Here is a 56,523-nt window from a genome sequence, read left to right as displayed (position 1 = left end):
GCGTCTTCCTGACCCTGACCGATGTCGACGACGACGCCCGCGAGCAGTTCGTGGAGGGCTTCCGGACCCAGTCCGCGAAGGAGTACGCCGAGATCGTCGAGGAGTGCGACACGAAGTTCGTCAAGGAGATCGAGTTCGAGCGGTTCCGGGAGAACTACACGTTCGAGGAGGCCGAGGAGATCCGCCAGGACCTGGAGAAGCTGCGGCGCTGGCTGGCCAAGGTCGAGGGCCGCGACTGGATGGATGCCGAAGGCAAGGACCTGGCCAGGACCAAGGTGGCCGACTGCGAGCGGCTGCTGGAGGAGTTCGAGGCGGACGTCTACGACCGCACCGAGGGTAAGGTCTGAGCCGGCCGCTCTACTTGCGCCGTTTGGTCTTCGCCTTTGGCTGCACGAGCACAGCCTCGTCCGCCAGGGAGTAGCCGTACAGCTCACAGCATCGCCCCGAGCTCCGCGTGTACGGCGCATCGCCGGTCCGGGATGCCGCCATGGCCGCCTCGGTGGAGGCCGGCAAGTTGATCGAAGGCTCGGCCGCGATGGCGTTCGCGGCTGCGCGCGCCCGGCGTACGGAGCTGGAAGGGCAGCGGTGGCGGTCGTGTCGTGTGGCGGCAGCATCTCCACGAGCACCCTTTAGCCGCGCTGGCCTGACCCGCGGCGGCGCGGCGGCGCCCGGAGATACCCGCGGACTCGGGATCTCCGGGGGCTTCGGCCTGCCGCAAACCTGCGCCGAACCACATGGTGAGACTCGTTGACAGGTCCATAACTGCGTAACTATCGTTCGATGTAGCAAGTGTTGCAGATCAATGGATAGGAAGTGAGAGATGGACGCGGCAACGTGGGGGCTCGTGATCGCGACGTTCGTCGCGTGTTTCGTGGAGATGGTCGAAGCCACGACGATCGTGATGGCGATGGGCTTCACCCGCAGCTGGAAGTCGGCGCTGCTCGGCACCCTCGCGGCGCTCGGTGTGCTGGCGGTGGTGACGGCCTTCGCCGGCTACGCGCTCGCGAACTGGCTGCCGGAGTCGGCCCTGCAGTTGGCGATCGGCGGACTGCTGCTGATCTTCGGACTGCAGTGGTTGCGGAAGGCGATCCTGCGCTCGTCGGGCCGAAAAGCCGTGCACGACGAGGCGGCGATCTACAAGGAAGAGGTCGCCGCGGCGAAGGCCGCAGGTGAGAGCACGGGCAGCGTGGACCTGTTCTCCTTCATGGTCTCGTTCAAGGGCGTGTTCCTGGAGGGCATGGAGGTCGTCTTCATCGTGATCACCTTCGGCCTGAACGCGAAGAACGTGCCGGCTGCCAGCGTGGGCGCGATCGCCGCCGTGGTGGTCGTGCTGATCATCGCGGTCGCCGCCCGCCGGCCGCTGTCGATGATCAACGAGAACCTCCTGAAGTACGGCGTCGGCTTGTTGCTGGCATCCTTCGGGACCTTCTGGGCGGTCGAGGGCCTCGGCATCTTCCGGGCCGGCCACACCAGCCTCGAGTGGCCCGGCAATGACCTGATCATCCTGGCCCTGTTGGCCGCCTGGTTCGTGCTCAGCCGCATCTTCATCGCCGTACTGCGGACGCCCGCGTCCAGGCCAGTCGCGTCCGGTGAGGCTTACGTGGAGGTGAAGAAGTGAAGTTCCTCAAGGCATTCGGCCAGTTCTGGTACGACTTCATCATCGGTGACGACTGGAAGATCGCCGTCGCCGTGGTGCTGGCACTCGGTGTGGTGTTGGTGGCGATGAAGGCGAACCTGTTCGGCGACGTCGGTCTGACCCTGCTGGGTGGCGCCGCGATCGTGGTGGCGTTCGCGATCAGCCTCGCCATCGACGTCCGTCCGAAACGGCGGTAGGGGCTGGAATTCGCTGCCCTGCTTGACGACCGGCTCCGCACGCGCTCCCTGGCGTGCGGGGCCGTCGTCCTGTCCGCACGGATGCTGTTGTAGTAGACACCACGCCGTCTCAAGTTCTCGTAGCATCTGCTGCAGTCAAATCCGAGGCTTCCTCGAGGCCTTCGGCGCCGTGCTCTGAGGCCGGGGGGTAGCTAGTGTTGGGGCTGTGCGCGAACTGGTTGTGCTGGGCACCGGTAGCCAGGTGGCATCGCGGGAGCGCAGCCAGAACGGCTACTTCCTGCGCTGGGATACCGAAGGCTTCCTCTTCGATCCCGGCGAGGGCACCCAACGGCAGATGCTGTACGCCGGGGTGCCGGCCGGGGCGATCACCCGGCTTTGCGTCACCCACTTCCACGGCGACCACTGTCTCGGCGTACCGGGTGTCATCCAGCGCTTGTCCCTCGACAACGTGCAGCATCCCGTTCACGCGCACTATCCGGCGTCCGGCCAGGACTACTTCACCCGGCTCCGGTATGCCGCGTCCTTCTTCGAGCGCGCGGAGTTGCTGGAGGAACCGATCGAGGAGGACGGCCTGCTCTCGGTCGGGCCGTTCGGCCAGTTGTGGGTGCGGCGGCTGGAACACCCGATCGAGTCGTTCGGCTACCAGTTGATCGAACCCGACGGCCGCCGGATGCTGCCCGACGAACTCGCCCGGTACGGCGTGGTCGGCCCGGCGGTGAGTCGTCTGCAGCAGGCCGGGGCGATCGTCGTGGACGGGCGGACGGTAACTGTCGACCAGGTGAGCGAACCGCGCCCTGGGCAACGATTCGCCTTCGTGATGGACACCCGGCTCTGCGACGGGGTGTTCCGCCTCGCCGACCAGGCGGCCCTGCTCGTGATCGAGTCGACCTACCTGTCCTCCGAGCGCGAGCTGGCCACGAACTTCGGACACCTCACCGCACGCCAGGCCGCAAGGGTCGCCCAGGAGTGCGGCGTCCGCAAGCTCGTTCTCACCCACTTCTCCCAGCGCTACACCGAACCTGAACGCTTCCACGAGGAAGCCGCCGCCGAGTTCAGCGGCGAGATCGTCGTAGCGGCCGACCTCACCCGCGTCTCCGTCCCCGCACGCCGCTGACCCGGCTCGAGGTCAGCCGTTGAGAAGTTTGCGGACCGCGTTGACGACCGTCTCTCGGCGGTGTGCAGGATCGGCCTGTACTGCGGCGCCGTACTCCGGGGTCATCGACGACCAGCTCGTCGCGATCGACTGGATCAGCGAGAGCAGGGCCACCGGGCTGAAATCGGAGCGGACCACTCCGTCCCGCTGGGCTCGTTCCAGCTCGGCCAGCCGGCTCTCGTTCACGGCGACAACCGCCTCGAGCCGGGCGCTCTGCGGCCTCTCCAGCCGGTACCAGACCGACAGCCGCAAGCGGTCCGGGTGCTCCTCGAAATAGTCGAAGACGCGGCCGGCATACCCGGGCAGATCGTCCGCGTCGAACCCGACCTCGGCCAGGTAGGCATCCACCGACTCGGTGAACACGGCGTCGAACAGCTGGTCCTTGCTGCCGAAGTACGCATACAGCATCGCTTTGTTGCAGCCGGCGACCTCGGCGATCCGGTTGACCCTCGCCCCTGCGATGCCTAGCGCGGCGAACTCCTCCGTGGCGGCCGCAAGAATGCGCTTCCTCGTCCGATCCGCATCTCGCTGCATACCGGCAGCTTACAACCAACCAGTCAGTTGACAACTCCGTCGAGCCACGTGTTGGCCCCTTGGGCCTAGCGACGCAGGGAGGCGATGGTGTCGGCGAGGAGGTCGATGCCTTCGACGACAGCAGGCTCGGTGAGGCCGCCGTAGCCGAAGACGAGGCCTTCCGCGCCCGGCTTCCCGACCCAATAGGGCTTGAGGCCGTAGATGCCCAGGCCGCGGTCGAGTGCGGCCGTTGTCACCGCCTCCTCGGAAAGGTCGGCCGGCAGCCAGGCCATCACGTGCAGGCCGGCAGAGACGCCGATCGGCTGGAGGTCGGGCAGACGCTCGGCCAACCGTCCGACCAGCGCGTCGCGCAGCCGGCGGTAGCGCGGGCGCATCCGCCGCAGGTGCCGGTCGAACTCGCCGCGCGCGACGAAATCCGCGAACGTCAACTGGTCGAGCACCGGTGAGCCGCGATCGTCCACCACCTTCGCGATCGACATCGGTTCGACCAGCCGGGTGGGCAGGATCAGCCAGCCGAGCCGGAGCCCGGGCGCCAGCGTCTTGCTCGCCGTACCGGCGTAGACGACCCGCTCCGGCGCCAGCCCCTGCATCGCGCCGATCGGCTCGCGGTCATAGCGGTACTCCGCGTCGTAGTCGTCCTCGATGATCAACGCGTCCCGCTTCGCCGCCCACGCGACCAGCGCCGCCCGCGTCTCGGCCGACGTCACCGCCCCGGTCGGGAACTGATGAGCAGCAGTCACCAGTACTACGTCCGCACCGGATCGCTCGAGTGCTTCCACATCCAGGCCCGAATCGAGCACTGGTACGCCGACCGACTCCAGCCCGGCCGCAGCCGCGACCTCGCGGAGTTCGTTGTCCGACGGGTCCTCCACGGCCAGCCTGCGGAACCCGGCTGCCGCCAGCACCTGGAGCAACAACCTCGACCCCTGCGCGAACCCGTTGCAGATCAGCATGTCCTGGGGCTGCGCCGCAGTTCCACGCACCCGGTTGAGGTAATCCGCCAGCGCCGAGCGAAGCTCCTCCGACCCACGCCCGTCCAGGTAGGCGAAACTCCGATGTGGAGTCTCGTTCAGCACCTTGCGGATCGAGCGCAACCAGGCCGCCCGGGGGAACTGCGATACGTCCGGATGGCTGTACTTGAAGTCGATCCTGGGTGGGCCGCTCGGCGTCGGTTTCACCTTGTCCGGCAGGGAAATCCCGGCTGCGGCCGGCGCGACCTGGGTGTAGCCGCCGGTGCGGCTGACGAGGTATCCCTCGGCGACCAGCTGCTGGTAGGCCTCGACCACCACGCCACGCGACAGGCCGAGATCCGTCGCGAGTGCCCTGGTCGACGGCATCACCGTGTCGGAGCGGAGCAGGCCCTGCCGGATCCGCTCCCGGATCCCGCTCTCCAGTTGCTGGTGCAAGGGCGCGGAATCGCCGCGCCGGAGCTCGACCAGCAGCTCGTCGGCCGCAGAGGTGGTCCTGACCGCAGCAGAATTGGTCCTGACTGCACCAGAATTGGTCCTGGATGGGCTCATAAAACTGGACCTTAACCGAGTACCGCTTCGCTGTCAGGGTGGTGAGCACAACCACTTTCGACAAGGAGCCCGACGATGACCACCACCCTCACGCTGGACCTGCTGCACGACGGCGACGCCGGCTACGACGAGTCGCGGACGATCTGGAACGCGATGATCGACCGCCGCCCGGCAGCGGTCGCGAGGTGCCAGAGCACCGCCGACGTCGTTGCGGCCGTGGAGTTCGCACGAGCCCACGACCTGGAGATCGGCGTGCGCTGTGGCGGTCACAACATCGCCGGGCTGGCCGTGCCGGACGGCGGCCTGATGATCGACCTGACCCCGATGAACGAGGTCCGGGTCGATCCCGAGCAGCAGGTGGCCTGGGTCCAGGGAGGCGCTCTGCTCGGCGAACTGGACCGCGCCGCGCAGCAATACGGCTTGGCCACGACCGCGGGGAACGTCTCGCACACCGGTGTCGGGGGCCTGACCCTGGGCGGTGGGATGGGCTGGCTGGCGCGGCAGTTCGGCCTCGCCTGCGACAACGTCGTCTCGTACGAGCTGGTCACCGCGGTCGGCGAGGTGGTCCGCGCGAGTGCCACCGAGAACTCCGAGCTGTTCTGGGGCCTGCGCGGTGGTGGCGGCAACTTCGGCATCGTCACCTCCTTCGAGTTCCGGCTGCACCAGATCGGCACCCGCGCCCTCGTTGCCGAGTTCACCTATCCCGCCGCCGAAGGCTTCGCGGTATTGCGGGGTTGGCGCGAGTTGAACTCCACCGCACCGCGACAGGCGACCTTCACCGCCGGCGTCCGCGGCGACGACGTGACCGTCGGCTTCGTCTGGGTCGGTGATCCCGCGCAGGCTGAGAAGTTGCTCCAGACATTCAGGCGGCTCGGCACGGTTGTTGCCGAGAGCATCGAAGAGCTGCCCTACCTGACGCTGCAGAGCCGCGACGACACGGTCCAGGGTCACCGCTTCCGCCGCTACTGGAAGGGCCACTACTTCAAGGCCTTGCCGGACGCCGCGATCCGCGCCCTGCTGCGTAACCCCGGAGTCGGCGCGAGCCTGCAGGCCTACGGCGGCGCGATCGCCGAAGTACCGGATTCCGATGCGGCGTTCAGCCACCGCGACACCCAGTTCGAGTTCGTCACCGCCAGCCGCTGGGAGGACCCCACCGAGGACGAGGAGCGCATCGCCACCATCCGCGCGTATGCCGCCTCACTCGACCAGTACGCCGGTGGCGCCTACGTGAATACCCTCAACGGCGAGAGCGTGAGCCGGGCGTTCCCGCCCGCGAAGCTGGCCCGCCTGACCGCGCTGAAGAACACCTACGACCCGGCGAATGTCTTCCACCTCAACCAGAACATCCGGCCCTCCAGCTGACTGGGTCAGAAGCTGTCCACGAGTTCTTCCCGAACGAGCGCCAGGGTCAGTCCTTGCTATAGGCAAACATTCCGCGGGCGGCTCACCTTGGGCGGGCAGTTGGCCGGAGCGGATTGCTGTGGTGTGGAGCACATCGGATTCTCAGGTGATTCCTCTGTTGGGTCGATGGAGTTCTCAGATTGCCGAGGTCTACTCGAAGACATAGAGGGATGGGCTGAGGAGGCACTGGGAATGAACGGCAACGACGAACAGCAGGAGCCCGCCGAGGGGCAGCAGCGACCTATCGAGGGGCAGCAGGGGCCCCTCGAAGGGCAGCAGCGTCCCGCCGAGGGGCAGCAGGGGCAGGCGCCGGCGACACCGGCGCCGAATCAGCAGCCGTGGCCCCCGCAGTACGGGCAGGCACCGCAGGGACAACCGAACCCGCAGCAGGGGCCGGCGAACCCGCAGCAGGGGCCGGCGAACCCGCAGCAGGGGCCGGCGAACCCGCAGCAGGGTTACGGCGAGTCCCAGCAGGGTTACGGCCAGCAGCAGGGATTTGAGCACGCGCAACAGGGATATGGGCAGCCGCAGGGGTATGGGTACGCCCAGCACGGATATGGATATGCGCCGCAGGGCAACGGGCAGCAGTGGGCAGCGTTTCAGGGGATGCCCGCGGGGCCGCCTTTCCACCAGGCACCGCGGAAGCGGAGCAAGCGGCTGCCGGCGATGGTCGGCGTACTGAGCCTCGCAGTCCTCACGGTGATCGGCTCGGTCGCCTGGGGCGTCAGCCAGCAGTCCAACAACAACTCGTCCAAGCTGGCGCAGGTGCTCGACCCCGCTGCAGTCGCAGCGCAGGTGTCGCCCGGGCTCGTGGATGTGAACACCGTGCTCGGCTACCAAGGGGGGCAAGCGGCCGGCACCGGGATCGTGCTGACCTCGACCGGCGAGGTGCTGACGAACCACCACGTGGTGCAAGGCGCCACTCAGATCTCCGTCGTGGACGTCGGCAACGGCAAGACCTACTCGGCGAGCGTGGTCGGCTACGACGCCACCCACGACATCGCCGTACTCCAGTTGCAGAACGCATCCGGACTGCAGACCGCCAAGACCGGCGACTCATCGACCGTGGCGCTCAACCAGCAGGTGGTCGGGATCGGCAATGCCGGAGGAGCAGGCGGTACGCCTAGCTACGCTGCCGGCACCGTAACGGGCCTGAACCAGGCGATCACGGCGACGGACTCGAGCGGCGCGAACCCGGAGAATCTCACCGGGCTGATCCAGACCAATGCGAACATCCAGCCCGGAGACTCTGGCGGTCCGCTGGCGAACGCCGCGGGTGAGGTGGTCGGCATCGACACGGCCGGTGGCACCAGCGGCGGTGGTCAGGCGCCGGGTCAGACGTCCTCGTCGACCGCTACAGCCGCGACCGCCACGCTGGCCGCATTTGGTGGCGGCTCAGGTGGCCCCGGCTTCGGGAACGGCGGCGGCTTCGGCGGCGGCGGCGCGGGGCAAGGATCCGGCAACGGCAGCGGTCAGGGCCAGACAGCGCCGACCACTGAGGGATACGCGATCCCGATCAACCAGGCGCTGCAGATCGCAGACCAGATCGAGGCGGGCAGCGCCTCCTCGACCGTCCACATCGGCGCCTCCCCGATGATCGGCATCTCTGTTGCCACGAACCCCGGCACCTCTGGCGCGGTCGTCGCGGACGTCCTCGCCGGCGGCAAGGCTGAGGCAGCCGGGATCGCCGCCGGCGACGTGATCACCTCGCTCGGCGGCAAGACGGTCGATTCGCCGACCACCCTGTCCAACCTGCTCAACCAGTACCACCCCGGCGACAAGGTCGCGGTGAGCTGGACCGACCAGGCCGGACAGCAACACACCGCCACCATCACGCTGGCCACCGGGCCAGTCCGCTGAACCAAGTCCTACGCCGGAGTCGCCCCAGCACCCAGCGACTCCGGCGCAGGCACCCCCAGCACCACACCCCGCACGAACACCACCGCAAAGACCAGCACCACCGCACAGACCAGCACCACCGCAAGACCGTAGACCGGTCCGCCGACGCCTCCCCCACGCGGCGGACCCCGATCGGGCCCGGCGCTCCCACCCCCTCGAGCGCCCGGGCCCGACCTTCTTTCTCCTTGCTTGCGTCCGATCACCTGCGGGGTCTGCCCTGCCATCATTCGGACGCAAGGCGGACCGCGCCCGCGCGGGCGGCGACCTTCCTTCCTGCTTGCGTCCGAACACCTGCGGGGTCTGCCCCGCCATCATTCGGACGCATGGCGGGCGGCGACCTTCTTTCCTGCTTGCGTCCGAACACCTGCGGGGTCTGCCCCGCCATCATTCGGACGCAAGGCGGGCCGTGCCCGGGCGCCGGCCTTCTTTCCTGCTTGCGTCCGAACACCTGCGGGGTCTGCCCCGCCATCATTCGGACGCAAGGCGGGCCGTGCCCGGGCGGCGACCTTCTTTCCTGCTTGCGTCCGAACATCCGAGGGGCCGGCCCTGCCATCATTCGGACGTAAGGCGGGCCGCGCCCGAGGCGCCGACCTTCTTTCCTGCTTGCGTCCGAACATCCGAGGGGCCGGCCCTGCCATCATTCGGACGCAAGGCGGGCCGCGCCCGAGGCGCCGACCTTCTTTCCTGCTTGCGTCCGAACACCTGCGGGGTCTGCCCCGCCATCATTCGGACGCAAAGGCTTGTCGCTTGAGGATGGGGTGAACGATTGTTTACCATGATGGGGTAAACGCCCGTTCACCCCAGTGCGGCCGCCCGTCCGCGCGTCCCTGTGAGGACCTCTGTTGACCGTCCGGCCCGCTGCTCATCCACGTCTGGTTCTCGCCGCACTCGCCTCGTGTGGCGTGCTCGTGTCAGTGATGCAGACGCTGGTAGTACCGCTGCTGCCCGAGCTCCCCGGTCTCACCCACAGCAAGCCGGCCGACGTGAGCTGGCTAGTCACGGTCACCCTGCTGGCCGGGGCCGTCTTCACCCCGTTGCTCGGCCGCGCCGGTGACATGTACGGCAAGCGGCGCGTGCTGTTGATCGCGCTCTCCTCGATGGTCGTCGGATCGTTGCTGTGCGCGATCAGTTCGCTGTTACCGGTGTTGATCCTCGGGCGCGCCTTCCAGGGTGCCGCGGTTGCGGTGGTCCCGCTCGGGATCAGCATCCTGAGGGACGAGTTGCCGCCGGAGCGGGTGATCCCGTCCATCGCGATGATGAGCTCGACCCTCGGTGTCGGCGCTGCGTTCGGCATTCCTGCGGCGACCTTGGTGGTGAAGTACGCGAACTGGCACACGATGTTCTGGATCTGCCTGGGACTCGGCCTGCTCGACATCGCGGTGGTTCTCCTGATCGTGCCCGAGTCCAAGGTGCGCACCCGTGGTCGGTTCGACGTACCAGGTGCTCTCGGGCTGAGCGCGTTCCTGGTCTGCCTGTTGCTCGCGGTGTCGAAGGGCAGCGCCTGGGGATGGGGTTCGATGAGGACGCTCGGGTTGTTCGGCGGGGCCGTGGTGATCGTCGCGCTGTGGATCTTGTTCGAGTTGCGGACTTCCGCGCCGCTGGTCGATCTGCGGGTGTCGGCGCGACCTGCTGTGCTGTTCACCAACCTCGCCGCCTTGCTGATCGGGTTCGCCTTCTACGCGAACTCGTTGACGACGGCCCAGCTCGTGCAGGAGCCGACGTGGACGGGCTACGGCCTCGGCGCCTCGATCGTGGTCAGCGGGTTGTGCCTGTTGCCGGGTGGTGTCGCGATGGTGCTGCTGTCGCCGGTCTCGGCGCGGATCTCCGCCGCGCGCGGGCCACGGTTCACCCTTGCCGTGGCGGCGGCCCTGATGGCGGTCGGGTATGTCGTCCGGCTGTTCACCAGCGAGAACCTGATCGCGATCGTGGCCGGTGCGACTGTGGTCGCGGCCGGAACCGCCGTGGCGTATTCGGCGCTGCCTGCCTTGATCATGCATGCTGTTCCCGTGACCGAAACGGCTGCGGCGAACGGCCTCAACACCTTGATGCGCACGATCGGGCAGGCGGTCTGCAGCGCGATCGTGGCGACCGTCCTGACCAGCGTCGTGGCGACCAAGGACGGCCAGACAGCGCCGACGCTCAGTGCCTACCTGATCGTGTTCGTCATCGCGGGCCTCGCGGCACTGGTCGCGGTCGGCCTCACCCTGCTGATCCCGGCCCGCCGTGCCCTGCCGGTGCGCGACCTCGAGCTGGCGGAAGCGGGCCGTACGACGTGACGGATGCCGGCCGGACCGCCATCATCAGGGCAGCTCGCAGGGCCTTCGCCCGACAGCCGTACGACGCCGTGACGCTGCGCGGGATCGCCGCCGACGCCGGAGTCAGCGCGTCCCTGATCGTGAAGCACTTCGGCGGCAAGGAATCCCTGTTCGACCGGGTTGCGGACTTCAGCGACGCGGCGGAGCTGTTGCTGGCGGCACCGAACGAGGAGCTCGGCCGGCATGCGGTCAAGGCGCTGGTCGAGTGGCGTCGCGAGAACCAGGCGGACCTGATGCTGCGGGTGGTCTTCGCGATCGGGATCGGCGACGAGCGGAAACTGCTGCGCGAGCGCTTCCGTCAGCAGGTCGTCAGCGCCTTCGCGGACCGTCTGTCAGGGGACCACCTCGACGTCCGGGCCGAGTTGATCGTGGCCCAGCTCCTCGGCCTAGGCGCGGCCCTCGCGGTCGACAAGACCGGCCCCACCGCCTCGGCAGACCTGGACCTCGTCGCCGACCTCTACAGTCCCGCCCTGCAGGCCCTGATCAGCTAGGTCTCAATAGTCGGTCAGGGGGTGCTGTGGCGTACGTCTCGACCCGGTACCATGGACGATCCAGGTCGAGAGGCGCTGCGACGGGCCCGGATGGCTCGCCACGCTCGGTCTGGAGCGAGTGACTGCAAGGGCGCCTCCGGAGTCATCTGGAGGTGGCCAAAGGTGAGTGGGACCGGACGTCAGAGCGAGCTGCGAGACCTGCTGGACCAGCGGGTGGCGGTGCTCGACGGAGCCTGGGGCACGATGCTGCAGGGCGCGAAACTGGCGCCCGAGGACTACAAAGGCGACCGCTTCCTCGATCACAGCCACGATGTGACGGGTGACCCCGACCTGCTGAACCTGATGCGGCCCGACGTCATCCTCGACGTCCATCGGCAGTACCTCGCCGCCGGCGCGGACATCACCACCACCAACACCTTCACCGCGACCAGCATCGGTCAGGCCGACTACGGACTGCAGTCGCTGGTCCGCGAGATGAACCTCCAGGGCGCCCGGCTGGCCCGTCAGGCCGCGGACGAGGCAGGCGGCCGCTTCGTCGCCGGGTCGATCGGCCCGCTGAACGTCACCCTGTCGTTGTCCCCGCGCGTCGAGGACCCGTCGTACCGGGCGGTGTCTTTCGAGCAGGTGCGGGCTGCGTACGCCGAGCAGATCTCCGCGCTGGCCGAGGGCGGGGTCGACCTGCTGCTGGTCGAGACGATCTTCGACACGCTGAACGCGAAGGCCGCGATCGCCGCCGCCCGTGAGGTCGCGCCGGAGTTGCCGCTGTGGATCTCGGTCACGATCGTCGACCTGAGCGGGCGGACGCTGTCGGGGCAGACCGTCGAGGCGTTCTGGAGTTCGATCGAGCATGCCAAGCCGATGGTGGTCGGGGTGAACTGCTCGCTGGGCGCCGCGGAGATGCGGCCGCACGTCGCCGACCTGTCGCGCTTCGCCGACACCTATGTCGCGTCCCACCCGAACGCGGGACTCCCGAATGCCTTCGGCGGGTACGACGAGACGCCCGCGGAGACGGCCGAGATGCTCGGGGAGTTCGCGGGCTCGGGGCTGGTCAACATCGTCGGCGGTTGCTGCGGTACGACGCCCGCCCACATCGCGCAGATCGCCAAGGCCGTGCAGGGTGTGCCGCCGCGTGAGGTCGTCCCGGCGGACACCACGACGCGGTTCAGCGGGCTGGAGCCGTTCAGGATCAGCCCGGACACGGGGTTCGTGATGATCGGCGAGCGGACCAACGTCACCGGTTCGGCGCGGTTCCGCCGGCTGATCGAGTCCGACAACCACCAGGCCGCGGTTGATGTGGCGCTGGAGCAGGTGCGCGGTGGCGCCAACCTGCTGGACGTGAACATGGACGCAGACCTGCTCGACAGCGAGCAGGCGATGACGACGTTCCTGAACCTGATCGCGACCGAGCCCGAGGTGGCCCGGATCCCGATCATGATCGACAGTTCGAAGTGGTCGGTGCTCGAAGCCGGGCTGAAGTGCGTGCAGGGCAAGGGCGTGGTCAACTCGATCAGCCTGAAGGAGGGCGAGGAGCAGTTCCTCGAGCACGCCCGCCGGATCCGCGACTACGGCGCCGGCGCGGTGGTGATGGCCTTCGACGAGCAGGGGCAGGCCGACACCACCGAGCGGAAGGTCTCGATCTGCGGCCGGGCCTATGACCTGCTCACCCAGGAGATCGGCTTCCCGGCCGAGGACATCATCTTCGACCCGAACGTGCTCGCGGTCGCCACCGGTATCGCCGAGCACAACGGCTACGCCAAGGCCTTCATCGACGCCCTGCCGCTGATCAAGGAGCGCTGTCCCGGCGTCCACATCAGCGGGGGTATCTCGAACCTGTCGTTCTCGTTCCGCGGCAACGACGTGGTCCGCGAGGCGATGCACTCCGCGTTCCTGTACCACGCGGGCCAGGTCGGCCTGGACATGGGAATCGTGAACGCGGGCCAGCTCGCGGTCTACCAGGACATCCCGGCGGATCTGCTGGAACTGGTCGAGGACGTGTTGTTCGACCGGCGGGAGGACGCCACCGATCGGCTGGTCTCCTTCGCCGAGACCGTCAGCGGGTCCGCGACCAAGCGCGAGGTCGACCTGTCCTGGCGCGAGGGCCCGGTCGAGGAGCGGCTGTCGTACGCGCTGGTGCACGGCATCGTGGACTTCATCGAGGCGGACACCGAGGAGGCCCGGCTGCTGAAGGCGCGGCCGCTCGAGGTGATCGAGGGTCCGTTGATGGACGGCATGAAGGTGGTCGGCGACCTGTTCGGTGCGGGCAAGATGTTCCTGCCGCAGGTGGTCAAGAGCGCCCGGGTGATGAAGCGTTCGGTCGCCTACCTGGAGCCGTTCATGGAGGCCGAGAAGGAGCTGGCCAGGCAGGAAGGCCGGGCGGAAGCGGTTCGCGGCCAGGGCAAGGTCGTGCTCGCGACGGTCAAGGGCGATGTGCACGACATCGGCAAGAACATCGTCGGCGTGGTGCTCGGCTGCAACAACTACGAGGTGATCGACCTCGGCGTGATGGTGCCCGCGGCAAGGATTCTCGACACCGCGATCGCCGAGGGTGCGGACGTGGTCGGCCTGTCCGGGCTGATCACGCCGTCACTCGACGAGATGGTCGCGGTGGCTGCTGAGATGCAGCGACGCGGGCTCAAACTCCCTTTGCTGGTTGGCGGTGCGACCACGTCCAAGCAGCACACGGCGGTCCGGATCGCGCCCGCCTACGAGAACACGACGGTGCACGTGCTCGACGCGTCCCGCGTGGTCGGCGTGGTGTCCGACCTGCTGGACTCCGACCGCGCCGGAGAACTTGCCGTCAGCAACCGTGCCGCTCAGGAAGTGCTCCGCGAGCAGCACGCCAACAAGCAGCGCAAGCCGATCCTGCCGATCGAACAGGCACGGGCGAACCGCGAGCAGGTCTCGTACGACGGGCTGCCGGTGCCGGCCTTCACCGGGCTGCGGGTCGAGGAGCCCGACCTGGAGACGCTGCGGGCAATGATCGACTGGCAGTTCCTCTTCCTGGCCTGGGAGCTGAAGGGCAAGTACCCGGCGATCCTGGACCAGCCGGTGGCGCGCGAGCTCTTCGACGACGCGAACAAGCTGCTCGACCAGATCATCGCGGACCGCTCGTTCACCGCGAAGGGTGCCTATGCGTTCTGGAAGGCGCACAGCGAGGGCGACGACATCCTGCTCGACGACCTGGGCGTCTCCTTCCCGATGTTGCGGCAGCAGACCGAGAAGCCGGCCGGCCGGGAGAACCGCTGCCTGGCCGACTACATCGCGCCGTCGGGGGACTACCTGGGTGGCTTCGGGGTGGCGATCCACGGCGCCGAGGAGCTGGCCGCGTCGTACGAGGCACAGAACGACGACTACCGGGCGATCATGGTGAAGGCGCTGGCCGATCGGCTGGCCGAGGCGTTCGCCGAGTGGATCCACCTGGAGGCACGCAAGGCCTGGTTCGAGCCGGACGCCGAGCCGGTGCTGGCGGACCTGCACGCGGAGCGGTTCCGGGGGATCCGGCCCGCGCTGGGGTATCCGGCGAGCCCTGACCACAGCGAGAAGAAGCAGCTCTTCGACCTGCTCGAGGCGGACAAGCTCGGGCTGGGGCTGACCGAGTCGTACGCGATGACCCCGGCGGCCGCGGTCAGCGGGTTGATCTTCGCCAGCCCGGCCGCGAAGTACTTCACCGTCGGCCGGGTCGGCAAGGACCAGATCGAGGACTACGCGAAGCGCCGCGGCATGGACCTGGCAGAGATCGAGCGCTGGCTCCGCCCCAACCTCGCCTACGACCCCGACTGACACCCGATGTCACACCTGCGGGGCGTTGTCGCTCTGAGGGTCTGGAACTGTTGAACCATGGCAGGAAGGACCGCCGCAATGAGCGACACCCCGCAGACGAGGGCCTTCCTCGAGCATCGGGAGCTGCTGTTCTCGATCGTCTACAACATGCTCAGCAGCGTCGCCGACACCGAGGACGTGCTGCAGGAGACCTGGCTGAGCTGGTCGACGCGCGAGGGCATCGAGAATCCCCGGGCGTACCTGGTCCGGATCGCGGTCAACGCGGCGCTGGCCCGGCGTACGAGTATCAATCGACGCCGCGAGGAGTACTACGGGCCGTGGTTGCCCGAGCCCGTCGTGTCGGGCGCCGATCCGGTCGAACGGGCCGAGACGGTCTCGATGGCGATGCTGGTCGTGCTGGAGACGCTCAGCCCGTTGGAGCGCGCGGTCTTCGTGCTGCACGAGGTGTTCGGCTACGCGCACGCCGAGATCGCCGAGATCCTTGACCGGTCGCCGGCCGCGGTCCGGCAGTTGGCTCACCGTGCTCGCGAGCACGTGCAGGCCAGACGGCCGCGTTTCCAGGCCGATCCGCAGGTCCGGCTGGAGGTCACCGAGAAGTTCATCGCGGCGATCGTCGGCGGTGACCTGAATGCGCTGCTGGAGGTGCTGGCGCCCGACGTGACCTTGTGGGCGGACGGTGGCGGCAAGGCTCGCGCGGCCGGGCTGCATCCGGTCCAGGGTCGGGACAAGATCGCCCGCCTGATCGTGGGCGACGCGGACCGCCGGCCGATCCCGTCGCTCGGCGTGCAGTACCGGACGGTCAACGGCGACCCGTCGGCGCTCCTGCTGTCCGGCGACACCCCGTTCGCGGTGATCGTGCTCGACGTGGACGGCGACCAGATCACCGGGATCTACGCGGTCACCAACCCCGACAAGCTCTCCCACCTGGCCCCGCTCGATCTACAGTGACGGGGTGACGGTCAACCTGCGCCCTGCCGAAGCAGCTGACGCCGATGCCGTGGCCTCGATCTGGTACTCCGGGTGGGGCGACGGGCATCTGGGCAACGTGCCGGACGAACTTGTCGCGATCCGGACCAAGGAGTCCTTCTGGCAAAGGGTTCCCGCCCTGATCGGGAACACCACGGTCGCGGTGGTGGGCGACGAGGTCGCCGGGTTCGTGATGGTCGCGGACGACGAGGTCGAGCAGGTCTACGTGTCCGGCGATCACCGTGGCTCGGGAGTGGCCGACGTACTGATCGACGAGGCGGCGCGCCAGGTCAAGGCCAATGGGTACGACGAAGCGTGGCTCGCGGTGGCGACCGGCAACGCTCGCGCCCGCCGGTTCTACGAGCGCAGCGGCTGGACCGACGGCGGCGCGTTCGACTATCCGGCCAGCACCGACTCGGGCCCGATCCCCGTTCCCTGCCACCGCTACCTGAAGAAGGTCTGACGGCTGACCTGGAGACCCGCGCGGAGGTTTCCCCCCGAGTTGAGGATGACACGGCGTCGACAGGCCGCGGTCGAGTTAGTTTGCTCTGGCAAGCATCGCCACGTTCTTGGAGAGGTCATCATGTTCAACCGTTCCTGGCGCCGTCCGTCGCGCCGGCTGATCCTCACCGGGGTCGCCACCCTGGCCGCCGCCTCCGTCGCCGGCGGGGTCGCCTACTCGGCCGGGGTCGCCTCCCAGCAGCCGGCGATCAAGACGTCGACGCCGCGGTCCGAGAACCAGGTCACCAACATCGACGTACTGCGCCAGCAACTCCGCAACTACTACGGGGATCCGCTCGGCTCCGGCAACTTCGCCGCGGACAGCAACTACGCAAAGGAGGCGACGTCGGTAGCGTCGGCCGGCAAGCGCTACCTGGCAGGCCAGCACCACACCAAGGGCACCAAGGCGATCGTGCTGGATGTCGACGACACCTCGCTGGCGAGCTGGAACTACGAAATCTTCAGCAACTGGGCGTTCAACCCGACCACCAACGGCACGTTCGTCACCGAGCAGCGTTTCCCGGCGGTGCCTGGCATGGTCGACCTTGCCAGGTCGGCCGAGCGCGAGGGCTACGCGATCTTCTTCCTGACCGGCCGCGGCGCTGCCCAGGAGCAGGCGACGCTCGGCAACCTGACCGAGGACGGCATCGGCGTCGACGCCGGCTTCCCGAAGCCGACCGGCCTGCGCAACGGCGAGGACGGCCTGTTCACGAAGCCGGCGGTCGCGAACTATCCGGACTACCTGAAGACGGCCTGTGCCGGCGACCCGAACGGCGCCTGCACGACGATCCACTACAAGTCCGCCACCCGCGCCCACATCGAGTCCCTCGGCTACGACCTCGTGGCGAACTTCGGCGACCAGTTCAGCGACCTGAAGGGCGGTTTCGCCGACCGCACCTTCAAGCTCCCGAACCCCAACTACTACCTGCCCTGAGTCGAACGCGCGGCCGTGGGTCGAGGCCGAACGTCTGACCGGCGTGTCCGGGCGGGCTGAGGACTGCCCGTCGCGCGCCTATGCTGCCGGGGTGGACGAGTGGTCGAGCGGGGAGATCTACGAGTCGTACGTCGGGCGCTGGAGCCGCGAGGTCGCCAAGGAGTTCCTGAGTTGGCTCGACCAACCGCCCGGGCTGCGCTGGCTCGATGTCGGCTGCGGCACGGGCGCCTTGACCGGCACCGTCCTCAGTACTGCGGGACCGGTCGAGGTGGTCGGCGTGGATCGGTCGGAGGGGTTCGTCGAGTATGCGCGCAAGACCGTGGAGGACGAGCGGGTCCGCTTCGAGGTGCGTGCTGCCGAGGAGTTGACGGACGAGTCCTTCGACGTGGTCGTCTCGGGGCTCGTCCTGAACTTCCTGCCGGAGCGGCTCGAAGTCCTTCGCCACCTGCGCGCGATCGGGGCGACCGTCGCGGTCTACGTGTGGGACTACGCGGGCGGGATGCAGTTGATGAAGTACTTCTGGGATGCCGCGGTGGACCTCAGGCCGGCGGACCGCGAGTTCGACGAGGGCGCCCGGTTCCCGTTCTGCAACCCGGACGGGCTCGAGGGTCTGTTCACCGCGGCAGGGTTCTCCGACGTCACCACCCGCGCCATCGTCGTACCGACTGTCTTCAAGTCTTTCGACGACTACTGGACGCCGTTCCTCGGCGGCCAGGGCGTGGCGCCGGCATACCTGCGCGGGCTCGACGAACCCGCGCAGGAGGCTCTCCGGGATGAACTGAAAGCGCGTTTGCCGATCGCCGAGGACGGTCCGATCAGCCTGACTGCCCGAGCATGGGCAGCCCGCGGCAAGAGTTAGTGCCAGTCTGAGCGGAGCAATCCGAACACGAGGTCGTCGGTCCATTCGCCTTTGAACCAGGTGGCCGCTCGCCGCAGACCCTCCTGACGGAAGCCGGCGCGCTCCAGCAGCCGCGCCGACGACGAGTTGCGCGCATCGCACTCGGCGGCAACCCGGTGCAGGTTGCGCTCGACGAACAGATGGTCGAGCAGCCCGCGCACCGCCTCGGTGGCATACCCCTTGCCCTGGTAGGCCGGGGCGAGGGTGAAGCCGAGATCCGCCTGCATGAGGTTGTCGTGCAGGTTGAGCCCGAGGTCCCCGATCAACACCCCGTCGAAGTCGATCGCGTACTGGAACCAGCCCGGCTCCAACGGATCCCCACTCGCGTACGCCTTCACTGAGGCGGCTGCATCCTCGAGGCTGACCGGCGCGTCCCAGGACTGGTAGCGCGCAATCTCCGGCACCGAACGGTACGCCGCGAAGGCCGCAGCGTCCTCGGCACGGAACCGCCGCAACACCAGGCGTTCGGTCTGGATCACCATCCGCTCATCGTAGGCATGTCAAGAATGCGAGCCCGGCTTCGTACCTCCAGTGAGTGGTCGCGACGGGCGGCCGGAGTGGAGGAGTGGGCCGGTGAAGTACTTGCTGATTCTGCAGCTCAGTACGGCGGTGCTCGACAAGCTGACGGATGAGGAGCGAACAGCGGTTCAGGCGGGCCACGACGAGTTCCGGCGGATCACCCAGGATGCGGGCGAGCTGATCAGCACCCAGGCGCTGGCCGATCCGTCGACAAGCACCGTCGTCTGCAGCCGAGGCGTCACGACCGGCCCGTTCCGCGCGACCGGCGAGTTCATCGGTGGCTATTACCTGGTCGACGTCGAGTCGAAGGACCGCGCGATCGAACTCGCCGACCTCCTCCCCGACGCCGGCATCGACGGACTCGCGATCGAAGTCCGCCCCGTCATGTTCCCCGCCGTCGCCGACTACTGAGCCGAGGAGATGAGCTTCACGCCGGCCTGCGTTGAGCTCAGCTGACCTTGTACCAGAGGCTTGTTGCCAGGGGCACCTGATTGATGCTGAGGCGCTCGAGCTTGACGTTGCGGCCGCCCGGGTGGTCGAACAGGCGGACGCCGTCGCCGAGCAGGAGCGGCGCGATCAGCACCAGCACCTCGTCGAGCTGACCTGCTTCCAGGCATTGCCTGCCGATGCTGGCGCCGAGCACATTGACGTACTTGTCACCGGCCGCCTCCTTCGCCTGGGCGAGCGCGCTGTCGAAGTCGTCGACGAAGGTGATGCCCGGGATCGTCTCCTGCGGCAGGTGGTGCGTCACGATGAACTGCGGCCCTTCCCACCCACCGCCGAACGGCTTGCCCTCGCCTTCGTCGCCCTTGTGCGGGTCGTCCCCGCCGAATGTCCGCCGGCCGACCAGCAGGGCGCCGATCCGGGTGATCAGCTCCTTGACCTCCGGATTCGGTCCGAGATATTCGGTCATCCAGGACATGTCGCCACCGGGTCCCGCGATGAACCCGTCCAGCGACATGGTCGCCGAATAGAGCACCTTGGCCATCTGTTCTGCCTCCTAGGTTGCGATTCTGTCCTCGTTCAGACGAGCGAGCCCGGAAAAACTCATCGCTCGACTCAGGCGGTGTTGGTTCCGGGCCTACGTCGGCGGGGGAGAGGGCTGGTTGGTGGCGGTTGTCGAGGGGAGCCGGAGGTGGTGTCGGACACCTTCCGTCAGTGCTGTAGCCTCCCCGGGAAACGCGACCTTTTCGGATAGCGACCGACCGGTTACGGAGCGAGGTGGGCGGGATGGGCGACAGCGACGCCGATCGTGGCTCCTTCGTGCCGGACGTCGACCTCAGCCGGCCGAGTGATGCGCGGATCTACGACCTGTTTCTCGGTGGGAAGAACAACTTCGAGGTCGACCGGCAGCTCTTCCAGCAGATCCTGAAAATCGCCCCCGAGACCCCGGCGCTGGCTCGCGAGAATCGTCGCTGGCTGGCCGACATCGTGCGCCGGATGGTTCGCCCGGGCGGTATCGACCAGTTCCTCGACCTCGGGGCCGGCCTGCCGACCGAGGAGAACACCCACGAGCTGGTGCTGAAGGCGGACCCGCGGGCGACGGTTGTCTACGTCGACAAGGATCCGACCGTGATCGCCCACGGCCAGGCGCTGCTGGCCGACGACAATCGGAGCCATTTCGCCGGGGCCGACCTCGCCGACCCGGCCGCAGTCCTCGCGAATCCTGTCGTCAGCAGGGTCCTCGAGCTCGACCGCCCGGTCGGACTCATCCTGGCCCTGGTGCTGCATCAGCTGCCCGATACCGCGCGGGTCCGCGAGATCGTCGCCGCGTATGTCTCGGCGCTCCCGTCCGGCTCCTGTCTCGCCATCACCCACGCGAGCAATCCGCGCGATGGCAGCCGGCTCGCCGAGTTCGCCACCGCCGTCGAGGACAAGTTCCGGGATGCGTTCCCGTCGATCAGCTTCCGCACGCCCGACGAGATCGCCTCCCTCTTCGAAGGTGTCGAACTGCTCGAGCCGGGCCTGGTCGGCCTGTCCGACTGGTGGCCGGACGATGAACGCCAGGTCAGCCGCTCCGGCGCCGGCAGTCTCGTCCTGGCGGGGCTGGCCCGCAAGCCCTGACCCAAACTCGGTGGCGCCTATCGGCGGGGCCGCCGATCATGAGGTTCATGGAGGTTGCCTGTGACGAGTCCGGATTCTCCGGCAGCAACCTGCTCGATCCGACCAGCGAGCTCATCACCCACGCCGGCGTCGACCTCGCCATGGACGCCGCCGCGGAGTACGTCGAGCTGATCCGGGCGCGATTCCAGTACTCGCCCACGGAGTACAAGTCGAACCAGTTGCTCCGCAGTCAGCAGCGAGAGGTGCTGGAGTGGTTGCTCGGCACCCTGCGCGGTCGCGGTCACGTGCATCTGACCCACAAGCGACTCTTCGTGGTCACTCGCGTCCTGGACCTGCTGCTCGGCGAACCCACGTACGCCGCGGGCACGAGCCTGGCGCCGGAGTTCCGAGAGGTTGCGCGGGCTCTCTATCGCGACGGCCCGGCCACCTTCGGCGCCGAGCGGTGGGACGAGTTCCTGGCTGCGTTCGTGACGATGATGCGCACCAAGCGGCGCCGGGTCATCAACCAGCCCGCCATCGAGAAGTTCTACCACCACCTCGGTGAGCTGCGATCGGGCCAGTTCGACGAGATCCTCACCCGGCTGAGGGCGTCGCGGCCGCGAGCCGAGGAGGTGCTGACCCTGCTGCTGGACGACCGTTCGACGGTGCCGCCGCCGCTTGAGCCCATGCTCAGCGCACTCGTCGACACGACTCTGTATTGGAGCTCCGGCGGCCGCTCGGTCTTCATCGTGCACGACGAGCAGAGCGCCCTGCGAGCCTATCGCGTCACCCACATTCAGGAGGTGCTGGCCGCCGCGGTTCCCGGCCGGCTGCCGCTGCTCGGGGTGGAAATGGTCGACTCCCGCTCGGATCCGCGGATCCAGTTGGCGGACCTGCTGGCCGGATCCGCCCGGCGCATCGCCACCGCGGAACTGCACGGACAGGGCGACCCGGGGTTGTCCGCCCTGCTCCAGCCGTACGTCGACCGGTCCTCCCTTTGGGCGGACGAATCCTCCTGGACCCGGCTGTCCGGCGTACCGGGTCTTTCGCCTTCCAAGTGTGACGAACCGTTGACGAACAGGTAGCAGGCCTGCAACCTTTGGCTACCGCCTCGCAAGAAATTAGCAGAATCTACGCAAGTTCCACAGAGTGCTGTGCAGCTTTCGAGGCGGCGTCCAGGTCCACCACCGCCCCTTAGGACACCCATGAAACGGAAGCAGCTCAGTTGGCGGGTGATCAGCGGCGCCGTCGTGGCCGCGCTGGTCCTCGCCGGGATCGTGCCCACCTCCGCATCCGCGGCCGTCACCGCCGCTTTGACCAAGACCGTGTCGGCCAGCAGTTCGCTCGGGGCCTACCCCGCGAGCAACAGCGGGGACGGCAACCAGAACTCGTACTGGGAGAGCAACAACAACGCCTTCCCGCAGTGGCTGCAGGCTGATCTCGGCTCGTCGGTCAGCGTGAACCAGGTCGTGCTGAAACTGCCCGCTTCCTGGGGTGCGCGCGCCCAGACCCTCGCAGTACAAGGCAGTACGAACGGGTCCGCGTTCACCGACATCGTCGCGAGCGCCGGCTACAACTTCGCGCCGACGAGCGGCAACACCGTCACCATCTCGTTCCCGGCGACGACCGTTCGCTACGTCCGGTTGAACATCACCGCCAACTCCGGCTGGCCGGCTGGGCAGCTCTCGGAGTTCGAGCTCTACGGGCCGACCTCCGGCGACACCCAGGCGCCGACCGTGCCCGGCAACCTCACCCTGACCGAGCCGAGCAGCGGCCAGATCCGCCTCGCCTGGAGCGCGTCGACGGACAACGTCGGGGTCACCGGCTACACCATCTACCGCAACAACGCGGCCGTCACGACCGTGGCCGGCAACGTGCTCAGCTTCACCGAGTCGCAGCCCACGTCGACGACTGTCGAGTACTACGTGCGCGCCCGTGACGCCGCCGGCAACGAGTCTGCCGACAGCAACCGGGTACGCCGGGCCGGCCAGGCGGGTGGTTCCAACCTCGCCGCGGGCAAGCCGATCGAGGCGTCGTCCTCGGTGTTCAACTTCGTCGCCGCGAACGCCAACGACAACAGCATCAGCACCTATTGGGAGTCCAACGGCTACCCGTCGACGCTGACCGTCAAGCTCGGCTCCAACGCCGACCTCGACTCACTCGTGGTGAAGCTGAACCCCGACCCGGCCTGGGGACTCCGGACTCAGAGCATCCAGGTCCTCGGCCGCGAGCAGTCGGCCACCGCATTCACCTCACTGGTCGCCCGGGCGGACTACCAGTTCAACCCGTCGACGAACCAGAACACGGTGACGATCCCGCTCAGCGGTCGCGTCGCCGACGTACGGCTGCAGTTCTTCAGCAACACCGGCGCCCCGGGCGGCCAGGTCGCCGACTTCCAGGTCATCGGTACGCCGGCGCCCAACCCCGACCTGGTGGTGAGCTCGACGACCTGGACTCCCGCGTCGCCGAACGAGACCAGCCCGATCACCCTGTCGGCCACGGTCCAGAACGTCGGTTCGGCAGCAGCCGGAGCGACCAGCGTCAACTTCAGCCTCGGTGGCACCGTCGTCGGCAGTGCTCCGGTGGGTGCGCTGAACGCCGGTGCATCGGCCACCGTTTCAGTCAACGCCGGGGCCCGGCCGATGGGCAGCTACACCGTCTCGTCGGTGGTCGACCCGACCAACACGATCGTCGAGCAGAACGACGCCAACAACAGCTTCCAGGCACCTTCGCAACTGGTGATCGCGCAGGCTCCCGGACCCGACCTGCAGGTCCTCGGTATCACGTCGAACCCGCCGAACCCGGCCGTCGGCTCCCAGGTCTCGTTCACCGTTGCCGTGAACAACCGCGGGACCGCCGCCACCGGCGCGACGACGGTCACCAGGCTGACGGTGGGTAGCACTGTGCTGAACACCAACACCGCTTCGATCGCGGCCGGTACCACCGTCAACGTCGCGGTCGGCGGGACCTGGACCGCCACCAGCGGTGGTGCGACTCTCACCGCCGCGGCAGACGCCACGAACGTGGTCACGGAGACTAACGAGAGCAACAACGGCTTCTCGCGGGCCATCGTGGTCGGCCGTGGGGCCGCGGTCCCGTACGTCTCCTACGAGGCCGAGGCCGCCAACTACCAGGGCACGTTGCTGTCGACCGACCCGCTGCGGACCTTCGGGCACACCAACTTCGCCACTGAGTCCTCCGGGCGGCAGTCGGTGCGGCTGAACAGCACGGGTCAGTTCGTCGAGTTCACCTCGACCAACCAGACCAACTCGATCGTGGTGCGCAACTCGATCCCCGACTCGGCGAACGGCCAGGGCATCGACGCCACGATCAGCCTCTACGTCAACGGCACGTTCGCGCAGAAGCTGAACCTGTCGTCCCACCACAGCTGGCTGTACGGGAACGTCGATGGACCCGAGGCGTTGACGAACACCCCGGGCGGAGACGCCCGCCGGTTGTTCGACGAGTCCCATGCGCTGCTGAGTTCGTCGTACCCGCCCGGCACGAAGTTCAAGTTGCAGCGCGACTCCGGCGACACGGCGTCGTTCTACATCATCGACACGATCGACCTCGAGCAGGTGGCGCCGGCGCTCAGCCAACCCGCCGGCTGCACGTCGATCACGCAGTACGGCGCTGTCGCGGGTGATGGGATCGACGACGCGGACGCCATCCAGCGGGCCGTGACGGACGACCAGAACGGGGTCATCGGCTGCGTGTGGATCCCGGCGGGGCAGTGGCGCCAGGAGAAGAAGATCCTGACCGACGACCCGCTGAACCGTGGACAGTACAACCAGGTCGGCATCAGCAACGTCACGGTCCGCGGCGCGGGCATGTGGTATTCGCAGCTGTACTCGACGATCGAGCCGCAGAACGCCGGCGGCATCAACCACCCGCACGAGGGCAACTTCGGCTTCGACATCGACAAGAACACGCAGATCTCCGACATCGCGATCTTCGGTTCCGGCCGGATCCGCGGCGGTGACGGCAACGCCGAAGGTGGCGTCGGCCTGAACGGGCGGTTCGGCACCGGGACCAAGATCACCAACGTGTGGATCGAGCACGCGAACGTCGGTGTCTGGGTCGGCCGCGACTACGACAACATCCAGGAACTGTGGGGTCCGGCGGACGGCCTGGAGTTCAGCGGGATGCGGATCCGCGACACCTACGCCGACGGCATCAACTTCACCAACGGCACCCGGAACTCGAAGGTGTTCAACTCCTCCTTCCGGACCACCGGCGACGACTCGCTGGCGGTGTGGGCGAACAAGTACGTCAAGGACCAGGCCGTCGACGTTGCCCATGACAACCAGTTCCTCAACAACACGATCCAGCTGCCCTGGCGGGCGAACGGGCTGGCGATCTACGGCGGCTACGGCAACAAGATCGAGAACAACCTGGTCTACGACACGATGAACTACCCCGGCATCATGCTGGCGACCGACCACGACCCGCTGCCGTTCTCGGGTCAGACCCTGATCGCCAACAACGGGCTCTACCGCTGTGGCGGCGTCTTCTGGAACGAGGACCAGGAGTTCGGCGCGATCACCCTGTTCCCGCAGAACCTGGCCATCCCCGGTGTCACCATCCGCGACACCGACATCGTCGACTCCACCTACGACGGCATCCAGTTCAAGACCGGCGGCGGCCTGATGCCGGACGTCGCGATCACCAACGTCAAGATCGACAAGTCCAACAACGGCGCGGGCATCCTGGCCATGGCCGGCGCCCGCGGCAACGCCAACCTCACCAACGTCACCATCACCAACTCCGCCGACGGCAACATCGTCACCCAACCAGGCTCCACCTTCGCCTTCTCCGGCCAGTAGTGAACCTGTCCGACTGAAGCTGTGAGGCCCTGGGCTGAACCCAGCCCAGGGCCTCACGGTGTTGGCGGTGACCGGCTAGCCTGGGGGCCTGCGGGTGCGACCGAGGTCAGGAGGACCGATGACGATCCTTGTGCTGATGGGGCCGCCCGGTTCCGGGAAAGGGACCCAGGCGCAGGTGCTGGCCGGGCGGCTCGGGATGCCGGCCATCTCCACCGGCGACATCTTCCGCGCCAACGTCGCGGACCGCACCGACCTCGGGAATCGTGCCCAGGACTTCGTCGACGCGGGGGAGTATGTCCCCGACCAGCTCACCAACCAGATGGTCCGCGAACGACTGGCCGCCAAGGACACCCGGCACGGCTTCGTCCTCGACGGCTACCCCCGGACCCTCGACCAGGTCGAGGTGCTCGACGAACTCCTCGCCAACCAGGACCGCAAGCTCGACGCGGTCGTCGTCCTCGACGTGGACCCCGACCACCTCGTCCAGCGACTCCTCCACCGCGCCGAACTCGAGCACCGCTCCGACGACACCGAGGACGTCATCCGCCGCCGGCTCCAGGTCTACAACGAGCAGACCCACCCTCTGATCAAGGTGTACGACGAACGCGGTCTGATCATCCCGGTCGACGGCACCGGCGAGATCGACGAGGTGACCGCGCGAATCCTCCACCTCGCCGACTCCCTCGAGAACCGCGGCTCCTGACCGAACGGCCGGCTCCGGACCAGGCCGCGCCTCAGCCGACGGGCTGGCGGAGGTAGGTGCGGGCGACGTCGATGCCGAGGACCTCGGGGGTGCCGGCCGGCTCGGGGCCGAGGACCTTGGCGAGGGCCGGGCCGAGGCGTTCGGCGAAGAAGCGGTCGGCGTGGGCCTTCGACTCCCACAGGGTGACGACCCGGATTCCCTCGCCGGTCGTCCCGACATAGCGCGCCTCCAGGCCTTCCGGCTCGGCGCCCAACTGGCCCATCACCCGGTCGAACTGCTCGATCGACCCGAACGGCGGGGTGGCGACTGCGATCCATTGCATGGCTGCTCTCCTTTGTCCTGCGGCGTCTCATCGGCCGCAGCACCAACGCTAGGAATCCGCCGCGCTGCCGGAATCCGCCGAATCACTCATCCGGGTACTCATCTGCGCGTGGACCAGGTGGCGATCTGGCTGCGGGTGGCGAATCCCAGCTTGGTGAGGATGTGCTGGACATGGTTCTGCGCGGTCCGCTCCGAGATGAACAGCCGCTCGCCGATCTGCCGATTGGTCAGCCCCTCGGCGACCAGTTCGGCCACTTCCACCTCGCGCCGACTCAAGCCGTCCGGAGGCGACCCGTCGAGCCGCCCGAGCAGCGCGGCCACCTGGTCGGCGTACGCGATCATGCCGAGTGATCCCATCAGCCGCCCGGCCTCCTTCGCCAGCGGCTTGGCGCGTTCGCAGTCGCCTGGTCCGCTGCGCGCGAGCAGTGCCGCCGCGAGGTGATACTGCGCCTCGGCAACAAATCCAGGTGCGCCGGCGCAGTCAGCCCGCCTCACGGCGGCCTCCAGATCGTCGACCGCGGCATCAAGGCGACCAAGCACCACCTCTGCCCGGCCAAGGGCAAGCTCCGCCGGACCCATATAGGCAACACCGTTGCCCACGGCATGCTCACCGCGGAACGACTCGAGCCGATCCACCAGTACTGCGAGGTCGCCGCGCCGGCCGAGACCCCCGCACGCCAGCGCGGCGTACACGTAGGCAGGCAGCACGAAGAAGGCGGGCAACGACCAGTTCTCCAACGGCCCAGCCTGCCGGTAGGACGCCTCCGCCTCCTCGGGTAGTCCGGCGCACATCATCAGATGCGCCCGAGAGAGCCGGGCCATCGTCGCGAAACGCGGCGGTGGGTCGAACGTCTGCCGGGCGAAGGTTGCCGCGTCTTCGGTGACTCCGATGTGCCCGGCGAGCGCGATCTGCAGGGCGAAGTAGGCGCCCGTCGCCGGCGCTCGCTCCACCAGACGCATCCGCTCGAACCCCCTCCGGCCGAGGCGGGCGGCGTCGGCGTACCGGCCGGTGGCCTGGGCGACACAAGCGGCGACGCGATCGTGGTGCCAGGCGCTGACCGGACCGCCGAGCCGGTCAACCGCGACCTTCAATGCGGGCAGCTCCTCGGCCGCCGCGGCGAGCTGACCGCTCTCTATCAACGCGTCCAACCGCCACAGCTCGCCCCACATCGCCGCTCGCGCGTTGTCCGTCCGCTGCGCCAGCGCAAGCATTTCCGTTGCCAACTGCAACCGCTCGTCCCTACCTGCCGGCCCGGGACATGCCTCCTGCCGAGCACGCAACGCATCAGCCAGCGCGTGATCGTCCTTGGACCGGCGCGCCAGTCGCAAGGCGTCCTCGCTCAGCGCGTCAAGCCGTTCCTGCTCGCCGTCATAGAACGCGAGATGGCTCCGCTGCGCCAACAACCGCGCTCGCAACGCATCGTCCGACACCTCGGCCAGCGCCGCCTCGCACAACCTCTTCGCGCTGGCGTTGATCCCTTGGTCGGGAACGGCCTCCAGCACCAGGGCGGCCTCGCCCTTCTGCTCCGGATTCCGCGCCGCCGCCGCGGCCGCAACCGCCGCAGCCAGACACCCGTGCAGATCACCCGCCAGATACGCCGCCCGCCCGAGCGCCAACTGGATCCGGCAACGCTCGTCGTCACCTATCGGTGCCAACTCGAGCGCCGCCCTGTAGAGGCGAACGCCTTCTTCATAAGCAAGACGCCGCACCGCGTCATCGGCCGCGAGCACGGTCCACCGCCGCGCCGCCTCGCTCTCCCCGTACTGCGCAAGCTCCCGCCGGTGACGGGCGATATCGGCAAGATGCTCAGCAAGGTCATCGCCAAACCGCGTCTCGAGTGCTTCCGCCACCGTGCGGTGCAAGGCGGCTCTGTCAGCAGTAGGCAACGAGGCCTCGACTGCATCCCGGGTCAGCGCATGCACGAACCGGTAGTCGCCGCCGTCGCCAACCCGATCGACGAATCCGAACGCGATCGCTTCATCGACGAGGGGCAAGCATTCCGCCAACTGCTCGGGAACTGTTGAGGCGAGCAGCCCCAGCTGGAAGTCCCGCCCGATGATCGCCGCGGCCTGCACCAGCCGCCGGCACTGAGGGGAGACTTTCCGCAACCGTGCTGCCACCATGTCCAGGACCGTCCGCGGCGGCCGATCCTCCCGCCACGACCCGTCCGCGATCGCGCGGGCGATCTCGCGGACGAACAGCGGATTCCCGCCGGTGATCTGATGGATCCTCACCGCCACGGCATTGGTTGCCCCGGACAACTGCTGGCCGACCTCGGCAAGTGTGAGACCCTTCAGTTCAAGGCGTTCGGCCGCCGGTGAACGTAGCAACTCGGGCAGAACCCGAGGCAGCACACTGTCCGGCTCGAAGTCCCGGAAGGTCGCAAGGACCAGCAGCGGAAGCTCAGCAACCTGATCCGCCAGGTGCCGCAGCAGCAGCAACGACGGCTCGTCACCCCGGTGAACGTCGTCGAGAATGATCACCAGCCCTTGTTTGCGTGCGGCACGCCCAACCACCCGAGTCACTTCCTCGAACAACCGGAACCGGTCCTCGGGGGCCTCCGCCTGCGCGGCCGCGAGCACCTCGTCAGCGTCAGCGCCGAGCGCCCTCAACACCTGCCGCCATGGCCAGTACGCCGGCGCTCCCTCGGTCTCGACGCACCGCCCCCACGCGACGGCTGCCCCCGTCGCCAGGGCGGCCCCCGCGACCTCCTGCGCCAACCGAGTCTTCCCGATCCCCGCCTCGCCGCCGCACAGCACCAACCGGCCTGCCCCGCCACGCGCCGCATCCACCCAACCGCGCAGCATCGCAAGTTCCGGCCCCCGCCCCGCAATCCCCGCCATACCCCAAAGCATCGCCCCCCAGACCTCGACTCGGGAAGTCCGGCTCGCTCAGTGCGGGATGGAATCCGCCTTGACAGCGCCTCTTTCACCGAGCGGACGCGGATCGCCCTTCGTGGTGTCCTGCGCCGTCTGCTCCTCCGCCTCGGCGTTGATCTCAGCGCCGAGCAGAATCGCGTACACGGTGAGCCAGAGCCACAACATCAGCACCACGACGGCGGCCAGACTGCCGTAGGTCTTCGCGTAACTGCCGAAGGTCGCGACATAGATGGAGAAGCCGAACGACGCGGCGAGCCAGATCACCGTCGCCACCACGGCGCCTGTCGAAACCCATCGCAACCGCGGTGCATCCCGGTCCGGAGCCAGCCGATAGATGACAGCGAGCGCCACGGTGATCAGAACCACGGCCAGGGCGAATCGGACCACCTCCAGTAGGATCCGGACCGGCGTCGCGACGTTGTCACCGATCGCAGCCTCGGCGGCGAACAAGCCGATCGCCAGCAGCACGAAGACGATCGCGCCCACGGTCAGGCCGAGCGCCAACAGTTTCCGGCGGACGAACCCACGCGTCTCGTCCTCGTCGTACGCCATGTTCACCGCGGTGATGAGATAGCCGACCCCGCTGGACGCACTCCACAACGCTGTCGCTACCGCGATGGCGAAGCCGATCCCCAAGCTCTGCTGTGGTGTCGACGTCAGCGCGTCGACCTGCTGCAGCAGCAAGTCGCGCGCTGACGACGGCATGGCCGTGGCCAGATCCTGAGTCTGGCTCCGGATCTGCGCCGGATCGGCGATCAAGCCCCAGGCCAGCACTGCAGCGACGATCGCCGGGAACAGCGACAGGAAGCCGAAGAACGCGACGCCCGCGGCGAGGAGCGGGACCTGGTCGGCCTTGGCCTCCGCCCAGGCCCGCTTGGTGACCTGCCACCAGCCGGCAGCCGGGATCTGTGTCGGCTTGTCCGCCTCCGCGCCTGGTACGGCGGACGGGTGATCGCCTTTCATCAGGTGGGTGAGCCCGCCTGCCGGACGTGGTCCGCCGAGTCCTTCGACTCGTCCTTGACCTGTTGAGCCGCCGAGCGACCCTCATCGGCCACCGCGGAGGCGGCATCGGACGCGGACTCCTTCACCTGGTCGAAAGCCTCCTGTGCGGGTTGCTGGAGGTTCTCCTTGACCTCTTGCATCGCCTGGGTCGCCTGCTCCTTCACGGGACCGGCGACCTCCATCGCCTTGTCCTTGGTCTCCTGGGCCAGTTCGCGTTCCCGGGTCGACGGCGGCATCGCCGCGGCCACGATCCAGCCCGCCGTGAAGGCGACCAGGCCGGCCGCGAGCGGCGTACCGCGAGTGTGGGAGCGGGCCAGGTCCGGCGCTGAGCTGACCGTGTCGGCGACCTTGCTACCGGCATCCTGGACGGACGAGACGGCGGATCCGGCGGTGTCGGACACCGAGCCGCGGGCCGACTCCGCGGACCCCATCACGTGGTCGCGGAGCCGATGTATTCCGCCGCGGGCACTGTCCATCCGGCGGCCGACGACGCGGCTGGGGCTGACCTTCTCCGACAAGGCGTCCACATCGCGGCCGAGGTGGCGCCTGGTCTCCTCGATGTCCCGCTTCAGCTCTTCTGTGTCTTCAGCCATTTCGCGTCCTCCTTGAGGGATTCGACCGTCTGGTCAGGTTTCGGGCTGACCTGCTGGAGCTCCTTGCGACCCACCATCGCCAGCACGGCCGCGACGATCGCCCAGATCACGGCGACGATGAGGGCCGCCCAGATCAGGTCCATCGCCTCATCCAGGGCCCACATGACGGTCAGGGAAAGGAAAAGAGCCACCATCCAGCCGGCGAAGGCGGCGCCGCCGAGCATGCCTGCGCCCTTGCCGGCCTTCTTCGCCTCCGCCCGGAGCTCGGCCTTCGCCAGCGCGAGCTCCTGGCGGGTCAGGGTGCCGAGATCGGTGGTCAGATGAGAGACGATCTCGCCTAGCGACTCGTCCATCGACAGCCTGTCCGGGCTGCTCCCGGGTGGTGATCCGTCGACCGTCATCTCAGAGTCCCGGTCCCGGCCCGAACCTCGGCGTCACCGGCGCCCCGGGATCGGGGTCGGGCGCTATCGGGGTAGGAACAGGCGGGGGTGGTGTGGTCGGCGCGACCGGGGGAGCAGTGGCAGGTGCCGACGGCGGTGGCACCAGATACTCGTCGGAGACCGGCGAGGCGAACGACCCCTGCGCGCTCGCCGTACCAGCTCCGTCTTCCGTACTGCGTCCGCTCGTGGTGCTGCTCGGCCTACCGGCGGCCAGCGCACGCGTGAGCCGGCCCGCCACAACGCCCGCAACTACGGCGGTCAGCAGGAACGTGCCGGGCTTCCTGCGTGCGAAGGTGCGAACGTCCTCGAGAAGCTCTCCCGGTTCGCGCTTCTGCAGGAAGTCCGCGGCCTGCTCGGTGAAGTCGGCGCCCTGCCGAGCCAGTTGACTGCCCCAACCGGACTGCCCGTGCTCGGCCATCCCGCGCAGTTCCTCGCTCACCGAGCGCAGGCCGTCCGTGGCCCGGTCCTTCTGCTTGCCCGCTTGCCCGACCAGTTGGTCCCGCGTCTGACCGGCGAGCTGCTGCGTCTGCCGACGTACGTCGGAGCTCACGTCGGATGCCTTTTCCTTGGCCGTGCCCGCCACCTGCCGAGCTGCCTCGGCGGAAGTCTCCTTCAGCTGCCCGGCCTCGTCCCGTGCTGTCTCGGTCATGCCTCCCGCCGAGGCGTTCTGCAGGCCAGGTGGGCTGTCTGCGTCTATCCGTTGATTCGTCGTATGCGTCATCTGACGACTCCTTCCGAGTTCGAGGCGCCCTCGGTAACCCGCGATCGGCGGCCAAAACCTTGAAAGTTATGCGCGAGCCGGAGCGATCAGGCCGCCTCGGAGCGGAGCAGTTGCTCGCGGAGGTCGTCCAGGATGCGGCCCAGAATCCGGGAGACCTGCATCTGGCTGACTCCGATGTCGGCGCCGATCTCCGCCTGGGTCCAGCCCTCGACGAAGCGCAACTCCAGGATGCGCCGCTCCCGCGGTCCGAGGTCGTCCAGCACCGGCTGCAGTTGGTCGACCTCCTCGAACCTGCCCAGGGTCACGTCCTGATCGCCGGCGACCAGATCCGCCAAGGTCAGGTTTCCGGCCGGGTCGAGCGGTTGATCCAGCGACAACACGTTGAAGCAGCCCTTGGCCGCCAGAGCGCGGTCCATCTCCGCGAGGTCGATCTCCAGGCAGGCGGCGAGCTCGGCGCGGGTCGGTTCGCGGTTGAGTTCCTGTTTCAGCCGCGGACCCCGCGCGGCGATCAGCCATTGGATCTCCTGCAGTCGGCGGGGGATGCGGATCGTCCAGGCGTAGTCGCGGAAGTACCGCTTGAGCTCGCCGCGGATGGTCGGGATCGCGAAGCCGATGAACGGTGTCGCGGCGTCCGGCCGGTAGCGGCGGATCGCGTTCACCAGTCCGAGGCAGGCCGCCTGTTCCAGGTCGTCCAGGTCGGCGCCGCGATCGCGGTAGCGGTGCGCGATCGACAGCGCGACCTCGAGATGCATGTCGAAGACTTCCTCGACCAGTTCCCTGCGCTCGGCGGCGTCGGAGGTCTGCTGGATGCGCTCCAGCAGTTGCGCGGTGAGCACCTCACGTCGCCTGCGGTCGGCCGGTGACAGGGTGTGCGCGGAAAGGTCTCTCGAGGAGGGGGAAAGGGGTGCCACAGGTACCTCGCAACTAGAAAGTCACGAATGGCACCCTTCCGGACCATCGCTGAAGTGTGGTCCTAGTACCCGACTCCCCGAGGGCCATGCACGACTTTGTCCTTTGTCAGTACCGGTACCTTTGGAACCATGCGACACGACCTCGGGCCGGCGTGAAACGGTTCCTGCGCCGGGCACTGCTGGTCATTCTGGCGCTCTGGTTGATCGTCACCGGCACCTCGCTGGGCTACAACGCATTCACCAGCGCGAATGCCGCACCACCACCCGGCCTGAAATTCGTCCAGGCTGCCGACATCGCCACGCGCTTCGACACCTGGGGTACGTCGGGCAGCCCGGTCGTGCTCGTTCACGGCGCGGCGGAATCGGTGGACACGTGGTCCAGGCTGGTGCCAATGCTGGCGCGGAACCACCGCGTCTACGCCTATGACATCACCGGCTACGGCTACAGCGAACGCAAAGGGCCGTACACGGTCGGACATCTGGCCGCCCAGCTCCTCGGCTTCCTCGACGCCATGCACCTCGGCGGATCCGGCCAGCCGAAACCCGTCCTGGTCGGACATTCCCTAGGCGCGGGCATCGCTGCCGAGGCGACGCTGGAACAGCCGGGCCGGATCGGCGGCCTGATGTTCCTCGACGGCGACGGACTGCCCTTCACCGGCGGCGGTTCGGGTCTGCGCCGCCTGATCGTGAACCCGTATCGCACCAGCGTGCTGAGGCTCGTCCTCAACTCGGACAGCCTGATCCGCAACCTCTACAACGATGCGTGCGCTCCCGACTGCCCGTCGCTCGACCAGGCCGGCGTCGACCAGTGGGTCCGCCCCTTCCGTCAACCCGGCGCGGAGGCGGCGATCTGGAGCATGACCTCGGCCGGCATCGCCGCGGTACCGGCCGATCGCCTGGCCAAACTTCGGGAGCTGACGGTGCCGACCTCGGTCGTGTTCGGCGAGCTCGACACCAGCGGCGGCAACGCGACCCAGACCGCGACCCGCATCGGCGCCCCACCCCCGACGATCATCCCGGGCGCCAAGCACCTCACGTTGATCTCGAACCCGGATGTGGTCGCGAAGGCGATCGACGCTCTCGCCCTCCGCGCCTCCTGATGTCGAGATCGGCCGCCGCGATCGAGAGAGTCCCACTCATCACGGGGATGTCGGGGGATTGGCAGGCGGGCAGGATGGGTGGTCCGGGAACGGTTCGCGGGGAACTGTCCGGCAGCTGTCGGCGTGCCCGGCTTGGCGAGCGAGGAGGGTCCGCATGTCCGAAGTACGCACCACCAAGTTGCCGTCCGGGACCGAGGTACCGGTGCTCGGTCAGGGCACCTGGGGCTACGCAGAGGATCGGCTGCTCCGACCAAGGGAGATCGCCACGCTCCGGCGAGGATTCGAGCTGGGGCTGACTCTCGTCGACACGGCCGAGATGTACGCCGACGGCCGCGCCGAGAAGCTCGTCGGTGAAGCCATCGCCGGCCACCGGGACGACGTGTTCCTGGTCAGCAAGGTGCTTCCGACGAACTCCACCCATGACGGCACGATCGCGGCTTGCGAAGGAAGTCTGCGGCGTCTCGGCACTGAGTGGTTGGACCTCTACCTGCTGCACTGGCGTGGACGGGTGCCGCTCGCGGAGACCGTCGGGGCGTTCCAGGAGCTCGTCGCCGCCGGGAAGATCCGCAGCTGGGGCGTGAGCAACTTCGACCCCAGGGACCTGGCCGAGCTCGCCACCGTGCCGGGTGGGGATGACGTCGCCACCGACCAGGTGCTCTACAACCTCACGTCCCGAGGCATCGAGTGGGACCTGCTTCCGGATTGCCGGCAACGCGGGATCCCCGTGATGGCGTACTCGCCGTTCGGCCGCGGAAGCCTGCTCCAGGACAACCTCCTCGCAGACATCGCCAAGCAGTACGACGTACGCCCGGCGCAGGTCGCCCTCGCCTGGGTGCTCCGGCAGGAAGGCATGATCGCGATCCCGCGCGCGGGCACTCCGGCGCACGTGGAGCAGAATCGTGCGGCGCTGGATCTCCACCTCTCCGAGGAGACCCTGGCGCAGCTGGATCGCGCCTTCCCACCACCCGGCGGACCGGTACCACTCGAGGTGCTCTGACCGAGAGTCACACCTCGCGCAGCAGCCCATCCCGTTCGACCTTGAGCCGGACCACGTTGCCCTCGACTGCCTCGATCTGGTCGGCCTCGACGTAGTAGTCCCGGTCGAGGAGTCCCTTGTCGTCGACCTTCAGGAATCCCTTCCGCAGCAACCGCTCGGCCAGCTCTCCCGGCACCTCGGGTTCGCCCGGCAGTTCCTGACCCGTCGTCGTGACCGCATCCGGATCGCCCAACTTGACCAGCTCGACCGGGCCGACCTCCTTGCCGTCGCGGTCGACTACCCGCATCTCTTCCCGAACCAGCTCGATCGGCAACTTGGCCATCGTCGTCCACCTCGCTATGCCCCGGACCGCCTTGGCCTCCTGGTTGTGGCCAACTGCCCGCACCGGGTCCTGGTGGTACCCCTCCCACTGCGTTACATGCCTACGACTTCCAGCCCGAATGATGAGACGATCATCCGCGCTGCCGCGGGAGCCGCGACCTGGGTGTTGTCGATGCGCAAGTAGTCGTGCTTGTCGATCAGGTCCTCGGCCTTGGTCCGCCGACCACCGCCGGTGTTGAGGACGAAGTTGCTGTCGAGCTCGACCAGATTGCGGTGGGACCACTCCAGGTCGCGCTTGCTCCGCTTCTGGTCGAGCCGGAAATCGGTCCCGTTCCGCGCGATGCGCTCGCGCTGATCCGCCGCCAGCTCAACCAACCGGGCCCGGCCACCGCGCGACTCGACGAGGTCGATGTACGACGCGACCACGTCGGTGTCCTCGGGGATGTCCAGACCCCACACATACGTGAAGACCAGGCCCGGGATGGCCGCGTCGGCCGCTTCGGTGATGATGCGCCGCCGGAACTCACCGACCACCCGCTCGAACTGCGGCGACCCGAACGGGAAGATGTCGAGCACTGGTTCGATCAGCACGTGGTTGTGAAAGAGCTTGAAGCCGGTCAGTTTGCACACCTCATGTCCCACCGTCATTTTCCCGACGGCGGCCGGCCCGAAGATGATCACCAGTTCCACCGCGTCATCATGGCAGGGCAGCTCGTAACACTCGACTGCTTTAGCCCTCGATCACCTGGAGTTGCGCGCGCAGCCAGCGGTAGCCGTAGGGCTTGAGTTCGATCTCGTCGCCCGGCGCGCAGTCCTCGTCCCCGAAGAGGTCGACGAGCTTCGCCCACGCATCCGATCGGGGCAGGACCTGACTCGCTGATCGATCACTCAGATTGTGTACGGCGATCACGGTGTTGCCGTTCCAGTCGCAGCGATGCGCGAACACGGGTCCCTCGGAACTGATCTGCTCGAAGGCTCCCCAGCCGAACTCCGGGCATTCCTTCCGCATCCGGATCAGTCGCTCCATCCAGTTCAACAGCGAGTCGGGTTCGCGGCGCTGCTCGGCCACGTTGGCGGAGTGGTCATCGGCCAGCGGGCGGCACAACCGCGCACCGTCGGGCGCTGTGGAGAACCCCGCATGCGGTTCGGGTGACCACTGCATCGGCGTACGGACGCTGTACCGGCCGGGGATGTCGAGGTTCTCCGTCATGCCGATCTCCTCGCCGTAGAACAGCGTCGGGGTGCCCGGCAGGGAGAACATCAGTGCGTAGGTGAGGCGGATCCGGTCCTGGTTCGAATCCAGCATGCTGGGAAGTCTGCGCCGAATGCCCCGATCATAGATCTGCATCCGCTCGTCCGGACCGAAGGCGGCGAACACTTCGCGGCGCTCGCCCGGGGTGAGCTTGTCCAGCGTCAGTTCATCGTGGTTGCGGACGAAGTTCGTCCACTGGCACTCCACCGGGATAGCGGGTTGCGTCGCCAGTGCGTGAGCCAGTGGTCCGGCGTCCTGCCGCGCCAGCGAGAGATAGATGTACTGGTTGATGCGGAAGTTGAAGATCATGGTGAGTTCGTCGTTGCCGTTGCCGAAGTACTGCCGGGTCTGTTCGGGCGGCAGGTTGACCTCGCCGAGGAGAACCGCGTCGCCGCGACGGCGTACCAGGAAGGCGCGGAGTTCGCGCAGCAGGGCGTGTGGGTCCTTGCCGTCGCTTCCTGGTCGGTTGGTCTCCTCGAGCAGGTACGGGACAGCGTCCAGGCGATATCCGGCCAGGCCCAGGGCGAGCCAGAACGCGCCGATCTTCGCGATCTCGTCGCGCACAGCGGAGTTGGCGGTGTTGAGGTCGGGCTGCTCGGCATAAAAGCGGTGGAGGTACCACTGTCGCGCCTGTGCGTCCCAATCCCAGCTCGTGTTCTCCTCGCCGGGGAAGATGAGATCGCTCAGATCCTCCTCGGGCTTGTGGTCCTCCCAGACGTAGTAGTCGTGGTACAGCGCGTCCCGGCCCTTGCGCGCCGACTGGAACCAGGGGTGCTGGTTCGAGGTGTGGTTCACCACCAGGTCGACGAGCACGCGGATGCCACGATCCTGCGCCGTCCGCAGCATCTCGACGAAATCGCCCAACGTGCCGAGCTTGGGATCGATGTTGTAGTAGTCGGTGATGTCGTAGCCGTCGTCACGCTGCGGAGACGGGAAGCAAGGCATCAGCCAGATACAGGTGACGCCGAGCCCGGCCAGATAGTCGATCCGTTCGGTCAGGCCGAGGATGTCTCCACAGCCGTCCGCGTCGGTGTCGAAGAAGGTCTCGATGTCGAGGCAGTAGATGATCGCGTTCTTCCACCACAGATCACTGGTGGCCCTGCGTTCGCCGGTCATTCGCGAAGTCCCGGCAGCACGTGCTCGCCGAACCACTCGACGAAATCGCGCTGCTGCTGGCCGACGTGGTGCACATAGATCTCGTCGAACCCGAGATCGGCGATGCCCCGTAGGCAGTCGAGGAAGCGCGCTGGATCGGAGGAGATCAGGACGCTTCCATGCATGTCCTCCGGGCGTACATGCTTGGCGGCCTGGTCGAACTCCTCAGCTGTAGGCACATCCCAGCTCAGCGGCGCCTCGAACACGTTGGTGCGCCACTGGTCGTAGGCGATCTGCAGCGCCTCGGCTTCGTCGGGTGCCCAGCTCAGGTGGATCTGCAGCGCCAGCGGCTTCCCGTCGCCCCCGTTCTCACGGAAGCCGTCGACGAGGCGCCGCAGGGTTTCCGGTGGTTGCCAGATCGTCACCAGCCCGTCCGCCCATTCACCGGCCCAGCGCGCGGTGGCCTCGCTGACAGCGGTGGCCAGCAACCGGGGTTGTTGCTCGGGAAGCGTCCACAGTTGCGCGCGGTCCAGCCGGACAAGCCCGTTGTGAGTGACCGAATCACCGGCCAGGAGGGCGCGAATCACGTCGACACATTCGCGGAGGCGTGCGTTGCGGACCGCCTTGTCCGGCCACGGGTCCCCGGTGATGTGCTCGTTCATGAACTCGCCACTACCCAGGGCGACCGAGAGCCGGCCGGGGAACATCTCGGCCAGCGTGGCGATGGCCTGCGCGACGATCGCCGGGTGATAGCGCTGACCAGGGGCGTTCACGACGCCGAAGGGCAGGGAGGTCGTCGCCATCGCCGCACCGAGCCAGGAGAACGCGAACCCCGACTGTCCCTGCCGTTGGCTCCACGGCGCGAAGTGATCGGACGACCAGGCTGCCTCGAAGCCCGCGGCCTCCGCGAGCCGGACGTCCGCGAGCAGCCGACTCGGCGCGATCTGCTCGTGTGAGGCATGCCAGCCGATGAGAGGCATCACTCCTCCGACGGAGGTCGGATTCTTGGACTGCGCCTGGGTTCCCACCGCGGCACCCTTCAAAACCCCGGCGAGGCTCATCGGCCTGGCCGCGGTCACTCCCGGCTATCACCGGAACCAGGGGTAACCGGGTTGTTGCCGCCTCCACCTATACCCCTGAACCAGGGACGCGCCGATGCCGGGTCGACGGCCAAGCTTGTTGCCGTCAGCCCGGGCGGCAAGACAGATCCCAGTAGAGGTTCCTCATGAGTGACCGTGACGACGATGTGCCGACCGTGGACGAGGTCCCGCCGGTCGCGATGGCGGTGAACTCCGTCGACGACCTGACGCGATTGCACGCCGACCCCGACGAGACCGAAGTGATCGTCGATGCCGCCGGGGATCTTCACCACGTCGCGGAGCCGGACGACGACTCGGCCTGAGCCTCTCAGACCTGGATCGGGTCAGGAAGGAGAGAACGGATGGGGAACGAGGCGGCGATGGACGCCGGGCGAGGGCCCGAGTCGGGTCTGCCGATCGTCGACGACTTCGACGAACTGGTAGCGCTGGTGGAGCGGAGGCCGGGCATGTATCTGCGCTACTCGGCGGGTCTCGCAGCGGATCTCGAGGCCGGCCACAGCCGCGATCACGAGGCTGAGGTCGAGCTTCCCGGCTGGTCGGTCACCACGATCAGCCCGGAACCGTGGTGGCCCCGGCCGGTCTCGGACTGGACCGCGCGGCGGATCTGCCAGTACGCACACCTGGCTGAGCAGCCCGAACGGTTCCCCTGGTTGTTGATCGGTCGCCTGGTCGGGCGAGGCCCTGACCACGAACCACTCGTCGTCGACATGGATCCCGTCATCCGGATCGGCGACCCGGCACTGGACACGGCGCTGAAGATCTACCACGAACGCTTCGACGTCGGCGATGACTCCCGCCGCGACTGATGCGCCATGGCAGCCATCACGCCGGCAGCTGCTCACCAACACCAAGGCCCGCGCCGTCGCCGAACAGATCATCAGCACGACTCGCGCCAAGGATCAGCGCCGGGCCAGGTGAGCGTGGGTCGCCCGGGGGGAGCTGATCAACTCCGTCACCTGGTAGCTCTCCAGAGCACCGCTCAGGTTGTCGAGGAGGCGCTCGCCACTGCCGGCGAGGAGGGGAACGATGACCAGGCTCAGCTCGAAGTGGAAGGTCGTCCCGCCCGCACCGTTGTCGCGGTCCTCCAGCGCCGCCGAACCCGGTGACCGGCCAAGGCCGATCCTGTCAGCGCCTACACGATCGCGTGGTTGGCACGGCCACTCGAGCGGAGGAGCATGACGAAGGTGACTACCTGGTTTCCTCGGCCGCGAATAGGTGACCCCAGCCCGGGGCGGACCAGGTCGTGGTTCTGGGTGGTGCTGGTGGGGCTGCTTGTCCTGAACTGGGTCCTCGCCTCCGTGGCGTTGTCCCCGGCGGCTCGAGCAGAGATTTCCTACACGTTCTTCCGCGAGCAGGTCCAGGCGAAGAACGTCGTGGAGATCACCTCGACCGGTGACACGATCGAAGGCCAGTTCCGGAATGCGGTGCGGTATCCGCCCGCAGACGCGAACGCTCGGCCGGTGCAGCGGTTCACCACGGAACGGCCGGCCTTCGCCGACGACCAGCTGATCCAGTTACTGCTCCAGAACGGGGTGAACGTCAACGCGCGGCCCGCGGACCGGGTGCCGTTCTGGCAGCAACTGCTCTACGGGTTCGGGCCGACGCTCCTGCTCGTGGGGCTGCTGGCGTGGTTCTACCGACGCAGCATGGCAGGCGGTCTCGGGGGACTGGGGGACATGGTTCGATCGCGGGCCAAGCTCTATCGGCCCGAGACAGGCCCGCATACGACGTTCGCCGACGTGGCCGGGATCGACGAGGTCGAGGCCGAGGTGCAGGAGATCGTCGACTTCCTCAAGGACCCGGAGCGGTACCGGCGTCTCGGCGCCACCATCCCCAAGGGTGTGCTGCTGACCGGACCGCCCGGGACCGGCAAGACCCTGCTGGCGCGTGCTGTCGCCGGGGAGGCGGGGGTGCCGTTCTTCTTCGTGTCGGCTTCCGAGTTCATCGAGATGATCGTCGGCGTTGGCGCGAGCCGGGTTCGCGACCTATTCGAGCAGGCCAAGAAGTCCGCTCCCGCGATCATCTTCATCGACGAACTGGATGCGATCGGCCGCGCCCGAGGAGGATCGGCCACCCTGGGCAGCCACGACGAGCGCGAGCAGACGCTGAACCAGATCCTCACCGAGATGGACGGCTTCAGCGGCACGGAGGGGATCGTAGTACTGGCCGCGACGAACCGACCCGAGATCCTGGATCCGGCGCTGTTGCGCCCCGGCCGGTTCGACCGGCGAATCACCGTCAACCCACCCGACCACGACGGGCGGCTGCAGATCCTGCGGGTCCACACCAGGAAGGTGCCGCTCGCCGGGGACGTCGACCTCGCAGAACTGGCCGCGGCCACGCCGGGCATGGTCGGAGCGGAACTTCGCAACCTCGTCAACGAGGCGGCGCTGCTGGCCGCTCGCCGTAATCACGGCCAGGTGACCAGGTCGGACTTCACCGACGCGCTGGAGAAGATCATCCTCGGGACCGCCCGGAAGATCACCATGTCGCCGGACGACAGGCTGCGCACGGCGTACCACGAATCCGGGCATGCGTTGATCGGCATGCTGACCGTGGGTGCCGATCCGGTGCGGAAGGTGTCGATCATTCCCCGCGGGAAGGCTCTGGGCGTCACGTTCCAGACCCCAAGCGAGGACCGGTACGGCTATCTGTCGACCTACCTGCGGGGGCGGATCGCGGGCGCGCTCGGCGGCCGGGCGGCGGAGGATCTCGTCTTCGGCGACATCAGCACCGGCGCGGAGTCCGACCTCGAGCAAGCCACCTCGATCGCCCGGCAGATGGTCGGCCGCTGGGGGATGTCCGAGGCGATCGGTCCTGTGTCCGTGCTGCCACGCCCCGATGAGGAGCAAGGGTTCGCGCTCGACGGCCAAGGCCCTGGCCCGGACACACGATCGCTGATCGACCGGGAAGTGCGCCGCCTCATGGACGAGTGCGACGCGGAGGCACGGAAGACCCTGCAAGACCACCGGCTCAACCTGGACCGCCTCGCCCAGACCTTGCTGGAACGCGAAACCCTCGACGCCGACGAAGCCTACGAGGCCGCCGGCATCCGGCGGAAGTCCGAGACGACCTCCGACACCCCAGCCCGAACCGGCTGACCCAGGCAACCCGGCGTCGAGATGCTCGGGTTCTCCCCGGAGGCCGTCGCAGTCGCAGTACGGCGAGCTGTGACGGGCGCGACCCAGTGGCGGGATCATCCCTGGGAGTTCGTGCACGACGTACGGCGTGAGGCGGCCCTGCAGATGGCGCTCGACGAGGTGCTGGCCGAGGAGGTCGGCTCGGGGGAGCGGGCCCCCACGCTGCGGGTGTGGGAGTGGGCGTCGAACGCGGTCATCATCGGCAGCTTCCAGTCGCTCGCCAACGAGGTGGATCTGGACGGCGCCGCCAAGCACGACGTCACCGTGGTACGCCGGATCAGCGGCGGGGGAGCGATGTTCGTCGAGCCGGGAAACACCATCACGTACTCGCTCTACGTGCCCGAGTCGCTGGTCTCCGGGCTGTCCTTCATCGAGTCCTACGCGTTCCTCGACGACTGGGTGATCGGCGCTCTGAACGACCTCGGGATCGCCGCGACGTACCAGCCGATCAACGACATCACCTCGCCGGCCGGCAAGATCGCCGGCGCCGCGCAGAAGCGGTTCGCCGGCGGCGCAGTACTGCATCACGTGACGATGGCCTACGACCTGGACGCCGCGAAGATGCTCGGAGTACTGCGAATCGGCCGCGAGAAGCTCTCGGACAAGGGCACCACCAGCGCCAGCAAGCGGGTGGATCCTTTGCGCAGCCAGACCGGGCTCGAGCGTGCGGCGGTGATCGACCGAATGGTCGGCTCGTTCGCCAACCGCTACGGCCTCACCGACGGAACCATCGACGAGGCCACGGTCACGGCAGCCGGCGAACGCGTCGCCACCAAGTTCGGCACCAACGAATGGCTCACCCGAGTCCCCTGACCGGCGTCAGCTTCGCCAGACGGGTGCGACGTTCTTGCGGTAGCCGCGACCGAAGACACCGCTGATGATCATCAGCACCGGAGCAGGGATCGTGCCGGTGATCGCGGCGAGTTCGTCCGGTTTGGCGCCGTCGGTGACCCATGCGAAGAACCGACCGCCGCGGGCCGGGCTGACCTGTCCGAACTTCCGGCCCATCGCCTTGATCTCCGCTGTGTCCTTCTTCGCCAGGTAGACAGGCTCGATCTCAGCCTCCTCGTGGTCGAGGTGCTGCACGGTCACGGCCTGCAATTCCTGCACGGCGGCCCAGGCTGCCGCGGCCTCGTCGGCGCCGGCGGTGCTCCGGAGAGCACCGATCGCCGAGCGGGCCGCAGCGAGGGCTGCCGCCATCTTGTCGTGCTCGGCGTCCAGCTGGGTCAGCAGATCCCGGCTCACACCGACAGCCTCGAGCGCCGGCCACGCGGTCTCGTGCTCGCCCTCGTGATGGAAGACCAGCTGGTCGTCGAAGTTGGCCCAAGCAGTGGCCAGCTGCTCGGCGCGCTTGGTGTCCCCGGCTGGAAAGGTGCCCAACGCATCGATGAAACGCTGCAGATCCCGCCGGAAGGCCGCGTGGATCGCCTTGTTCATGCTCATCTCAGCCATGAACGCGAGTGTAAGGCCATTCTTGTCGGTTCTTCAGGCCGGCAGACAGTCACATTGGCCGCTGCCCGAGCTCGGTCTCGATCGACGATCAGAATCGCGGCGGCGGCATCCCCGGCGGCCGGCTGAGGAACACAGCGCGCGCCTCGTCCAGCCAGTCCTCCAGAGAGCGGGGCTGCCGGCCCGTCGCCTTCTGCACGCTATCGCTGACCGTGTCCATGGTGCCGTGGCGGATCCACTCGAAGAGTTCCATCCGTCCGTCGACCTCCCACGGGGACAAGCCGCCGTCGCGAAGAGCGGAGCGTGCGGCATCCGGTTCGAGGTCGGCGTACTCGACGGTCCGAGCGAAAACAGTCGAGATCCTGTCGGCGACCTCGGCGAAGCCCAGCGCTTCGGGTCCGGTGAGGACCAGCACGTCCCCGTCGTCGGCCGCGGTGCCACCGGTGAGAATCGCGGCCGCGACGTCGGCCACGTCGCGCGCGGCCACCATCGCGACCCGTGCATCACCAGCAGGAAAGGGAAGTGAAGCCTCGTCACGGACGGCGTCTGCCGACGACGCCAGCTCGTCCATGTACAGGTTCGGTGCGAGGTAGGAAACCGGCAGACCGGTGCGGTCCAGGTGGGCCGCGATCTGCCGATGGCTCCGCATGAAGCGGACCTCACAGTCGGGGTCCTGGAAGCCGTCGTAGGCCACCTTCAGGACGCGCGGCTGGTGGCCGGCGGCAACCAAGGCGTCGACGAAGATGACCTCCAGCTCGGCCTGCGCCTCGATATCAGGACTGAGCAGGAAGACCTGGTCGAACTCCTGCAGCACTTCCGACGGCGGAGGGCCGTCCAGAGTGCCGACGAGAGGCTGGATCCGTGGCGGCAGGTCGACGGCCTTGGCCTCGGTCCGGACCATCGCGGTCGCGGGCGCCCCTGCGTCGTCCAGGTTCTCGAGCAAGCGGTACCCCACCCTGCCGGTGGCACCGGTCACGAGGATCACAGCTCTGCCTTGTCCACGCGGTCGACTCTAGGCCGGCCCGGGCGCGGGGTCGTCCCGCATCCAGGTGGTTGTGGGCGGAAGAGACGCGAGCTCAGCGGCGGTGCGGGGGATGCCAGCCGCGATGATTGTAGGGGCCGCCGAACATGGCGATCCAGAACAGCACCCACAGGATCCACGGCGCCGCCAGCGAGACGGTGGCGATGACCATGCCGACCGACAGCAGCGGCAGCAGGAAGAGGAGCGGCGGCAGGGCCCCACGGAACCTCTGCGGACCGGGCGGGCCGCCCGCCGACCACACCCGCTGCCCGTGCTGCGAGGGCTCGGCGGCCGGCAGATCGACGAACAGCGGCTTCAGGTCGACGTCGTAGCGTGCTCGGGTGGCCTGGTTACTGCGCTCCTCGAACTCGTCCTGCGTCAACCGCCCAGCCACGAAGTGATCACTGAGCGCGGCCACGGCCTGGTCGCGCTCGGCGTCGCCGATCCGGATCGGGCCGGTCTCGGCTGGAAGGTGCTGGCTCATGACCGGTCCCGATCGTCGTCGGCGAGGATGGTGTACAGCGTGCGCCGCAGCTCCGCCAGGGCCTTGCGGGCTCGGACCTGCTGGTCGGGTGTGCCAGTGGCGATGACCTGCCACAAAGCCGTCGCGACCTGTCCCAGCAGCGGTTTCAACCCGTTCTCGTCGTCCCCGGCCGGAGCCGTCATCGCCTCCCAGGGAGCCGACACCTCGTCGGCGTGCTCGGCGACATAGGTGCGGCCCTCGTCGGTGAGTGTGAAGGTGCGGCGCCCGACCTCGGCGTCCGCCGTGACCAGACCCTCGTCCTCCAACTGCTGAAGCGTCGGGTAGATCGAACCCGGGCTGGGCTTCCACATCCCGCCGCTGCGCTCGGAGATCTCCTGGATGATCTGGTAGCCGTTCATCGGCTGCTCTGCCAGTACTGCGAGGATCGCGGCGCGCACGTCGCCGCGGCGTGCCTTGGGCCCGCGCCAGCCCCGCGGTCCGGGCGAACCCCAGGGCGGAGCGAACAGCGGGCCGCCGAACAGGCCCCACTGTGAGCCGAACGGATGCTGGCCGCCGTGGCCGTGACCGCGCCGACCGGTCATGGTGGCGGCCCATTCGTTCTTGATGTCGTCAACGAGTGAGCAGTGCTGTGCGATCTGCTGCCAGGGCCACCCGGCTGCGTAGGTCGATCCGGTCATCCCGACCACCGTTCCCTCACGGAGAGCTTTAGCGATACGTCGACGATATATCGCGAAACCTAGGCACCCAAGGGCACTTCGGCTGGGGCGCCAGACTGAGGCACCCCAGCGGCCCAGGCCGTTCCAGGTACAAGTGACCGACGATCGGACCAGGGCTCTTTGTTCCCGTTTCCCTTGAAAACTTAGGGTTTCAGGCCGATGTCTCAGGGGATTCCCAGACTCGGCCCGGCCCGTCGTCCGCCGCGGGCCGGCCGGCACCACGCCGTACTGCCAGCACTCGACCGACCGAACGACCCGCGGGCGCCGATGCACGGATGCCCTGCACGATCCGAGCGGCCGCATCGATGAGCCGGCGGCCGGGCCGGCGTTTGGGCGGGTCCGGGCGGACCGGTGCATCCGGTAGAGCGGAGTTGGCCAACTCGTTGGTGGCCTGCACGGCAAGGAAAGCACCGATCAAACTCATGGTCAGATCTCCCCGTGGCCGGCGCCGGTGCGGCGGACCGCGTCGGCGATCTCGGCGAGATCAGCGGTGCTGAGGTCGACGCTCGGCGCGCCGGCCCAGCCGTCGACCTGGCGCGGGTTGCGGGCGCCGACGATCGCGGCGGTGACGCCTTCATAGGCAAGGCACCACGCGATCGCGATGCTCGCGACAGTCGTCTCGTGGCGGTCGGCGATCGGCCACAGCGCGGCGACCAGCGCGAGATTGCGCTGCAACTGCTCGCCAGTGAACTCGGCGTCGCGCGAGCGCCAGTCGTTCGCCGGCAGGCTCGCGGCCCGCTCAGCGGTGAACGCACCGGTCAGCAGGCCGGACTGCATCGGGCTGTAGACAATGACGCCGGTGTCGTGAGCGTGGCACCACTCGAGTTCCTCGCCGGCGACGTCGCGGTTGATCAACGAGAACGGGGGTTGCAGCGAATCGACATGTCCGATCGCCTCGGCCGCGTCGAGCTGCTTGCTGTCGTGGTTGGACAGTCCGACGGCCCGCACCTTCCCCTCTGCCTTGAGATCGACCAGCACCTGCCAGTACTCCTGCACCTGCTCGGGGGCAGGCCAGTGCATCTGGTACAGGTCGATGCGCTCCGTGCCCAGCCGGCGCAACGAGGCCTCGACCTCGCGCCGGACGCCGGCCGCGTCGCCGCTCCTCCGCGGTTCGACCCTGCGGTCGTTCTCGTCCCAGACCAGGCCGCACTTGGTGAAGACGTACGGCCGGTCGGCGTCGCCGTACGGCTGCAGCGCCCGGGCGACGACCTCCTCGGAGTGTCCGAGACCGTAGACCGCCGCGGTGTCGATCCAGTTCACGCCGGACTCGACCGCGTGGCGGATCGCTGCCACCGAGGCGTCGTCGTCCTGGTCGCCCCACCCGTACGCCCAGCTGCCGCCACCGATGGCCCAGGCGCCGAAGCCGACGCGGGTGATGCTCATGTCGGTAGTGCCGAAAGGCACAGTTCTCAAGCTCATGCTTCTACCCTGCTCGCTGCCCGCTAAGCTTTCCAACAGAAAGATCTGATCCCTCTGATCTGCTTTGGTGATTAATCGTGGAACTACGCCAGCTCGAGTACTTCGTGGCTGTGGCTGAGGAACGGCACTTCACCCGCGCCGCCGGCCGCATGCATGTCGCACAGTCCGGTCTGTCCGCATCCATCCGCTCGCTCGAGCGGGAACTCGGCGCGGATCTGTTCGTGCGGAACACGCGCAGCGTCGAACTGACCGACGAAGGACGCGCACTGCTGACAGAGGCGCGCCACACACTCGCGGGAGTCGCCGCAGCCAAGGATGCTGTTGCCGCGGTGAAGGGCCTGCTGCGTGGCACCCTCGCGGTCGGCACGCTGCAATGCCTCGGCGCCGTGAACCTGCCGGCGATCCTGGCCCGCTTCCACGGCACGCATCCCGGGGTTGAGATCGAGTTGCGGCAGGGCGGCTCGACCGACCTGATCGAGCGCGTACGCACCGGCGACCTTGACCTCGCCTTCGTCTGCGCGCCCACCGACAGCCCAGCAGGAGTTGCGCTCACCCCGGTCGCCGAGGAGCCCCTGCTGCTCGCCTGCTCCCCGACCCATCCACTCCGCGATCGCGACACCGTCGACCTGCAGGAGCTCCGCGAGGAGACCTTCGTCGACTTCTACCGCGGCTGGGTGACACGCGATGTCGTCGACCGGGCAATGGCCGCCGCATGCGTCGACCGCCGGGTGGCGTTCGAGGTCAACGACGTGCACTGGCTGCTCGACCTCGTCGGCTTCGGGCTGGGCGTCGCCGTTGTGCCCGAGGTCTTCAAGCACAAGAAGAGCTCGGCCCGCTTCGTCCCGATCACCTCACCACCCAGCTGGCAGATCGCCGTGGCCACCGCAACCGGCCGCCACCCGGCAGCCGCCGCCAAGGCGCTCCTCTCCCGCGCCGACCTACGACCGATCGCCTGAGCCGACGCGCCCAGGATCGGCGGTTCGATAAATCAATCCATCTTGATAGATCCATCTGGATCGATGTAGCTTCCGAAGTATGCGGTCCACTATCTCCCCAGAGGCACCGGCAATGCCTCCCGGTTTCCTCCGTCTGGCCGGGCACCCGGTGCGGTGGCAGCTCCTGAGTGAGCTGACGCGCAGCGACCGGCAAGTGCGCGAACTGACGGCGCTCGTGGGCCAGCGGCAGAGCCTGACGTCCTACCATCTCGGCCAACTGCGCGAAGGCGGGTTGGTGACCATGCGGCGGAGTTCGGCTGACAAGCGTGACACCTACTACAGCCTCGACCTGGCCGCGTGTCGTGAACGGCTTGCTGAGTCCGGCGCTGCGCTCCACCCCGGCCTACGGCTGATGCCAGCTGCGCTGACGCCTTCGGAGGGCGATCCTGGTCGACGGCCGACCCCGCGGCCCCCGGTTCGGGTGCTGTTCTTGTGCACAGGCAATAGCGCTCGGTCCCAGCTGGCTGAGGCGATCTTGGAGAAGGCCGGCGGAGCTCGCGTCGAAGCGGCCAGTGCCGGCAGTCACCCCAAGGCCCTGCACCCCCACGCGGTCCGTGTCATGCGCGAACGTGGCGTCGACATCAGTGGGCGCCGCTCCAAGCATCTGAGTGAGTTCGCCGAGCAGCGATTCGACCACGTGATCAGCCTTTGTGACCGCGTGCGGGAGGTGTGCCCGGGCTGGCCTGGGTCTCCTGCGGTGGCGCATTGGAGTCTCCCTGATCCGGCGACCGACTCGGCGGTGGCAGAACACAGTTACCCGGCGTTCGTGCGGACGGCGGACGAACTCAGTACGCGAATCGAGTTCTTGCTCTACGCGATCGAACATTCCCTGATGACTTCGGAGAGGAGCTAGACATGTCCGACAACCTGGCTGAGCTGGTCAATGTCAGGTACATGGTCGAAGACGTCGATGCTGCGGTCGACTTCTACACCAAGCACCTCGGGTTCACCCTCAGGATGAACGCCGCCCCGGCATTCGCCGACGTCGTACGAGGCAAGCTGCGACTCTTGCTGAGCGGGCCAAGGAGCTCAGCGGGCCGGCCGATGCCGGATGGTACGGTGCCGGCGCCAGGCGGATGGAACCGCATCCACCTCATAGTGAGCGACATCGCTGCCGAGGTAGACCAGTTGCGTGCCGCGGGCCTCAGCTTCCGAAACGACATCGTCAGGGGTCCAGGCGGCCAGCAGATCTTGCTGGAAGATCCGTCCGGCAACGTAGTGGAGCTGTTCCAGCCCGCTGGCCAGTGAACGCAGCGTGTCCAGGCGCCTGCGAAAAGTTCTCGCCGACTGATTGAACCGAACGCCGCCAACCGGCGTATGCCCTTTGTACCGCTGTGCACAGTCTGGGCGATAGCCGGGAGTCGACGATGCGAAGAGTCACGCTGCTGCCAACCACGGGGACCGGCGCGGGACTCCTCGCCGCGGTTATCGCAATCGGGGCGGTGTCGTTAGCGGTGCCGTCGCCCGAGGTGACTGCCGGCGCCCCCGCGCAGGCGGTGGCGACCGGACTCGCGAGCCGTCAGCAGCAGGCGGCGAAGGCCTATGCGGACCTGCCCGTGTCGTTCGTGGAGAACCGTGGACAGACAGACGCCCAGGTGCGGTACTACGCGCAGGGCGACCGGTTCGGCTTCTTCGTGACGCCGAGCCAGGTCGTGATGTCGTTCGCGAAGCGGCAGGTCAGCGTCGCGAAGCAGCGAGCTCCGGAGCAGGTCGCGTTGGCGCTGCAGTTCGTCGGCCGGAGTCGGCTGGCGGAGCCGCGGGGCGCCGAGCGCGCTCCGGGCGTCGTCAATGACCTGCGCGGCAATGATCCGAGCCAGTGGGACACGCAGCTCGCCCAGTATCGCGACGTCGTTTACCGCGATCTCTGGTCCGGCATCGACCTGCGGCTGCGCACGCAGTCCGGCGTACTGAAGTACGAGTTTCATGTCCGGCCGGGCGCGTCCCCGGCCGACATCCAGCTCGCGTACGGCGGCGCCGACGGGCTGACCGTGAACGACACGGGCGAGCTGCAGATCGCGACGCCGCTCGGCGCCCTCGCGGACTCGGCGCCGGTCTCCTACCAGGACATCGACGGCGCACGGATGCCGGTCACGAGCCGGTACGTGCTGGCCGGCGGGGCAAACCCGGACGACAAGTTCTCCTTCGCAGTGGGCGACTACCAGCCCGACCATGAGCTGGTGATCGACCCCGGCGTGCAGTACACGACCTTCCTCGGCGGCAACAGCGCCGAGACCGGCGCCGGCATCGCCGTCGACGCAGCCGGCAACGCGTTCGTGGCCGGCACGACTCAGTCGCCGAACTTCCCGACCACCACCGGCGCGTTCGATCGCACCGGCGCGGCGTCCAACTTCGCCGACGTCTTCGTCTCGAAGCTGAACGCGGCCGGCACGGCGCTCATCTACTCGACCTTCGTCGGCGGCAGCAACATGGAGTTCGGCAACAAGCTGGCCGTCGACGCGAACGGGAACGCCTACGTCACCGGCACCACGAAGTCGAGCAACTTCCCGACCACCGCCAACGCGTTCGACCGCTCGATCAACATCCCGCCCAACTGTCCGCGCTGCGGGACCGACGTCACCGACGGCTTCGCCTTCAAGCTGAACGCCGCGGGGTCGGCACTGAGCTACTCCACCTACCTGGGCGGCACGGATTACGAGGCACCGCGCGGCATCGCCGTCGACGGGTCCGGGAACGCCTACGTGACCGGTGAGACGTTGTCGACCGACTTCCCGACCACCGCCGGTGCCTTCTCGCGCACGCTGCGCGGCGAGTACGACGTCTTCGTCACGAAGCTGAACCCGACCGGCTCGGCGCTCACGTATTCCACGTTCCTCGGCGGCACCGCCGTCGACAACGGCCAGCAGGTCCAGGTCGACGGCGGCGGCAACGCCTACGTGCTGGGCTTCTCGAGCTCGGCCGACTTCCCGACCACGGCGGGTGCCTTCGACACCACCGCCAACGGCGGCTTCGACGCCACCGTGACGAAGCTGAACCCGGCTGGCTCGGCGCTTGTCTACTCCACCTACCTGGGCGGCAACGACTTCGACTCGGGCAGCGGTCTGGTGGTCGACGGTGCCGGTAGCGCCTACGTGACCGGCGGCACGCCGTCGCCGAACTGGCCGGTGACGCCGGGCGCATACGACACGACGTTCTCGGGCGGCGACGGCTTCGTCACCAAGCTGAACCCGGCCGGCTCGGCCCTCGTCTACTCGACGTTCATCGGCGGATCGGCTTTCGACTCCATCGGCGACGCCGTCCTCGATCCGGCGGGCAACGCCTGGCTGACGGGCGGCACGAGCTCGGCCGACTTCCCGGTGACGCCCGGAGCACCCGACACGACCTTCAACGGCGGCGGCGACGCGGTCATCGCCGAGCTGAACCCGACCGGGTCGGCACTGCTCTTCTCGACCTTCCTCGGTGGCTCGGAATCCGAAGGTGGGGCCGACATCGCCCGCGACCCGACCGGCGACATCTACGTCGTCGGTTCGACCTACTCGCAGAACTTCCCGGCCACGGTCGGCGCCTTCGACCGCGTCTGGAACGGCGACCTCTCGATCTTCTGGGGCGACGCGTTCGTCACCAAGCTCGACATCGACGCGAACACGTCGACGCCACCCGCGCCGCCCGGCGTACCGGTCGCGCCGACGCTCACGTCCCCGTCCAACGCGTCGTCGCAGCCGCAGCCCATCACGTTCGACTGGAACGACGTGCCGGAGTCGGTCTCCTACACGATCCAGATCGACGACTCGAGCGCATTCAGCGCGCCGCTGGTGCGTGACCAGAGCCTCACCCAGTCCATCTACGCGGCGACCGGCCTCGCGGCCGCGACCCACTTCTGGCGCGTCCGCGGTGTCAACTCGGCCGGCGTAGTGGGTGCCTGGTCCGCCGTGCGCAGCTTCACGGCCGAGGCTCCGCCGCCACCGGCGGCGCTGTCGAACGTGGACATCAACCCCACGACCGTGGTCGGCGGAAACAGCTCAAGCGGCACGATCGTGATGTCCGCCGGGCCGGCCGGTGACGCGGCCATTTCGCTGTCGAGCAGCAACCCGAGCGTCGCCAGCGTGCCGGCGACGGCGACCGTTCCGGCCAACTCGTTCACGGGCTCCTTCGTCATCTCGACGTCGGCGGTCGCGGCTTCGACGAGCGTCGTCATTACGGCGACGTACAACGGATCGAGTCGCACCGGGACACTCACCGTCACGCCCGCAGGTGCTTCGAGCGTGACCCTGCAGAGCGTCACCGCGAGCCCGTCCAGCGTGCAGGGTGGTTCGCCCACCTCGGCGTTCGTGATGCTGTCCGGTACGGCAGAGGCCGATACGACGGTGTCCCTCTCGAGCAGTAACCCGGGTCTTGTCAGCGTGCCGGCCGACGTCACCGTAGCGACGGGCACGACAGCGCGTGGCTTCACCGTGACGACGACGAGCGTGACCACCACGACGACGGCGACCATCTCGGCGACGTACGCCGGCGTGACGCGCACGGCGACCGTGACGGTCACGCCGGCCGCGCCGCCGCCTCCACCGGCCCAGACGGCCACGCTCACCGTGTCGGCGAGCGGGCGGAGCGGCCAGACGGTCGTCTCGAATCCGGCGGGCATCAGCGTCGCGAGCGGTAGCAGCGGCTCGGCGTCGTTCACCGTCGGCGCCTCGATCACCCTGAGCGTGTCAGGCGGCCGAGACGCCATCTGGTCGGGAGCCTGTTCGAGCGGCGGCCAGAAGGCGAAGACCTGCACCTTCACGTTCTCCGGCGACTCGAGCGTCTCAGCCAACGTGCAGTGAGCCGGCCGGTGCCGCGTGCCCGAAGCTGATGCTGAGGCGGGGCGGACGCGAGGTTGCTCGAGGTCCGGGATTCTAGGACTTCAAGAACTCCAGCAGGTCGGCGTTGATCACGTCGGCCTGTGTGGTCGGCATGCCGTGCGGAAAGTCCTTGTAGGTCTTGAGAACCCCGTTCTTGAGCAGCTCCGCCGAGCGTGGGCCGGAGGCGACGTACGGCACGATCTGGTCATCCTCGCTGTGCATCACCAGCACCGGCAGGGTGATCTTCTTCAGGTCTTCGGTGAAGTCGGTCTGCGAGAAGGCGACGATGCCGTCATAGTGGGCTTTCGCCCCGCCCATCATGCCCTGGCGCCACCAGTTGTCGATGATTGCCTCGGAGGGCTCCACGCCCGGCCGGTTGAACCCGTAGAACGGTCCCGACGGCAGCGCGCGATAGAACACCGAGCGGTTTGCCGCCAGCTGTGCCTGCAGATCGTCGAAGGCCTCCTTGGGCAGGCCGTCGGGGTTGGCGTCGGTCTTCACCATCAGCGGTGGCACCGCTGCGATCAGGACGGCCTTGGCGGCCCGGCCTTCGCCGTGCCGGGCCAGGTAGCGGGCAACCTCGCCGCCGCCGGTCGAATGGCCCACATGGATAGCGTCGTGCAGGTCGAGATGTTCGACGACCGCGGCCAGGTCGTCGGCGTAGTGGTCCATATCGTGACCGTCGCCGGTCTGGGTGGATCGGCCGTGACCACGGCGGTCATGGGCGACGACGCGATACCCGTGCTGCAGGAAGAACAGCATCTGGTTGTCCCAGTCGTCGGCTGACAGCGGCCAGCCGTGGCTGAACACGATCGGCTGACCGCTGCCCCAGTCCTTGAAGAAGATCTCTGTGTCATCTCTTGTCATGATCGTTCCCACTGTGGTGCCTTCCTCGAAACATCCAGACATGATTCAGCCGGACTGCGGCCGGTTATGAACGTCCCCACGCCCCTGGGTTTCGCGTCGATCGTCCTGAGGACGAAAGCCCGTCCAACAAGAGAATTCCTGTCGCTACGGCCACGCTCACCTTACGCGCGACGGACAATCTGAGCGAGGCCGTGGCATCACGGAATGGGTCGGTACCCGGTCACTCCATCCGGGCAGATCGCCACGCGGTGTACCTCGGTCTGGCCTGCGTGGGAAGTGCGCCCAGTCGGAACACTAAGTGTCGGATCTGTAGGTCAGAGTGACCTCGAAAGTCGCTCCTGCTGGAACTTTCGACACGATGACGCCGGCCTCCGCCGTCAGTGTCAGGCCGAACGAGGCCGCAACCTCCGCCAAGGTCCACGCTGGGGTTTGCGGCAGTCCAGTGATGCTCGCGGACATTGCTCCCGCCGCGGAGGCCACGCCGCGGCGAATGTCGTCCAGCCGCGCGTCGAGCCGCTCGGCATCATCCTTTCCCCAGCCGATCTCTCGCCCTGTTTCGTCCACGACCTGCACCAGAACCAGGTCGAGATCCGTGCCTGTGTTCTCCATACCTGCCTCCGTCGGACCGACGAGTTGCGCGCGAGCCTGAGGATCGGTTCCCGACCAGGCAACCTGCAAACCCGAATGACCAGCAGGACGGCTGGCAGCTTAGAACCAGGACGGCCCGTGGGGGCTGTACGGCTCTTCGAGGGCGTGGATCTCGTCGTCGGTGAGGTGTATGTCGAGGGCTGCGATGGCTTCGGGCAAGTGATGCGGCTTGGTTGCTCCGACGATCGGTGCGGAGACGACCGGGTTGTTGAGCACCCAGGCGAGCGCGACCTGGGCCATCGTGAGGTGGCGGGCTTCGGCGATCGTCTCGACCGCCTTGACGACCGGCTCGTCGAGGGGCGAGTCGAATGCCTTGACGACCTCGTCCACGGTTGAGCGGTGGGATTGCTCTCCCCACGGGCGAGCGAGACGTCCCTTGCCCTGTGGGGAGTACGGCACGAGACCCACACCCATGTCGGCGCAGCTGGGAATCAGTTCACGCTCGTCCTGGCGTCTGAGCAGGTTGTACTGGTTCTGCATAGCGACGAATCGGGTCCAGCCGCCGAGGTCGGCGGCGTGCTGGAGTTTCGCGAATTGCCAGGCGTACATGGAGGAGGCGCCGAGGTAGCGGACCTTCCCGGCCCTGACGATGTCGTGCAAGGCTTCCATCGTTTCCTCGACGGGCGTGTTCGGGTCGAAACGATGGATTTGGTAGAGGTCGATGTACTCGGTGTCGAGCCGGGCCAGCGAGGCGTCTATCTGTTCGAGGATCGCCTTACGGGACAGGCCCTGGCCGCCCGGGCCGTCGTGCATCTTGCCGTGCACCTTCGTCGCCAGCACGATGTCCTCGCGCCGGGAGTAGCGCTTGATGGCTCTACCGACCAGCTCCTCGGAGGTTCCGTGCTGGTAGACGTTCGCCGTGTCCCAGAATGTGATGCCTAGTTCGACGGCCTGGAGAAAGAACGGCTGGGCCGCGTCGTCGTCCAGCGCCCAGCGATGCGCGGCGGCGGTTGTGGGGTCGCCGTAGCTCATGCAGCCCAGCGCGAGACGACTCACTTGAAGGCCGGTGTTGCCCAGCCGCGTGTATTCCATGGTGATCTCCTCGGATGCAGCAATAGGGGCTCTACGGGTGCGGGTCCACGTCACCGACCGCGGCGACAGTCCTGCCGGGCCGGACCTCGGCGGCGACGGCGGCGTACCAACCAGTGGGTGCGGATCCGGTTCGCGGTGACCTTACCGAACCGGAGAGCCTGCTCGCCGCGTGCCAAGGAGTCGAGACGATCATCGCAACCGCGACAGTCATCGGACGCCGCCTCGCCGGAGCCCGCGCACCGTCGATCCGAGGCTGTCGGGATCGCGCAGGCATTGACCGGGCGTCACATGAAGGTGCTGCGCATGCCTCGGCCACTCGCACGGCTCGGAATCCGCCTCCTGAGCAAGAGGAACGACGCACTCACGCCGCCACCCTGCCTCGCCCTGAACTGAGGTGTGACCCGTGTAGTTCGCCCAGTGGAGTCACCGGGGGCGACCCGCGTCGTCGCTTTGCTGTTGCAGATCGCTGACGATCTTCTGGGCGATCAACCGGAGCCTGGTGTTGGTGTCCTGTGACAGGCGGGTCAGGAACGCGAACGCCCGCTGGTCGGTGAGCTTGTAGCGCTCCATGAGTATGCCGACAGCCTGGCCGATTGTCCCGCGGGTGCGCATGGCCTCCTGGAGGTTGTGGATTTCCTGCGCGTACTCGATCGCCATTGCGGATTGGTGTGTGAAGAGCAAAGAGAGCGAGCCGAGGTCTTCAAAGGCCCCGACCTTGTTGGAGTACAGATTTAGGGCGCCTTGGGATTTAGGGGCGTCGAACAGGCGGAGCCCGGCCTGCGCGCGGATGCCTGCCGCTACCGCGACGGCGGCATAGCGAGGGAAACGCTGGTCGGATGCCAGGTCAGGAGCGGTGACGTGCACCGTGTCGACGGCAGCCTCGTAACAGGGGCCCTCACGGAGCTTG

Annotated in this window: 54 protein-coding genes (2 of these 54 only partly in view); 28 read left to right on the top strand and 26 right to left on the bottom strand. The window is 67.8% G+C overall.

Annotated features, from left to right (window positions below):
* The 4 genes from ABD210_RS09525 to ABD210_RS09510 form a co-directional block, all read left to right on the top strand.
* On the top strand, positions 1-347 hold the 3' portion of the coding sequence (locus ABD210_RS09525) for a Chromate resistance protein ChrB (RefSeq protein WP_344110613.1). The gene continues 226 nt to the left of window position 1, outside the view; 347 of the gene's 573 nt are visible here — the last part of the coding sequence; its start codon lies beyond the left edge, outside the window; it ends in the stop codon at positions 345-347.
* Positions 348-820: 473 nt separating this feature from the next.
* Positions 821-1,618, top strand: coding sequence for a COG4280 domain-containing protein (locus ABD210_RS09520; RefSeq protein ID WP_344110612.1), 798 nt, complete (start codon positions 821-823; stop codon positions 1,616-1,618).
* Positions 1,615-1,833 carry a hypothetical protein gene (locus tag ABD210_RS09515; protein ID WP_344110611.1) on the top strand — a complete coding sequence of 73 codons (219 nt, stop codon included), beginning with the start codon at positions 1,615-1,617 and terminating at the stop codon, positions 1,831-1,833. The genes ABD210_RS09520 and ABD210_RS09515 overlap by 4 nt, the downstream gene beginning before the upstream one ends.
* 205 nt (positions 1,834-2,038) lie before the next feature.
* Positions 2,039-2,947 (top strand): ribonuclease Z, encoded by a 909-nt coding sequence (locus tag ABD210_RS09510; RefSeq protein ID WP_344110609.1) that lies wholly within the window; start codon positions 2,039-2,041, stop codon positions 2,945-2,947.
* A 12-nt stretch (positions 2,948-2,959) separates the two neighbouring features.
* Here the strand turns inward: ABD210_RS09510 and ABD210_RS09505 are convergent, their stop codons facing one another.
* Positions 2,960-3,520 (bottom strand): TetR family transcriptional regulator, encoded by a 561-nt coding sequence (locus ABD210_RS09505; RefSeq protein WP_344110608.1) that lies wholly within the window; start codon positions 3,518-3,520, stop codon positions 2,960-2,962.
* Between the two features lie 65 nt (positions 3,521-3,585).
* The gene (gene pdxR, locus ABD210_RS09500; protein ID WP_344110607.1) at positions 3,586-5,040 is read right to left on the bottom strand and encodes a MocR-like pyridoxine biosynthesis transcription factor PdxR; all 1,455 of its coding nucleotides are present in this window, start codon (positions 5,038-5,040) and stop codon (positions 3,586-3,588) included.
* 75 nt (positions 5,041-5,115) lie between these two features.
* Between pdxR and ABD210_RS09495 the strand changes: the two genes are divergently transcribed.
* The 9 genes from ABD210_RS09495 to ABD210_RS09455 all read left to right on the top strand — a co-directional run bounded on the left by ABD210_RS09495 (position 5,116) and on the right by ABD210_RS09455 (position 18,186).
* Positions 5,116-6,402: an FAD-binding oxidoreductase gene (locus ABD210_RS09495; RefSeq protein WP_344110606.1), complete on the top strand. Its 1,287-nt coding sequence runs from the start codon at positions 5,116-5,118 to the stop codon at positions 6,400-6,402.
* 231 nt (positions 6,403-6,633) lie between these two features.
* Positions 6,634-8,301 (top strand): S1C family serine protease, encoded by a 1,668-nt coding sequence (locus ABD210_RS09490; RefSeq protein WP_344110605.1) that lies wholly within the window; start codon positions 6,634-6,636, stop codon positions 8,299-8,301.
* An 881-nt stretch (positions 8,302-9,182) separates the two neighbouring features.
* Positions 9,183-10,616 (top strand): MFS transporter, encoded by a 1,434-nt coding sequence (locus tag ABD210_RS09485; RefSeq protein WP_344110604.1) that lies wholly within the window; start codon positions 9,183-9,185, stop codon positions 10,614-10,616.
* Positions 10,613-11,146 carry a TetR/AcrR family transcriptional regulator gene (locus ABD210_RS09480; protein WP_344110603.1) on the top strand — a complete coding sequence of 178 codons (534 nt, stop codon included), beginning with the start codon at positions 10,613-10,615 and terminating at the stop codon, positions 11,144-11,146. The genes ABD210_RS09485 and ABD210_RS09480 overlap by 4 nt, the downstream gene beginning before the upstream one ends.
* 90 nt (positions 11,147-11,236) lie before the next feature.
* The gene (gene metH, locus ABD210_RS09475; RefSeq protein ID WP_425552648.1) at positions 11,237-14,926 is read left to right on the top strand and encodes a methionine synthase; all 3,690 of its coding nucleotides are present in this window, start codon (positions 11,237-11,239) and stop codon (positions 14,924-14,926) included.
* Positions 14,927-15,004: 78 nt separating this feature from the next.
* Positions 15,005-15,874 (top strand): RNA polymerase sigma factor SigJ, encoded by an 870-nt coding sequence (gene sigJ / locus ABD210_RS09470; protein WP_344110601.1) that lies wholly within the window; start codon positions 15,005-15,007, stop codon positions 15,872-15,874.
* A 4-nt stretch (positions 15,875-15,878) separates the two neighbouring features.
* Positions 15,879-16,355, top strand: coding sequence for a GNAT family N-acetyltransferase (locus ABD210_RS09465; protein ID WP_344110600.1), 477 nt, complete (start codon positions 15,879-15,881; stop codon positions 16,353-16,355).
* A 120-nt stretch (positions 16,356-16,475) separates the two neighbouring features.
* On the top strand, positions 16,476-17,327 hold the full coding sequence (locus ABD210_RS09460; protein WP_344110599.1) for an HAD family acid phosphatase: 852 nt from the start codon (positions 16,476-16,478) through the stop codon (positions 17,325-17,327).
* A gap of 91 nt (positions 17,328-17,418) precedes the next feature.
* Positions 17,419-18,186: a class I SAM-dependent methyltransferase gene (locus ABD210_RS09455; protein WP_344110598.1), complete on the top strand. Its 768-nt coding sequence runs from the start codon at positions 17,419-17,421 to the stop codon at positions 18,184-18,186.
* Here the strand turns inward: ABD210_RS09455 and ABD210_RS09450 are convergent.
* Positions 18,183-18,707: a GNAT family N-acetyltransferase gene (locus ABD210_RS09450; RefSeq protein ID WP_344110597.1), complete on the bottom strand. Its 525-nt coding sequence runs from the start codon at positions 18,705-18,707 to the stop codon at positions 18,183-18,185. The genes ABD210_RS09455 and ABD210_RS09450 overlap by 4 nt on opposite strands.
* A 91-nt stretch (positions 18,708-18,798) precedes the next feature.
* On the opposite strand from ABD210_RS09450, the gene ABD210_RS09445 reads away from it, so the two are divergent.
* On the top strand, positions 18,799-19,155 hold the full coding sequence (locus ABD210_RS09445; RefSeq protein WP_344110596.1) for a YciI family protein: 357 nt from the start codon (positions 18,799-18,801) through the stop codon (positions 19,153-19,155).
* 37 nt (positions 19,156-19,192) lie between these two features.
* Here ABD210_RS09445 and ABD210_RS09440 read toward each other — a convergent pair whose 3' ends face one another.
* A complete protein-coding gene (locus ABD210_RS09440; RefSeq protein WP_344110595.1) occupies positions 19,193-19,732 on the bottom strand; it encodes a dihydrofolate reductase family protein in 540 nt (179 codons plus the stop codon).
* Between the two features lie 242 nt (positions 19,733-19,974).
* Here ABD210_RS09440 and ABD210_RS09435 point away from each other — a divergent pair, with 242 nt between their 5' ends.
* From ABD210_RS09435 to ABD210_RS09420, 4 genes are all read left to right on the top strand, one after another.
* Complete coding sequence (locus tag ABD210_RS09435; RefSeq protein WP_344110594.1) at positions 19,975-20,808, top strand: SAM-dependent methyltransferase; 834 nt, start codon at positions 19,975-19,977, stop codon at positions 20,806-20,808.
* Between the two features lie 47 nt (positions 20,809-20,855).
* The gene (locus ABD210_RS09430) at positions 20,856-21,872 is read left to right on the top strand and encodes a DUF3800 domain-containing protein (protein WP_344110593.1); all 1,017 of its coding nucleotides are present in this window, start codon (positions 20,856-20,858) and stop codon (positions 21,870-21,872) included.
* A gap of 120 nt (positions 21,873-21,992) precedes the next feature.
* Complete coding sequence (locus ABD210_RS09425; RefSeq protein WP_344110592.1) at positions 21,993-25,613, top strand: CARDB domain-containing protein; 3,621 nt, start codon at positions 21,993-21,995, stop codon at positions 25,611-25,613.
* A gap of 118 nt (positions 25,614-25,731) precedes the next feature.
* Positions 25,732-26,316 (top strand): adenylate kinase, encoded by a 585-nt coding sequence (locus ABD210_RS09420; protein WP_344110591.1) that lies wholly within the window; start codon positions 25,732-25,734, stop codon positions 26,314-26,316.
* 31 nt (positions 26,317-26,347) lie between these two features.
* Here the strand turns inward: ABD210_RS09420 and ABD210_RS09415 are convergent, their stop codons facing one another.
* The 7 genes from ABD210_RS09415 to ABD210_RS09385 form a co-directional block, all read right to left on the bottom strand.
* Entirely contained in the window at positions 26,348-26,638 is a 291-nt protein-coding gene (locus ABD210_RS09415) for a hypothetical protein (RefSeq protein ID WP_344110590.1), read from the bottom strand.
* Between the two features lie 98 nt (positions 26,639-26,736).
* Positions 26,737-29,481 carry an ATP-binding protein gene (locus ABD210_RS09410; RefSeq protein ID WP_344110589.1) on the bottom strand — a complete coding sequence of 915 codons (2,745 nt, stop codon included), beginning with the start codon at positions 29,479-29,481 and terminating at the stop codon, positions 26,737-26,739.
* A gap of 48 nt (positions 29,482-29,529) precedes the next feature.
* Positions 29,530-30,480: a YihY/virulence factor BrkB family protein gene (locus tag ABD210_RS09405; protein ID WP_344110588.1), complete on the bottom strand. Its 951-nt coding sequence runs from the start codon at positions 30,478-30,480 to the stop codon at positions 29,530-29,532.
* A complete protein-coding gene (locus ABD210_RS09400; RefSeq protein ID WP_344110587.1) occupies positions 30,480-31,112 on the bottom strand; it encodes a DUF3618 domain-containing protein in 633 nt (210 codons plus the stop codon). Before ABD210_RS09400 ends, ABD210_RS09405 begins: the two co-directional genes overlap by 1 nt.
* Positions 31,088-31,513 carry a phage holin family protein gene (locus ABD210_RS09395; protein ID WP_344110586.1) on the bottom strand — a complete coding sequence of 142 codons (426 nt, stop codon included), beginning with the start codon at positions 31,511-31,513 and terminating at the stop codon, positions 31,088-31,090. The genes ABD210_RS09400 and ABD210_RS09395 overlap by 25 nt, the downstream gene beginning before the upstream one ends.
* Before the next feature lies 1 nt (position 31,514).
* Positions 31,515-32,273: a hypothetical protein gene (locus ABD210_RS09390; protein WP_344110585.1), complete on the bottom strand. Its 759-nt coding sequence runs from the start codon at positions 32,271-32,273 to the stop codon at positions 31,515-31,517.
* An 86-nt stretch (positions 32,274-32,359) separates the two neighbouring features.
* Positions 32,360-33,109, bottom strand: a complete 750-nt coding sequence (locus tag ABD210_RS09385; protein ID WP_344110584.1) for a sigma-70 family RNA polymerase sigma factor — start codon at positions 33,107-33,109, stop codon at positions 32,360-32,362.
* 227 nt (positions 33,110-33,336) lie between these two features.
* Here ABD210_RS09385 and ABD210_RS09380 point away from each other — a divergent pair, with 227 nt between their 5' ends.
* Both ABD210_RS09380 and ABD210_RS09375 read left to right on the top strand, forming a co-directional pair.
* Positions 33,337-34,284, top strand: coding sequence for an alpha/beta fold hydrolase (locus ABD210_RS09380; RefSeq protein WP_344110583.1), 948 nt, complete (start codon positions 33,337-33,339; stop codon positions 34,282-34,284).
* Between the two features lie 154 nt (positions 34,285-34,438).
* On the top strand, positions 34,439-35,281 hold the full coding sequence (locus ABD210_RS09375) for an aldo/keto reductase (protein ID WP_344110582.1): 843 nt from the start codon (positions 34,439-34,441) through the stop codon (positions 35,279-35,281).
* A gap of 7 nt (positions 35,282-35,288) precedes the next feature.
* Here the strand turns inward: ABD210_RS09375 and ABD210_RS09370 are convergent, their stop codons facing one another.
* From ABD210_RS09370 to ABD210_RS09355, 4 genes are all read right to left on the bottom strand, one after another.
* On the bottom strand, positions 35,289-35,603 hold the full coding sequence (locus ABD210_RS09370) for a PDZ domain-containing protein (protein WP_344110581.1): 315 nt from the start codon (positions 35,601-35,603) through the stop codon (positions 35,289-35,291).
* 92 nt (positions 35,604-35,695) lie between these two features.
* Positions 35,696-36,292: a hypothetical protein gene (locus ABD210_RS09365; protein ID WP_344110580.1), complete on the bottom strand. Its 597-nt coding sequence runs from the start codon at positions 36,290-36,292 to the stop codon at positions 35,696-35,698.
* A 40-nt stretch (positions 36,293-36,332) separates the two neighbouring features.
* Positions 36,333-37,970 carry an alpha-amylase family protein gene (locus ABD210_RS09360; protein ID WP_344110579.1) on the bottom strand — a complete coding sequence of 546 codons (1,638 nt, stop codon included), beginning with the start codon at positions 37,968-37,970 and terminating at the stop codon, positions 36,333-36,335.
* Positions 37,967-38,929 (bottom strand): TIGR03885 family FMN-dependent LLM class oxidoreductase, encoded by a 963-nt coding sequence (locus tag ABD210_RS09355; protein ID WP_344110578.1) that lies wholly within the window; start codon positions 38,927-38,929, stop codon positions 37,967-37,969. Before ABD210_RS09355 ends, ABD210_RS09360 begins: the two co-directional genes overlap by 4 nt.
* Positions 38,930-39,174: 245 nt before the next feature.
* Here ABD210_RS09355 and ABD210_RS09350 point away from each other — a divergent pair, with 245 nt between their 5' ends.
* The 4 genes from ABD210_RS09350 (at position 39,175) to ABD210_RS09335 (ending at position 43,002) form a co-directional block, all read left to right on the top strand.
* The gene (locus ABD210_RS09350; protein ID WP_344110577.1) at positions 39,175-39,351 is read left to right on the top strand and encodes a hypothetical protein; all 177 of its coding nucleotides are present in this window, start codon (positions 39,175-39,177) and stop codon (positions 39,349-39,351) included.
* A gap of 39 nt (positions 39,352-39,390) precedes the next feature.
* Positions 39,391-39,855 (top strand): DUF6098 family protein, encoded by a 465-nt coding sequence (locus ABD210_RS09345; protein WP_344110576.1) that lies wholly within the window; start codon positions 39,391-39,393, stop codon positions 39,853-39,855.
* A gap of 369 nt (positions 39,856-40,224) precedes the next feature.
* Complete coding sequence (gene ftsH / locus ABD210_RS09340; protein WP_344110575.1) at positions 40,225-42,150, top strand: ATP-dependent zinc metalloprotease FtsH; 1,926 nt, start codon at positions 40,225-40,227, stop codon at positions 42,148-42,150.
* Between the two features lie 21 nt (positions 42,151-42,171).
* Entirely contained in the window at positions 42,172-43,002 is an 831-nt protein-coding gene (locus ABD210_RS09335) for a lipoate--protein ligase family protein (protein WP_344110574.1), read from the top strand.
* Between the two features lie 6 nt (positions 43,003-43,008).
* Here ABD210_RS09335 and ABD210_RS09330 read toward each other — a convergent pair whose 3' ends face one another.
* The 6 genes from ABD210_RS09330 to ABD210_RS09305 all read right to left on the bottom strand — a co-directional run bounded on the left by ABD210_RS09330 (position 43,009) and on the right by ABD210_RS09305 (position 47,278).
* Positions 43,009-43,641, bottom strand: a complete 633-nt coding sequence (locus ABD210_RS09330; protein WP_344110573.1) for a hemerythrin domain-containing protein — start codon at positions 43,639-43,641, stop codon at positions 43,009-43,011.
* Positions 43,642-43,729: 88 nt separating this feature from the next.
* On the bottom strand, positions 43,730-44,623 hold the full coding sequence (locus tag ABD210_RS09325) for an NmrA family NAD(P)-binding protein (RefSeq protein WP_344110572.1): 894 nt from the start codon (positions 44,621-44,623) through the stop codon (positions 43,730-43,732).
* Positions 44,624-44,714: 91 nt separating this feature from the next.
* Positions 44,715-45,143 (bottom strand): DUF1707 SHOCT-like domain-containing protein, encoded by a 429-nt coding sequence (locus ABD210_RS09320; protein WP_344110571.1) that lies wholly within the window; start codon positions 45,141-45,143, stop codon positions 44,715-44,717.
* Entirely contained in the window at positions 45,140-45,820 is a 681-nt protein-coding gene (locus ABD210_RS09315; protein ID WP_344110570.1) for a PadR family transcriptional regulator, read from the bottom strand. The genes ABD210_RS09320 and ABD210_RS09315 overlap by 4 nt, the downstream gene beginning before the upstream one ends.
* Positions 45,821-46,010: 190 nt before the next feature.
* Entirely contained in the window at positions 46,011-46,283 is a 273-nt protein-coding gene (locus ABD210_RS09310) for a hypothetical protein (protein WP_344110569.1), read from the bottom strand.
* 2 nt (positions 46,284-46,285) lie between these two features.
* Positions 46,286-47,278 carry an aldo/keto reductase gene (locus tag ABD210_RS09305; RefSeq protein WP_344110568.1) on the bottom strand — a complete coding sequence of 331 codons (993 nt, stop codon included), beginning with the start codon at positions 47,276-47,278 and terminating at the stop codon, positions 46,286-46,288.
* Positions 47,279-47,355: 77 nt separating this feature from the next.
* On the opposite strand from ABD210_RS09305, the gene ABD210_RS09300 reads away from it, so the two are divergent.
* The 4 genes from ABD210_RS09300 (at position 47,356) to ABD210_RS09285 (ending at position 53,051) form a co-directional block, all read left to right on the top strand.
* Positions 47,356-48,234, top strand: a complete 879-nt coding sequence (locus tag ABD210_RS09300; RefSeq protein WP_344110567.1) for a LysR family transcriptional regulator — start codon at positions 47,356-47,358, stop codon at positions 48,232-48,234.
* A 79-nt stretch (positions 48,235-48,313) separates the two neighbouring features.
* Positions 48,314-49,126, top strand: coding sequence for an arsenate reductase/protein-tyrosine-phosphatase family protein (locus ABD210_RS09295; RefSeq protein ID WP_344110566.1), 813 nt, complete (start codon positions 48,314-48,316; stop codon positions 49,124-49,126).
* A 2-nt stretch (positions 49,127-49,128) separates the two neighbouring features.
* Positions 49,129-49,521: a VOC family protein gene (locus tag ABD210_RS09290; RefSeq protein ID WP_344110565.1), complete on the top strand. Its 393-nt coding sequence runs from the start codon at positions 49,129-49,131 to the stop codon at positions 49,519-49,521.
* A gap of 119 nt (positions 49,522-49,640) precedes the next feature.
* Complete coding sequence (locus tag ABD210_RS09285; protein ID WP_344110564.1) at positions 49,641-53,051, top strand: beta strand repeat-containing protein; 3,411 nt, start codon at positions 49,641-49,643, stop codon at positions 53,049-53,051.
* A 72-nt stretch (positions 53,052-53,123) separates the two neighbouring features.
* Here ABD210_RS09285 and ABD210_RS09280 read toward each other — a convergent pair whose 3' ends face one another.
* From ABD210_RS09280 to ABD210_RS09260, 5 genes are all read right to left on the bottom strand, one after another.
* Positions 53,124-53,936, bottom strand: a complete 813-nt coding sequence (locus tag ABD210_RS09280) for an alpha/beta fold hydrolase (RefSeq protein WP_344110563.1) — start codon at positions 53,934-53,936, stop codon at positions 53,124-53,126.
* 294 nt (positions 53,937-54,230) lie between these two features.
* Complete coding sequence (locus tag ABD210_RS09275) at positions 54,231-54,545, bottom strand: CU044_2847 family protein (RefSeq protein WP_344110562.1); 315 nt, start codon at positions 54,543-54,545, stop codon at positions 54,231-54,233.
* 99 nt (positions 54,546-54,644) lie between these two features.
* The gene (locus tag ABD210_RS09270) at positions 54,645-55,616 is read right to left on the bottom strand and encodes an aldo/keto reductase (protein ID WP_344110561.1); all 972 of its coding nucleotides are present in this window, start codon (positions 55,614-55,616) and stop codon (positions 54,645-54,647) included.
* Between the two features lie 31 nt (positions 55,617-55,647).
* Complete coding sequence (locus tag ABD210_RS09265; protein WP_344110560.1) at positions 55,648-55,827, bottom strand: hypothetical protein; 180 nt, start codon at positions 55,825-55,827, stop codon at positions 55,648-55,650.
* A 212-nt stretch (positions 55,828-56,039) separates the two neighbouring features.
* Positions 56,040-56,523, bottom strand: the 3' portion of a protein-coding gene (locus ABD210_RS09260; protein ID WP_344110559.1) for a GAF and ANTAR domain-containing protein. Its footprint extends 215 nt past the window's final position; 484 of the gene's 699 nt are visible here — the last part of the coding sequence; the start codon falls outside the window, past its right edge; the stop codon is at positions 56,040-56,042.

The organism is Kribbella alba (genome assembly GCF_039529635.1).
Classification (GTDB): Bacteria; Actinomycetota; Actinomycetes; order Propionibacteriales; family Kribbellaceae; genus Kribbella; species Kribbella alba.
Note: the sequence above shows the minus strand (reverse complement) of the source record. Positions and strands in the feature narration are given on the sequence as shown.

Bases quoted from the DNA above. Each gene is read 5' to 3' on its own strand.
- ABD210_RS09520 (WP_344110612.1), top strand. From the start codon at position 821: ATGGACGCGGCAACGTGGGGGCTCGTGATCGCGACGTTCGTCGCGTGT.
- ABD210_RS09505 (WP_344110608.1), bottom strand. From the start codon at position 3,520: ATGCAGCGAGATGCGGATCGGACGAGGAAGCGCATTCTTGCGGCCGCC.
- pdxR (WP_344110607.1), bottom strand. From the start codon at position 5,040: ATGAGCCCATCCAGGACCAATTCTGGTGCAGTCAGGACCAATTCTGCT.
- ABD210_RS09495 (WP_344110606.1), top strand. From the start codon at position 5,116: ATGACCACCACCCTCACGCTGGACCTGCTGCACGACGGCGACGCCGGC.
- ABD210_RS09490 (WP_344110605.1), top strand. From the start codon at position 6,634: ATGAACGGCAACGACGAACAGCAGGAGCCCGCCGAGGGGCAGCAGCGA.
- metH (WP_425552648.1), top strand. From the start codon at position 11,237: ATGGCTCGCCACGCTCGGTCTGGAGCGAGTGACTGCAAGGGCGCCTCC.
- sigJ (WP_344110601.1), top strand. From the start codon at position 15,005: ATGAGCGACACCCCGCAGACGAGGGCCTTCCTCGAGCATCGGGAGCTG.
- ABD210_RS09460 (WP_344110599.1), top strand. From the start codon at position 16,476: ATGTTCAACCGTTCCTGGCGCCGTCCGTCGCGCCGGCTGATCCTCACC.
- ABD210_RS09450 (WP_344110597.1), bottom strand. From the start codon at position 18,707: ATGGTGATCCAGACCGAACGCCTGGTGTTGCGGCGGTTCCGTGCCGAG.
- ABD210_RS09440 (WP_344110595.1), bottom strand. From the start codon at position 19,732: ATGGCCAAGGTGCTCTATTCGGCGACCATGTCGCTGGACGGGTTCATC.
- ABD210_RS09435 (WP_344110594.1), top strand. From the start codon at position 19,975: ATGGGCGACAGCGACGCCGATCGTGGCTCCTTCGTGCCGGACGTCGAC.
- ABD210_RS09430 (WP_344110593.1), top strand. From the start codon at position 20,856: ATGGAGGTTGCCTGTGACGAGTCCGGATTCTCCGGCAGCAACCTGCTC.
- ABD210_RS09425 (WP_344110592.1), top strand. From the start codon at position 21,993: ATGAAACGGAAGCAGCTCAGTTGGCGGGTGATCAGCGGCGCCGTCGTG.
- ABD210_RS09420 (WP_344110591.1), top strand. From the start codon at position 25,732: ATGACGATCCTTGTGCTGATGGGGCCGCCCGGTTCCGGGAAAGGGACC.
- ABD210_RS09415 (WP_344110590.1), bottom strand. From the start codon at position 26,638: ATGCAATGGATCGCAGTCGCCACCCCGCCGTTCGGGTCGATCGAGCAG.
- ABD210_RS09410 (WP_344110589.1), bottom strand. From the start codon at position 29,481: ATGGCGGGGATTGCGGGGCGGGGGCCGGAACTTGCGATGCTGCGCGGT.
- ABD210_RS09405 (WP_344110588.1), bottom strand. From the start codon at position 30,480: ATGAAAGGCGATCACCCGTCCGCCGTACCAGGCGCGGAGGCGGACAAG.
- ABD210_RS09400 (WP_344110587.1), bottom strand. From the start codon at position 31,112: ATGGCTGAAGACACAGAAGAGCTGAAGCGGGACATCGAGGAGACCAGG.
- ABD210_RS09395 (WP_344110586.1), bottom strand. From the start codon at position 31,513: ATGACGGTCGACGGATCACCACCCGGGAGCAGCCCGGACAGGCTGTCG.
- ABD210_RS09390 (WP_344110585.1), bottom strand. From the start codon at position 32,273: ATGACGCATACGACGAATCAACGGATAGACGCAGACAGCCCACCTGGC.
- ABD210_RS09375 (WP_344110582.1), top strand. From the start codon at position 34,439: ATGTCCGAAGTACGCACCACCAAGTTGCCGTCCGGGACCGAGGTACCG.
- ABD210_RS09370 (WP_344110581.1), bottom strand. From the start codon at position 35,603: ATGGCCAAGTTGCCGATCGAGCTGGTTCGGGAAGAGATGCGGGTAGTC.
- ABD210_RS09360 (WP_344110579.1), bottom strand. From the start codon at position 37,970: ATGACCGGCGAACGCAGGGCCACCAGTGATCTGTGGTGGAAGAACGCG.
- ABD210_RS09355 (WP_344110578.1), bottom strand. From the start codon at position 38,929: ATGCCTCTCATCGGCTGGCATGCCTCACACGAGCAGATCGCGCCGAGT.
- ABD210_RS09350 (WP_344110577.1), top strand. From the start codon at position 39,175: ATGAGTGACCGTGACGACGATGTGCCGACCGTGGACGAGGTCCCGCCG.
- ABD210_RS09345 (WP_344110576.1), top strand. From the start codon at position 39,391: ATGGGGAACGAGGCGGCGATGGACGCCGGGCGAGGGCCCGAGTCGGGT.
- ftsH (WP_344110575.1), top strand. From the start codon at position 40,225: ATGACGAAGGTGACTACCTGGTTTCCTCGGCCGCGAATAGGTGACCCC.
- ABD210_RS09335 (WP_344110574.1), top strand. From the start codon at position 42,172: ATGCTCGGGTTCTCCCCGGAGGCCGTCGCAGTCGCAGTACGGCGAGCT.
- ABD210_RS09330 (WP_344110573.1), bottom strand. From the start codon at position 43,641: ATGGCTGAGATGAGCATGAACAAGGCGATCCACGCGGCCTTCCGGCGG.
- ABD210_RS09320 (WP_344110571.1), bottom strand. From the start codon at position 45,143: ATGAGCCAGCACCTTCCAGCCGAGACCGGCCCGATCCGGATCGGCGAC.
- ABD210_RS09315 (WP_344110570.1), bottom strand. From the start codon at position 45,820: ATGACCGGATCGACCTACGCAGCCGGGTGGCCCTGGCAGCAGATCGCA.
- ABD210_RS09310 (WP_344110569.1), bottom strand. From the start codon at position 46,283: ATGAGTTTGATCGGTGCTTTCCTTGCCGTGCAGGCCACCAACGAGTTG.
- ABD210_RS09305 (WP_344110568.1), bottom strand. From the start codon at position 47,278: ATGAGCTTGAGAACTGTGCCTTTCGGCACTACCGACATGAGCATCACC.
- ABD210_RS09295 (WP_344110566.1), top strand. From the start codon at position 48,314: ATGCGGTCCACTATCTCCCCAGAGGCACCGGCAATGCCTCCCGGTTTC.
- ABD210_RS09290 (WP_344110565.1), top strand. From the start codon at position 49,129: ATGTCCGACAACCTGGCTGAGCTGGTCAATGTCAGGTACATGGTCGAA.
- ABD210_RS09285 (WP_344110564.1), top strand. From the start codon at position 49,641: ATGCGAAGAGTCACGCTGCTGCCAACCACGGGGACCGGCGCGGGACTC.
- ABD210_RS09280 (WP_344110563.1), bottom strand. From the start codon at position 53,936: ATGACAAGAGATGACACAGAGATCTTCTTCAAGGACTGGGGCAGCGGT.
- ABD210_RS09275 (WP_344110562.1), bottom strand. From the start codon at position 54,545: ATGGAGAACACAGGCACGGATCTCGACCTGGTTCTGGTGCAGGTCGTG.
- ABD210_RS09270 (WP_344110561.1), bottom strand. From the start codon at position 55,616: ATGGAATACACGCGGCTGGGCAACACCGGCCTTCAAGTGAGTCGTCTC.
- ABD210_RS09265 (WP_344110560.1), bottom strand. From the start codon at position 55,827: ATGACTGTCGCGGTTGCGATGATCGTCTCGACTCCTTGGCACGCGGCG.